Annotated in this window: 59 protein-coding genes and 2 pseudogenes (2 of these 61 running past the window's edge); 22 read left to right on the top strand and 39 right to left on the bottom strand. The window is 51.7% G+C overall.

What is annotated here, in order from left to right:
- The 6 genes from fba to ACO0LF_RS18515 form a co-directional block, all read right to left on the bottom strand.
- Positions 1–303 carry the start of a class II fructose-bisphosphate aldolase gene (gene fba / locus ACO0LF_RS18540; protein WP_423013034.1) on the bottom strand. It extends 762 nt beyond the left edge of the window, so only the first 303 of its 1,065 coding nucleotides appear in the window; its start codon is at positions 301–303; its stop codon lies off the left edge, out of view.
- A gap of 41 nt (positions 304–344) precedes the next feature.
- The gene (gene pyk / locus ACO0LF_RS18535; RefSeq protein ID WP_423016630.1) at positions 345–1,784 is read right to left on the bottom strand and encodes a pyruvate kinase; all 1,440 of its coding nucleotides are present in this window, start codon (positions 1,782–1,784) and stop codon (positions 345–347) included.
- Positions 1,785–2,001: 217 nt separating this feature from the next.
- Entirely contained in the window at positions 2,002–3,195 is a 1,194-nt protein-coding gene (locus ACO0LF_RS18530; protein ID WP_423016628.1) for a phosphoglycerate kinase, read from the bottom strand.
- A gap of 635 nt (positions 3,196–3,830) precedes the next feature.
- Positions 3,831–4,490, bottom strand: a complete 660-nt coding sequence (locus tag ACO0LF_RS18525) for a hypothetical protein (RefSeq protein ID WP_423016626.1) — start codon at positions 4,488–4,490, stop codon at positions 3,831–3,833.
- 634 nt (positions 4,491–5,124) lie between these two features.
- The gene (locus ACO0LF_RS18520; protein WP_423016624.1) at positions 5,125–5,448 is read right to left on the bottom strand and encodes an AzlD domain-containing protein; all 324 of its coding nucleotides are present in this window, start codon (positions 5,446–5,448) and stop codon (positions 5,125–5,127) included.
- On the bottom strand, positions 5,445–6,182 hold the full coding sequence (locus ACO0LF_RS18515; RefSeq protein WP_423016622.1) for an AzlC family ABC transporter permease: 738 nt from the start codon (positions 6,180–6,182) through the stop codon (positions 5,445–5,447). The genes ACO0LF_RS18520 and ACO0LF_RS18515 overlap by 4 nt, the downstream gene beginning before the upstream one ends.
- Positions 6,183–6,662: 480 nt before the next feature.
- Here ACO0LF_RS18515 and ACO0LF_RS18510 point away from each other — a divergent pair, with 480 nt between their 5' ends.
- The 4 genes from ACO0LF_RS18510 to ACO0LF_RS18495 are packed head-to-tail and all read left to right on the top strand — an operon-like array spanning position 6,663 to position 8,899.
- Positions 6,663–6,872 carry a zinc-finger domain-containing protein gene (locus tag ACO0LF_RS18510; protein WP_162042497.1) on the top strand — a complete coding sequence of 70 codons (210 nt, stop codon included), beginning with the start codon at positions 6,663–6,665 and terminating at the stop codon, positions 6,870–6,872.
- Between the two features lie 14 nt (positions 6,873–6,886).
- Positions 6,887–7,318, top strand: coding sequence for a YybH family protein (locus ACO0LF_RS18505; RefSeq protein ID WP_423016619.1), 432 nt, complete (start codon positions 6,887–6,889; stop codon positions 7,316–7,318).
- Positions 7,319–7,328: 10 nt separating this feature from the next.
- A complete protein-coding gene (locus ACO0LF_RS18500) occupies positions 7,329–8,285 on the top strand; it encodes a YheT family hydrolase (RefSeq protein WP_423016617.1) in 957 nt (318 codons plus the stop codon).
- The gene (locus ACO0LF_RS18495; RefSeq protein ID WP_423016615.1) at positions 8,285–8,899 is read left to right on the top strand and encodes a DUF2946 family protein; all 615 of its coding nucleotides are present in this window, start codon (positions 8,285–8,287) and stop codon (positions 8,897–8,899) included. Before ACO0LF_RS18500 ends, ACO0LF_RS18495 begins: the two co-directional genes overlap by 1 nt.
- Before the next feature lie 30 nt (positions 8,900–8,929).
- Here ACO0LF_RS18495 and ACO0LF_RS18490 read toward each other — a convergent pair whose 3' ends face one another.
- The 7 genes from ACO0LF_RS18490 to ACO0LF_RS18460 form a co-directional block, all read right to left on the bottom strand.
- A complete protein-coding gene (locus ACO0LF_RS18490; protein WP_423016613.1) occupies positions 8,930–9,964 on the bottom strand; it encodes a lysozyme inhibitor LprI family protein in 1,035 nt (344 codons plus the stop codon).
- Between the two features lie 6 nt (positions 9,965–9,970).
- Entirely contained in the window at positions 9,971–10,567 is a 597-nt protein-coding gene (locus tag ACO0LF_RS18485; protein ID WP_423016611.1) for a hypothetical protein, read from the bottom strand.
- 38 nt (positions 10,568–10,605) lie between these two features.
- Complete coding sequence (locus ACO0LF_RS18480; RefSeq protein ID WP_423016609.1) at positions 10,606–11,073, bottom strand: DUF6794 domain-containing protein; 468 nt, start codon at positions 11,071–11,073, stop codon at positions 10,606–10,608.
- 74 nt (positions 11,074–11,147) lie between these two features.
- Complete coding sequence (locus ACO0LF_RS18475) at positions 11,148–13,805, bottom strand: hypothetical protein (RefSeq protein ID WP_423016607.1); 2,658 nt, start codon at positions 13,803–13,805, stop codon at positions 11,148–11,150.
- 383 nt (positions 13,806–14,188) lie between these two features.
- A complete protein-coding gene (locus ACO0LF_RS18470) occupies positions 14,189–14,806 on the bottom strand; it encodes a hypothetical protein (RefSeq protein ID WP_423016605.1) in 618 nt (205 codons plus the stop codon).
- A gap of 24 nt (positions 14,807–14,830) precedes the next feature.
- Positions 14,831–15,370 (bottom strand): hypothetical protein, encoded by a 540-nt coding sequence (locus ACO0LF_RS18465; RefSeq protein WP_423016603.1) that lies wholly within the window; start codon positions 15,368–15,370, stop codon positions 14,831–14,833.
- 3 nt (positions 15,371–15,373) lie between these two features.
- A complete protein-coding gene (locus tag ACO0LF_RS18460; RefSeq protein WP_423016601.1) occupies positions 15,374–16,972 on the bottom strand; it encodes a M48 family metalloprotease in 1,599 nt (532 codons plus the stop codon).
- 116 nt (positions 16,973–17,088) lie between these two features.
- Here ACO0LF_RS18460 and moaC point away from each other — a divergent pair, with 116 nt between their 5' ends.
- Together moaC and ACO0LF_RS18450 are read left to right on the top strand one after the other, a co-directional pair.
- Positions 17,089–17,592, top strand: coding sequence for a cyclic pyranopterin monophosphate synthase MoaC (moaC, locus tag ACO0LF_RS18455; protein ID WP_423016599.1), 504 nt, complete (start codon positions 17,089–17,091; stop codon positions 17,590–17,592).
- Positions 17,592–18,179: an endonuclease V gene (locus tag ACO0LF_RS18450; protein WP_423016597.1), complete on the top strand. Its 588-nt coding sequence runs from the start codon at positions 17,592–17,594 to the stop codon at positions 18,177–18,179. The genes moaC and ACO0LF_RS18450 overlap by 1 nt, the downstream gene beginning before the upstream one ends.
- Positions 18,180–18,300: 121 nt before the next feature.
- Here the strand turns inward: ACO0LF_RS18450 and ACO0LF_RS18445 are convergent, their stop codons facing one another.
- A complete protein-coding gene (locus ACO0LF_RS18445) occupies positions 18,301–20,016 on the bottom strand; it encodes a Wzy polymerase domain-containing protein (RefSeq protein ID WP_423016595.1) in 1,716 nt (571 codons plus the stop codon).
- A 113-nt stretch (positions 20,017–20,129) separates the two neighbouring features.
- Positions 20,130–20,867 carry a hypothetical protein gene (locus ACO0LF_RS18440; RefSeq protein WP_423016593.1) on the bottom strand — a complete coding sequence of 246 codons (738 nt, stop codon included), beginning with the start codon at positions 20,865–20,867 and terminating at the stop codon, positions 20,130–20,132.
- A gap of 406 nt (positions 20,868–21,273) precedes the next feature.
- Here ACO0LF_RS18440 and ACO0LF_RS18435 point away from each other — a divergent pair, with 406 nt between their 5' ends.
- On the top strand, positions 21,274–22,284 hold the full coding sequence (locus ACO0LF_RS18435; RefSeq protein WP_423016591.1) for a hypothetical protein: 1,011 nt from the start codon (positions 21,274–21,276) through the stop codon (positions 22,282–22,284).
- 48 nt (positions 22,285–22,332) lie between these two features.
- Positions 22,333–22,536 (top strand): annotated as a pseudogene (locus tag ACO0LF_RS18430) (cyclic-phosphate processing receiver domain-containing protein); the annotation flags it as partial.
- A gap of 89 nt (positions 22,537–22,625) precedes the next feature.
- On the opposite strand, the gene ACO0LF_RS18425 reads toward ACO0LF_RS18430, so the two are convergent.
- The 3 genes from ACO0LF_RS18425 to ACO0LF_RS18415 all read right to left on the bottom strand — a co-directional run bounded on the left by ACO0LF_RS18425 (position 22,626) and on the right by ACO0LF_RS18415 (position 26,409).
- Positions 22,626–23,375, bottom strand: coding sequence for a hypothetical protein (locus tag ACO0LF_RS18425; RefSeq protein ID WP_423016589.1), 750 nt, complete (start codon positions 23,373–23,375; stop codon positions 22,626–22,628).
- 92 nt (positions 23,376–23,467) lie between these two features.
- Positions 23,468–25,441 (bottom strand): ankyrin repeat domain-containing protein, encoded by a 1,974-nt coding sequence (locus tag ACO0LF_RS18420; RefSeq protein WP_423016587.1) that lies wholly within the window; start codon positions 25,439–25,441, stop codon positions 23,468–23,470.
- A 191-nt stretch (positions 25,442–25,632) separates the two neighbouring features.
- Positions 25,633–26,409 carry a hypothetical protein gene (locus ACO0LF_RS18415; RefSeq protein WP_423016585.1) on the bottom strand — a complete coding sequence of 259 codons (777 nt, stop codon included), beginning with the start codon at positions 26,407–26,409 and terminating at the stop codon, positions 25,633–25,635.
- 366 nt (positions 26,410–26,775) lie between these two features.
- On the opposite strand from ACO0LF_RS18415, the gene ACO0LF_RS18410 reads away from it, so the two are divergent.
- Positions 26,776–30,480, top strand: coding sequence for a YCF48-related protein (locus ACO0LF_RS18410; RefSeq protein ID WP_423016583.1), 3,705 nt, complete (start codon positions 26,776–26,778; stop codon positions 30,478–30,480).
- 51 nt (positions 30,481–30,531) lie between these two features.
- Here the strand turns inward: ACO0LF_RS18410 and ACO0LF_RS18405 are convergent, their stop codons facing one another.
- The gene (locus tag ACO0LF_RS18405; protein WP_423016581.1) at positions 30,532–32,559 is read right to left on the bottom strand and encodes a DUF4214 domain-containing protein; all 2,028 of its coding nucleotides are present in this window, start codon (positions 32,557–32,559) and stop codon (positions 30,532–30,534) included.
- A gap of 141 nt (positions 32,560–32,700) precedes the next feature.
- Here ACO0LF_RS18405 and ACO0LF_RS18400 point away from each other — a divergent pair, with 141 nt between their 5' ends.
- Positions 32,701–33,276, top strand: coding sequence for a hypothetical protein (locus tag ACO0LF_RS18400; RefSeq protein WP_423016579.1), 576 nt, complete (start codon positions 32,701–32,703; stop codon positions 33,274–33,276).
- 63 nt (positions 33,277–33,339) lie between these two features.
- On the opposite strand, the gene ACO0LF_RS18395 is transcribed toward ACO0LF_RS18400, so the two are convergent.
- Positions 33,340–34,461 carry a DUF4214 domain-containing protein gene (locus ACO0LF_RS18395; protein ID WP_423016577.1) on the bottom strand — a complete coding sequence of 374 codons (1,122 nt, stop codon included), beginning with the start codon at positions 34,459–34,461 and terminating at the stop codon, positions 33,340–33,342.
- 267 nt (positions 34,462–34,728) lie between these two features.
- Between ACO0LF_RS18395 and ACO0LF_RS18390 the strand changes: the two genes are divergently transcribed.
- The gene (locus ACO0LF_RS18390; RefSeq protein ID WP_423016575.1) at positions 34,729–35,664 is read left to right on the top strand and encodes a cation diffusion facilitator family transporter; all 936 of its coding nucleotides are present in this window, start codon (positions 34,729–34,731) and stop codon (positions 35,662–35,664) included.
- A gap of 155 nt (positions 35,665–35,819) precedes the next feature.
- Here the strand turns inward: ACO0LF_RS18390 and ACO0LF_RS18385 are convergent, their stop codons facing one another.
- Positions 35,820–36,707, bottom strand: coding sequence for an alpha/beta fold hydrolase (locus tag ACO0LF_RS18385; protein ID WP_423016573.1), 888 nt, complete (start codon positions 36,705–36,707; stop codon positions 35,820–35,822).
- Positions 36,708–36,839: 132 nt separating this feature from the next.
- Positions 36,840–37,094: pseudogene (locus ACO0LF_RS18380) on the bottom strand (HipA N-terminal domain-containing protein); the annotation flags it as partial.
- A 367-nt stretch (positions 37,095–37,461) separates the two neighbouring features.
- Here ACO0LF_RS18380 and ACO0LF_RS18375 point away from each other — a divergent pair.
- Positions 37,462–37,899, top strand: a complete 438-nt coding sequence (locus ACO0LF_RS18375; RefSeq protein ID WP_423016571.1) for a DMP19 family protein — start codon at positions 37,462–37,464, stop codon at positions 37,897–37,899.
- 17 nt (positions 37,900–37,916) lie between these two features.
- On the opposite strand, the gene ACO0LF_RS18370 is transcribed toward ACO0LF_RS18375, so the two are convergent.
- From ACO0LF_RS18370 to ACO0LF_RS18335, 8 genes are all read right to left on the bottom strand, one after another.
- Positions 37,917–38,891 (bottom strand): pepsin/retropepsin-like aspartic protease family protein, encoded by a 975-nt coding sequence (locus ACO0LF_RS18370; protein ID WP_423016569.1) that lies wholly within the window; start codon positions 38,889–38,891, stop codon positions 37,917–37,919.
- Positions 38,892–39,301: 410 nt separating this feature from the next.
- Positions 39,302–39,886 (bottom strand): hypothetical protein, encoded by a 585-nt coding sequence (locus ACO0LF_RS18365; protein WP_423016567.1) that lies wholly within the window; start codon positions 39,884–39,886, stop codon positions 39,302–39,304.
- A gap of 28 nt (positions 39,887–39,914) precedes the next feature.
- The gene (locus ACO0LF_RS18360) at positions 39,915–40,379 is read right to left on the bottom strand and encodes a VOC family protein (RefSeq protein WP_423016565.1); all 465 of its coding nucleotides are present in this window, start codon (positions 40,377–40,379) and stop codon (positions 39,915–39,917) included.
- Positions 40,376–40,582, bottom strand: a complete 207-nt coding sequence (locus tag ACO0LF_RS18355; protein ID WP_423016563.1) for a hypothetical protein — start codon at positions 40,580–40,582, stop codon at positions 40,376–40,378. The genes ACO0LF_RS18360 and ACO0LF_RS18355 overlap by 4 nt, the downstream gene beginning before the upstream one ends.
- Positions 40,583–40,612: 30 nt before the next feature.
- Positions 40,613–41,185 carry a DUF6882 domain-containing protein gene (locus tag ACO0LF_RS18350; RefSeq protein ID WP_423016561.1) on the bottom strand — a complete coding sequence of 191 codons (573 nt, stop codon included), beginning with the start codon at positions 41,183–41,185 and terminating at the stop codon, positions 40,613–40,615.
- Between the two features lie 15 nt (positions 41,186–41,200).
- The gene (locus tag ACO0LF_RS18345; RefSeq protein WP_423016559.1) at positions 41,201–41,449 is read right to left on the bottom strand and encodes a hypothetical protein; all 249 of its coding nucleotides are present in this window, start codon (positions 41,447–41,449) and stop codon (positions 41,201–41,203) included.
- A gap of 700 nt (positions 41,450–42,149) precedes the next feature.
- Positions 42,150–42,992 carry a hypothetical protein gene (locus tag ACO0LF_RS18340; RefSeq protein WP_423016557.1) on the bottom strand — a complete coding sequence of 281 codons (843 nt, stop codon included), beginning with the start codon at positions 42,990–42,992 and terminating at the stop codon, positions 42,150–42,152.
- Positions 42,993–43,069: 77 nt separating this feature from the next.
- Positions 43,070–43,711 (bottom strand): NAD(P)H-binding protein, encoded by a 642-nt coding sequence (locus ACO0LF_RS18335; RefSeq protein WP_423016555.1) that lies wholly within the window; start codon positions 43,709–43,711, stop codon positions 43,070–43,072.
- 172 nt (positions 43,712–43,883) lie between these two features.
- Here ACO0LF_RS18335 and ACO0LF_RS18330 point away from each other — a divergent pair, with 172 nt between their 5' ends.
- Positions 43,884–44,573, top strand: a complete 690-nt coding sequence (locus ACO0LF_RS18330; protein WP_423016553.1) for an L-2-amino-thiazoline-4-carboxylic acid hydrolase — start codon at positions 43,884–43,886, stop codon at positions 44,571–44,573.
- Between the two features lie 59 nt (positions 44,574–44,632).
- On the opposite strand, the gene ACO0LF_RS18325 is transcribed toward ACO0LF_RS18330, so the two are convergent.
- Positions 44,633–45,859 carry an MFS transporter gene (locus tag ACO0LF_RS18325; protein WP_423016551.1) on the bottom strand — a complete coding sequence of 409 codons (1,227 nt, stop codon included), beginning with the start codon at positions 45,857–45,859 and terminating at the stop codon, positions 44,633–44,635.
- Positions 45,860–46,160: 301 nt separating this feature from the next.
- On the opposite strand from ACO0LF_RS18325, the gene ACO0LF_RS18320 reads away from it, so the two are divergent.
- Positions 46,161–47,063: a LysR family transcriptional regulator gene (locus ACO0LF_RS18320; protein WP_423016549.1), complete on the top strand. Its 903-nt coding sequence runs from the start codon at positions 46,161–46,163 to the stop codon at positions 47,061–47,063.
- 66 nt (positions 47,064–47,129) lie between these two features.
- On the opposite strand, the gene ACO0LF_RS18315 is transcribed toward ACO0LF_RS18320, so the two are convergent.
- Genes ACO0LF_RS18315 through ACO0LF_RS18305 form a run of 3 tightly spaced genes read right to left on the bottom strand, consistent with a single transcriptional unit; the run spans position 47,130 to position 48,657 of the window.
- Positions 47,130–47,807, bottom strand: coding sequence for an aquaporin (locus tag ACO0LF_RS18315; protein WP_423016547.1), 678 nt, complete (start codon positions 47,805–47,807; stop codon positions 47,130–47,132).
- Entirely contained in the window at positions 47,804–48,283 is a 480-nt protein-coding gene (locus ACO0LF_RS18310; protein WP_423016545.1) for an arsenate reductase ArsC, read from the bottom strand. The genes ACO0LF_RS18315 and ACO0LF_RS18310 overlap by 4 nt, the downstream gene beginning before the upstream one ends.
- 41 nt (positions 48,284–48,324) lie before the next feature.
- Positions 48,325–48,657, bottom strand: a complete 333-nt coding sequence (locus tag ACO0LF_RS18305; protein ID WP_423016543.1) for an ArsR/SmtB family transcription factor — start codon at positions 48,655–48,657, stop codon at positions 48,325–48,327.
- A gap of 81 nt (positions 48,658–48,738) precedes the next feature.
- On the opposite strand from ACO0LF_RS18305, the gene ACO0LF_RS18300 reads away from it, so the two are divergent.
- From ACO0LF_RS18300 to ACO0LF_RS18290, 3 genes are read left to right on the top strand one after another with little or no spacing between them, the layout of a single operon-like run.
- On the top strand, positions 48,739–48,906 hold the full coding sequence (locus ACO0LF_RS18300) for a hypothetical protein (RefSeq protein WP_423016541.1): 168 nt from the start codon (positions 48,739–48,741) through the stop codon (positions 48,904–48,906).
- A 25-nt stretch (positions 48,907–48,931) separates the two neighbouring features.
- Entirely contained in the window at positions 48,932–49,417 is a 486-nt protein-coding gene (locus ACO0LF_RS18295; RefSeq protein ID WP_423016539.1) for an arsinothricin resistance N-acetyltransferase ArsN1 family B, read from the top strand.
- Positions 49,418–49,421: 4 nt separating this feature from the next.
- The gene (locus ACO0LF_RS18290) at positions 49,422–49,874 is read left to right on the top strand and encodes a GNAT family N-acetyltransferase (protein ID WP_423016537.1); all 453 of its coding nucleotides are present in this window, start codon (positions 49,422–49,424) and stop codon (positions 49,872–49,874) included.
- A 149-nt stretch (positions 49,875–50,023) separates the two neighbouring features.
- Here the strand turns inward: ACO0LF_RS18290 and ACO0LF_RS18285 are convergent, their stop codons facing one another.
- Positions 50,024–50,227, bottom strand: coding sequence for a hypothetical protein (locus ACO0LF_RS18285; protein WP_423016535.1), 204 nt, complete (start codon positions 50,225–50,227; stop codon positions 50,024–50,026).
- Positions 50,228–50,395: 168 nt separating this feature from the next.
- Complete coding sequence (locus ACO0LF_RS18280) at positions 50,396–51,109, bottom strand: SOS response-associated peptidase family protein (RefSeq protein ID WP_423016533.1); 714 nt, start codon at positions 51,107–51,109, stop codon at positions 50,396–50,398.
- Between the two features lie 279 nt (positions 51,110–51,388).
- Here ACO0LF_RS18280 and ACO0LF_RS18275 point away from each other — a divergent pair, with 279 nt between their 5' ends.
- Positions 51,389–51,730: a hypothetical protein gene (locus ACO0LF_RS18275; protein WP_423016531.1), complete on the top strand. Its 342-nt coding sequence runs from the start codon at positions 51,389–51,391 to the stop codon at positions 51,728–51,730.
- A 328-nt stretch (positions 51,731–52,058) separates the two neighbouring features.
- A complete protein-coding gene (locus tag ACO0LF_RS18270; protein ID WP_423016529.1) occupies positions 52,059–52,508 on the top strand; it encodes a hypothetical protein in 450 nt (149 codons plus the stop codon).
- A 312-nt stretch (positions 52,509–52,820) separates the two neighbouring features.
- Here the strand turns inward: ACO0LF_RS18270 and ACO0LF_RS18265 are convergent, their stop codons facing one another.
- From ACO0LF_RS18265 to ACO0LF_RS18255, 3 genes are all read right to left on the bottom strand, one after another.
- Positions 52,821–53,504, bottom strand: a complete 684-nt coding sequence (locus ACO0LF_RS18265; RefSeq protein ID WP_423016527.1) for a hypothetical protein — start codon at positions 53,502–53,504, stop codon at positions 52,821–52,823.
- Between the two features lie 75 nt (positions 53,505–53,579).
- Positions 53,580–54,101, bottom strand: a complete 522-nt coding sequence (locus ACO0LF_RS18260) for a hypothetical protein (RefSeq protein WP_423016525.1) — start codon at positions 54,099–54,101, stop codon at positions 53,580–53,582.
- Between the two features lie 69 nt (positions 54,102–54,170).
- Positions 54,171–54,416, bottom strand: a complete 246-nt coding sequence (locus ACO0LF_RS18255) for a helix-turn-helix transcriptional regulator (RefSeq protein WP_423002741.1) — start codon at positions 54,414–54,416, stop codon at positions 54,171–54,173.
- Between the two features lie 110 nt (positions 54,417–54,526).
- Here ACO0LF_RS18255 and ACO0LF_RS18250 point away from each other — a divergent pair, with 110 nt between their 5' ends.
- The 3 genes from ACO0LF_RS18250 to ACO0LF_RS18240 all read left to right on the top strand — a co-directional run.
- Positions 54,527–54,751 (top strand): hypothetical protein, encoded by a 225-nt coding sequence (locus tag ACO0LF_RS18250; protein WP_423016523.1) that lies wholly within the window; start codon positions 54,527–54,529, stop codon positions 54,749–54,751.
- A gap of 276 nt (positions 54,752–55,027) precedes the next feature.
- A complete protein-coding gene (locus tag ACO0LF_RS18245; protein WP_423016521.1) occupies positions 55,028–55,393 on the top strand; it encodes a hypothetical protein in 366 nt (121 codons plus the stop codon).
- A gap of 193 nt (positions 55,394–55,586) precedes the next feature.
- Positions 55,587–55,767, top strand: the 5' end (the start) of a protein-coding gene (locus ACO0LF_RS18240) for a tetratricopeptide repeat protein (protein WP_423016519.1). The gene runs 1,250 nt beyond the window's last position; 181 of the gene's 1,431 nt are visible here — the first part of the coding sequence; its start codon is at positions 55,587–55,589; its stop codon lies off the right edge, out of view.

The raw sequence follows: 55,767 nt of genomic DNA, 5'->3' as shown, positions 1-55,767 counted from the left end.
CGAGGTGAAACCGGATTTGATCGCAGCCATGCAGACTGCTGGCGACTGGCCGTGGTCCTGGTGCATGACGACGGGGATGTGCGGGTAGGCTTCTACCGCAGCTTCGATCAGGTGACGCAAGAATGCTTCGCCAGCATATTTGCGGGCACCGGCAGAGGCTTGCATGATGACAGGTGCGCCAACTTCATCGGCGGCCTGCATGATGGCAGTGACCTGCTCCAGGTTGTTGACGTTGAAAGCTGGCAGACCGTAACCGTTTTCGGCGGCGTGGTCCAGCAATTGACGCATGGATACGAGTGGCATAATTAACTCCAGATTGCTTTATAAAAAAATCTTTGTCCCTGCTACGCTTGGTTCTCACCTACCCTGACAATTTTCATTGCATTGGTGCCGCCGACCTGCCCCATGGGTTCACCCCAGGTGACCACGATCATGTCGCCTTTGACGACGACATCGTTTTCCAGCAGGACGGTTTCGGCAGACTTCAACACCGCTTCTCTGTCATCAGAGTAAGGCAGGTTGAAGGTCTGGACATTGCGGTACAGCGCTGCCTTGCGCTGGGTAGCCACGCTTGGTGTCAGTGCAAACAGTGGCACGTCAACGCTGTGGCGGCTCATCCACAAGGCAGTAGAACCCGATTCGGTCAGGGCCACGATGGCTTTCACACCCAGGTGGTGCGCTGTGAACAGCGCGCCATAGGCGATGGACTGGTCGATACGGGTAAAGGTCATGTTGAGGAAGTCGGCATCGAGCTTGTTTTCCTGGAATTTTTCAGCTTCCAGGCAAATCAGCGACATCGCCTCCACGGTTTCTACAGGGTATTTGCCAGATGCGGTTTCTGCCGAAGTCATGACGGCATCAGTACCATCCAAAACAGCATTGGCCACGTCTGACACTTCAGCACGGGTAGGCACGGCATTGACGATCATGGATTCCATCATCTGGGTGGCAGTAATAGCCACCTTGTTGGAAGCACGCGCCATCTTGATCATGCGTTTTTGCAAGGCTGGCACAGCCGCATTGCCAACTTCTACAGCCAGGTCACCACGGGCGACCATGATGCCGTCTGATGCATCCAGAATTTCTTGCAGCAGCGGTATCGCTTCTGCACGTTCTATCTTGGCGATCATCATGGGTTTGTGGTTATAAGGCTCACCCGCGATATTCGAGAGTTGCCTTGCCATTTCCATGTCAGTCGCATTTTTTGGGAAAGACACGGCGACATAATCAGCCTGGAAAGACATCGCAGTCTTGATGTCTTCCATGTCCTTGCCCGTCAGTGCTGGCGCTGTCAGGCCACCGCCCTGGCGGTTGATACCCTTGTTATTGGACAACTCGCCACCGATCTTGGTGACGGTATGGATTTCATTGCCAACGACTTTTTCTACCACCAGCACGATGAGACCATCATTGAGCAACAGCAGGTCGCCATTTCTGACATCGCGTGGCAGGGCTTTGTAATCAAGGCCAACGCGTTCTTGCGTGCCCATGGTGCAGTCTGCATCGAGGATGAACTTGTCACCATTTTCAAGATGGATGCGGGAATTTTCAAACTTGCCGATACGGATTTTAGGGCCCTGCAAATCCGCCATGATGGCGATTTCGCGGCCACACTCTGCTGCTGCCTGGCGCACCATGGTGGCCCGGTCTATATGATCCTGCGCCTTGCCATGCGAGAAATTCAGCCTCACCACATTCACCCCGGCATGGATCATGCGCTTGAGCGTAGCCATGTCATTGGAAGCGGGGCCTATGGTGGCAACAATCTTGGTGGCACGTGACATCTGGTCTCCTGAAAATTAGATATTATTTTTAGCGTTGAGTTGGATGAAAACCTGAAAAACTTATTAAGACCGGAAAGCTCACCACAGAGACACAGAGGGGGCACAGAGGGTCACAGAGAAAACCCACTACTTTGAAAGCTCTCAAGCTTTTCTCATGCCTTTCTCTGTGTCTCCGTGTCTCTGTGGTTAGGGGTTTTGGTCTTGATCTTGAATCAAATTATTTCACAGCGCGTTGCAACAAAATTTCTACTGCTGGCAGGGTTTTGCCTTCCAAAAATTCGAGGAAAGCGCCGCCGCCTGTGGAGATGTAGCCTACCTTGTCAGCGATGTTGTACTTGGCAATCGCAGCCAAAGTATCGCCACCGCCAGCAATCGAGAAGCCTGCTGAATCAGCAATTGCCTGCGCCAGCACCTTGGTGCCGTTGCCGAACTGGTCGAATTCAAATACGCCGACCGGGCCGTTCCAGACGATCGTGCCAGCTTTTTTGATTTGTTCTGCCAGCAGTGCTGCCGTTGTTGGGCCGATGTCGAGAATCATGTCGTCGTCCTGCACATCTGCCACTGCCTTGACGGTTGCCACGGCGGTTGGCGAGAATTCTTTGGCGCACACCACATCAGTCGGGATAGGCACAGACGCACCGCGCTTGGCCATCATATCGATAATGGCTTTGGCTTCTTCCACCAGATCTGCTTCTGCCAGCGACTTGCCGATCTTGAGGCCGGATGCCAGCATGAAGGTGTTGGCAATGCCGCCACCGACGATAAGGTTATCGACCTTGTCAGCCAGCGATTTCAAAATAGTCAGTTTGCTTGATACCTTGGAACCAGCCACGATAGCGACCAATGGGCGCGCAGGTTGACCCAGGGCCTTACCCAGTGCATCCAGCTCGGCAGACAACAGCGGGCCAGCGCAGGCAACAGGGGCAAACTTGGCGATACCGTGGGTAGTTGCTTCTGCACGATGGGCAGTGCCAAAGGCGTCGTTCACATACACATCGCACAGGGCAGCCATCTTTTGCGCCAGCGCATCGTCGTTTTTCTTTTCGCCCTTGTTGACGCGGCAGTTTTCCAGCAAGACGACCTGGCCTGGCGCTACAGCTACACCATCCACCCAGTTTTGCTTTAGTTCTACATTCACGCCCAGCAATTCAGACAAGCGCTTGGCAACTGGTGCCAGTGTATCTTCTGCCTTGAATTCACCTTCAGTCGGGCGACCCAGATGCGACGTCACCATCACGGCAGCACCTGCCTGCAAAGCCTGCTGTATCGCCGGGACTGACGCGCGGATGCGGGTATCTTCGGTAATATTGCCGTCATCGTCCTGAGGAACGTTCAAATCGGCGCGGATGAAAACACGTTTGCCCTGGAGCTGGTTTGCTGCGATCAGGTCACTGAGTCGGTTGAATTGCATCGTGATATGGAGTTGGCAAGGTTGAAGGGTGGCGCCCCTGTCTCGGCTAGCCATGAGCCATGATGCTGCACATGGCAAAGCCTGACAAAACACGACGCCGGGATATTTCAAGACTTACACAAAGCCGCTATCGCGCCATGTTGGTGCATGGCCGGAACAATTTTGTGTAAGCCCTATGGATAAGTCCATGATTGCAAAAGTCCCCAGCCAACTATTTTACCAAAGCCCGCTTGCAGACCATACGGTTTTGCACGGGTTTTGCGAGTTTAATGTGAAAATTAGTAGTAAATTGACATTTATTTGATTGAATTACTTCGACTTGGGGATGATGCGTAGGTTTGATTGGGGATGGATGAGGATTGATGGGTAATCAGTACGGTCGTGCTTTTGTATGATTTTTATCAATTTGCCATGCTAAATGCGTTTATTGATTTGATTTACTTTTATATACCTCAAGCGAATGTCCGCGGCCGAAGCTGCTACACGCCAGCACAACTGCTGCCGCCGCCCATAGTTACCTCATTCCTGCGTGCTTTTGGCAGGAATCCATCGGCTTCCGTAGTAAGCTATTCTCGACTTAATTTCTGATAATCAGATTTTTGAAAATTTTGAAATTGAAATTTGGTCTCATATTTTTATGGCCGTTTGCCGGAATTCTTTTTTTTCACTTCCCTCTCATATAAAATGGAAAATTTTGGTTTAATGTGCTCACGATTCCAGGAAAAAACGACTTTGCTTACCGCCAGATTATTACTATCATCAGCAGCATGGAAATCAGATAGTGGATTGTATGAGAGGTAGACATTAGTATCATTTAAATAAAAATACCCCAAACTCTTATAACCTGGATTTAAGATGTAAACGGGGTTTTCATACTCATTGGTAATATTTTTAGCACTCAGTTGCATCGCAGGATCGTAATAAATCGTCAAAACCGCGCTCGTTAAGGCTGTTTTCTCACGGCTATCATTTGGTTCAAACTGACGAGCATAAGCAATTGCCACGATGCCGCTGCCTTTCGGTATATCTTTTTCTCGTAGATATAGCTCGGCATCTGATCCGCCACTCTTGGAGCCGGGTACCAACTCAATATTCAGGATGTGTTCAAGTTGTTTGACGTCGGTAATACCCGCCTTGGCAATACGAATCACTAACGCATCAAATTGAGATTGAGTGGCGGACATTTTTGGGCTTCTTTGTTTCTTTATTTTTGCAGGAATTTGCTTCTGCTCGGATGCAAATCCTTGCCCTAAAAAAACAGCACTCATGACTAACAGTGTGAAAATTTTTAACATAATGGTTTCTATTTCCGTGCAGGCCCACGAGCATTTTTATATGTATCAATATCAATAGGCTCATTATCCCACCTATCTCGGTGTCCGTTATTATTAGACCACTACATTCGCAGTTCCCATGTGTAGACGCCGTTTGTGCGGTACAGAAAATGGAAAAAGAAGGACCGCTATCTGAGGTGTAGCAGGGGTTTCGAGCGGCCCGCGTAGGGTTCATGCACTTCGCCTGCGTAACGGCAATCGCTTGCAAGCGATTGTGCGCCCTGCAAGGGAAGCGAGTTTCGGGCCTTCCCATTTTTTGTATCGCACAAACGCCCCCCCCCTTTAGGGGGCGACTACGCCTGGGTCACCTTTTTTCGCCTACCTTTTTTGGCGAAGCAAAAAAAGGTAAGTAGCCGCCGGGCTACCCCGGCCTGCAATCTTAAATGACGTGTGAAGGTATTTGAAAATCCGAATGCTCGAACACTAGAGATCAGAAATTAACTCACGCAATAGTTTACCACGAACGCCACTGGATTCCTGCCAAAAGCACGCAGGAATGACGCAGCAAAGGGAGCGGTAATATTATCAATTCAGGCTTCGATATGGGCCACCCTGCAGGGCCTGGCATCAGGCAAGGCATAGCCCTCATCCCAGCTCATAACCCGAGCCGAATATAAGTAAACACCGCCATCCCAAAAAATATCGTCTGCAACATATTCCGCCGCACCAAAAAGAAAGCCGTTGCCAGCAAACCCGCCAACAAACGCGGGTTTTGCAAGCCGACTTCGACCTGGCCATTGGTCAGCAATAAGTCAGGAACAATAATCGCTGCCAGCGCGCAGGCGGGGGCATAGCGCAAGGCCTCCTGCACACGCTTGGGCAAATTGATGTGGTGGCCGACCAGCCAGAAGCCGCTGCGGGCGATGAAGGTGGCCAGGGTCAACAAGCCGATGACTAGCCAGATTTCCCAGTCGCTCATGCTTGCTCCTCTTGGCTTTTGTCAGTAGCCGTTTCCTTTTTACCATCCAGATATTCTTCCAGCATCATGGCTGTGCCCATGCCCAGCAAGACCGCCAGCAACAGGCCCAGTTTGTAGGGCATATTCACCGCAAGCAGGGCCACGGTGCCAGCCACAACGACACCGGCAAAGGCGGCGCGGTTGATGATGAGAGGCAGCATGATGCACAGGATCGCCAGCGTGCCAGCAAAGCCCAGGCCCCAGCTGGTGGGCACTTGGCTACCCAGCAGGATGCCGATGACCGAGCCAATTTGCCAGGCTGCCCAGTTAGGAAATACCAGGGCCTTGAGATAGGCCAGCTTGCCTTTTTCCTCGGCAAATTCAGGATAACGCTGCATGAACAGGCCGACAGAGATGTCGCCTGTTAAAAAGCCCAGCCAGGCACGGGTACGCCAGGGCAAGTAAGCGAAATGGGGAGCCAGGATGGCAGAAAATATCAAAAAGCGCAGGTTCACCACCAGGGCCGTCGCAAATATCACCCAGGCTGGAGCATGGGCAGCAATCAGGGGGAGCGAGGCGAGCTGGGCTGATCCGGCAAAGACCAGCAGGGTCATGCCCAGGGCTTGCGGTAATGTCAGACCAGCCTTGATCATGGCGATACCCACCACCAGGCCCCAGGCACCAACACCAAACCAGGTGGGCCCGCCTACTCTCAAACCTTCCTTGAACGCGGCCTTGTCTGATTCAAATGACATGAGAGTGTAGATGTAGCGGGAAAGTGCATCATTGTAACTTGGAAACAAAAAGCTTGCCGACGGTGCTGAATTTGTGAGCAGATTGATAAATTTTCAAAACCACGCAAACCCATACAATTTTAAATTTCATACAATACATTGCAATTTCGTAGATTGGGCTACCCGCCCCGCCAGTCCATGGTTCGTAGGTTGGGCTACGGGCTATCAGCCCAACACTGGGCCTCCGCAAACGTATACGGTATTTAAACGCCGAGTGTTGGGCTGGTAAGGCGTAGCCTAGCGAGGCCCGGCCCAACCTACGATTTTTGCCAGGTCACGCTAAATCCCTGGCTACACAGCTTCACCACCCACCAGCACGAATACCCCCAGCCACCCCATAATCCGTTAAAATCCTGTTAGCAATGTCTAAATTGGAAGTAGTCCCGCGCCAGCAACATGCGCACACACACTTCCAGCACCATTTTTATTTACGGAGTCCCCATGTCCACCACAGCCAGCACAGCCACAACCAATAACATCGTCGAACTGCAAGCCACGGATTTGCCTGCGCACTGCCCTAACCCGGCCATGCCGTTGTGGTCTTCGCACCCGCGTGTCTATCTCGATCTGTCGCATGGCGGCACGGCCACCTGCTCTTACTGCGGCACGCAATACAAGCTGGCAGCAGGCGTAGTACTCAAAGCCCACTAATCCACCTCCCCATCATGGCCGCTAAAAAACAGTTGAATGGCAGTGCCGACGAAGTTGAAGCGGCCTTTTATGACGCACTCAGCCGCGCTGATCTCGATGGCATGATGGCCCTGTGGGCCGAGGATGAAGAGATAGTCTGCATACACCCCGGTGCAGCCAGGCTGATAGGCCATGCGGCCATACGCAGTTCATGGGAAGGTATTTTTGAGCGCGGCAGCGTGCAGATACGGCCTTTGCAATTGCATGCCACCCACAATATGCTGACAGCAGTACACAGCATCGTCGAAGAATTCCAGCGCCCCAGCGATGGCGGTCAGGACGTGCATATCCTGGCCACCAATGTGTATGTCAAGACACCGCGCGGCTGGCGCATCACCATGCACCATGCCTCGGTCGCGTCTGGCAAACCGCCGCTGGACATGTTCAAGGCCAGCATCCTGCATTAATGAAGCATCAATGAAATACCTCTCACCTCGCTGGTTACCCGGTGGCCATCTGCAAACCATTTACCCGGCCTTGTGGATCGCCAAGCCTGTCACGCACCTGCGGCGTGAGCGCTGGACCACGCCGGACAATGATTTCGTCGATATCGATTTCCTCGATGGCGAACCCGGCAAACCCTTTGTCGTCCTCTTCCATGGCCTAGAAGGTTCCAGCGACAGCCACTATGCGCGCGCCATGATGGCCGCCTTGCGCGAGCGTGGCTGGTCAGGGGCGATACCGCATTTTCGGGGCTGCTCAGGCGAGCTGAACCAGGCACCGCGCTTTTATCATTCTGGTGATTCACACGAAATAGGCTGGATCATAGAACGCCTGTACCAGCAATTCCATCACCAGCATGATGGTGGCAAATTTTATGCCGCCGGTGTCTCGCTGGGTGGCAATGCCTTGCTGCGCTGGCTGGGGGAATCGCAACATCATGCCGACATCGTCAATGCAGCTTGCGCGGTTTCTGCCCCGCTTGATCTGGCACAAGGTGGGGCTTCGCTGTCCAGCGGTTTCAACATGATCTACACCCGCATGTTTTTAAAAACCCTGAAACCCAAGTGCCTGCAAAAGCTGGATCAATTCCCTGGCCTGTTCAATAAAACCGCCATGCTCGAAGCCAGGGACTTATACGAGTTCGACAATGTCGTCACGGCGCCCCTGCATGGCTATCTCGATACCGATGATTATTGGCACAGGGCCAGCGCCAAGCATATACTGGGGGACATTACCGTACCAACCCTGGTGCTGAATGCCAAAAATGATCCCTTCCTGCCGGCCCAGCATTTGCCCACGCAAGCGGCCAGATGCGTGACGCTGGAATACCCCGATCATGGTGGCCATGTCGGCTTTGCAGCAGGCAGCCTGCCTGGTCATTTGAACTGGTTACCGCAAAAGATACTGAATTTTTTTGAGGCAAATAGCTGATGGATGAAATCGTCAAGGCAGCCATGGCCAAGTGGCCCAATGTACCGCATTGCTATGGCTGGCTGGCGCTGGATGCACGTGGCAACTGGCGCATGCGCGACGAGCGCAGCCAGGCGCTGGACCTGCCAGGCGACATCATCCGCCACCCCACCCTGCTGGCTTTCATCACTCGCAATTATCTGTGCAATGAAGAAGGTTGCTGGTATTTCCAGAACGGCCCGCAACGTGTGTATGTCGACCTGGCAGCCACACCCTATATCGCCAATACCACCGCGGATGGCGGCTTTTCCCTGCAACATGGCGAACAGGCTTTCAGCCCAGAGCTGGCCTTCCTCGACCCGCAAGGCAGGCTGCAACTCAGCAGCGGCACCACCCTGGCCCAGGTCGATGACCGCGACCTGGCACTCTGCCTGCCCTGGCTGACACTGGACCAGCAAGCAGTCAGCGATGAAGCCTTATTACAATGGCTGGAAGATGCCAGCACACCAGGTGAACTGCACTTGCGCCCACCGGGCATGCCAGGCTTGTGCCTGGAAGTGCAACGCTGTGAAGAGGGGCAATTGATGCGGGAATTCGGCTTTGTGGCAAGGCCAAGATCGACAGCACCGGCCTGACAAGCATACCGCCATTCAGCCTATCTCAACTCATTTCAACTTCCTGATACGCTCTGTCTTTACCCGTTTCCATTTGTTGTTGACCCATTGCTCCTCATAGAGATAGTTATACTTGCCCTCAACCAGGCCATCATCGATTTTCCTGCTCACAGGCACAGGTATGTCATTGACTACCCGGTATTGGGTAAAGACATGGTAGCAACAGCCACTTTTTTCAGCCGTGCTCAAGCGCTGATATTGCTCGCCAACCTGAAAAATTCCCAGGCTACCCAGTATCAAATTCGTCATCGGTTCGCTGTACACAAAACCATCCTGCTTGCGCGACTTTAACAACACATCATAACTGGGGCCACTATAAGAAGAGAAATTGCCATTACGGATGGCGATGTCTTCTTCCCCATCAAAATTGAAGTCCCCGACCAGGATGGTCCCCTGCTCGCCATAGACTGCTGGCCGATTGGGTGAGACCGGTGCAGTCTTGTACAGGCTCAGGAAAATATTATTCAAGGGGATCACCTGCAAAGGCGTGGTCTGGCCTTTTTCGCTGATATACACCACGCCTGCTTCTTCGCAAGTGACGCTGTCATCTTTTTTGTCTGCATCGCACTTATTGAGCATGCGTATGCTGAAGTCATACCTGGTGGACACCTTGTGCAAGTCAAAGCGCCAGCCTTCTTCTGCAGGCTGGTCTGGTTTTTCCATCAGCGGCTTCAAGGCCGCCAGCAAATCCAGGCGCTTGCGATAAACCTCAGCCAGGCAAGCTTCACGTCCTTCGTTTTTTTCTTCACAGGTGCTGCGGTTGCCAGATAGATTAGAATCAGCCGCTATCCACTCATGCTGCATCCTGCTGATGGCGGCGCGGTCTTTGGCCAGTTTCAGCAATTCCCCGTAGAGCACGCCAAGCTGGTCATCCAGGGCAGATAAAGCCGGGTCTGCACAGATGGCTTTTTCTACAGCAGTGGCCGCCCTGTCGCAATCAAAGCTGGCGGCAGCGGCGGACAGGGTGATGCTGGTGCAGGCGAGGATAGCGCTTGATATCAACTGCTTGATGTGACGAATTTGCATTGCAGATTACTCTGTTTTTGACGAAAGCGCAGAAGGAGATTCAACACGGCTCTTCAACACAGCCGCAAATACCTGTGCCAGCTCCATCGCATCTTCACCCGCATGGTGGGTGTGTGGCAAACCTTCCAGATTCAAAGCATACTTGATCTTGCCCTTGCGGCTTTCTACCCACTCACATCCTGTCAGCCCCATCCAGTAGCTGCGCAAATCCACACCAGAACCGGTAGAACCAAACGGGCTGGTGCCAACATACCTCATGAAATACCAGTGTACAAACATGCCATCCCACACCGCAGGCGCAGCCAAAAATACCGGTCTGCCTATTTTTCGCAAGGAATTTACCCAGTCATAAGCTGCGCGTATAGCTTGCGCGGCATCTGGTGCATTGCGGATCAAATGATCCCTGTCCAACCCTGATACCGCCAATGCAGCCGGATCAAATTCTTCCGATATAGGTTTGATTTCTGAATAAAAGCTCAGCTCAGGATGTCCGGCTACGGCCATACCCAAAGAGATCATACTATAGGGGCCAGGTATGGGGCCGTCGGCTTCTACGTCTACAGCGATATAAATTTCTGGCAGCTCTTTGGTTTGATGGGTCATCTGTCTCTTTCTCTCGTTATGCACAAGCCTCGTCAGGCTCAGTGCAGCTTTTTCCATATCTCTTGAATGATGACCATGGAAATGTCATCAGGATGGCGGCTGCCATCCTTGTCTTTCGCCATACACGAATCCGTCAGGGCCACATTGCCGCGCCACAGGCCGGTGTCATTGCGTATGCCCGTGCCCCAGCCCATGTGAAACTGGATCAGGTTTTCATACTTTGCATCCTTGACGCGCTGCTTGCTGGCATCATCAAGCTTGGCCAGGATCTGCGTGGCAGCCTGCTCACAAGTGGCAGGCCAAGTATCGGCATCTGGATAGCGTTTGCAATTCTTGTCGTAACCATTCTTGCCTGGCGTGGCGCAGGTGGTAGTCGCCGGGCTGGCGTGACTGGTGCTGGCAGCATTAGCTGACGGCACCGCCGCATCTTGTGCCCATGCGGAATTGGCACAGACAGCCATGGTCGTCGTGATTGCCAGGCAAATGCCGGATAAAGTATTTTTCATTTTTTTGTCTCTCTTATTTTCATATCAAACAAGCATCATACATGAAGCAAAACTTGCTGCTCATTGTTTGAAGATTATTCTTCCAGCCAGGGGCCGTCGTCCCACCAGCCCTGGGCGAGGATGGTGGTGACGTCGTAGCTGGAATCATCACTGTCCTGATACATGGGCAAGCCCAATAGCGCCGCCAGCTCGATATCATAAGATTTGAATGCAGCCTTTAATTCTTGTGAGATCTTTTGAGGATAGACCCAAAAGCAAACCAACTGATCTGCTTCATCAATCGCCAATAACTGGCGTGCCACCACCCTGCCCTCTGCATCACGGGCATACAAGACTTGCTTATTGGCATCGAGCAGGCAGGCGACAGTAGAATAATCACACAAGCCACCTATTCCAAGACAGGTTCCCGCATAGCTGCCCATCATCAACACTTCAAAGGGATCATGCTCAAACGCCAGCGTCAACTCGGCTTGTCCTATTTGCACTTTGCGTAGCAGACCAGTCTGCCATATAGCCTGTTGAACACCTGGGTGTTTGGCATACCAGGCTCGATTGAGTGGGTGCTGGATATAAGCCAGAGTATCGCCATTCCTGGCATTGATCAAAAATCGTCGCAGGCTTTGACGGTTACGCCCTGAAAAATGATTCATGCCTGCCAGTAAACGCAGGGCATGTCTGGCAGAAGCAGAAGCATCACGTAATTGGAAAGAGCCATCCATTTCTATCCAAAGTGCCGCTTCTATCGCGCGCAAACGCAAAGCAGGCAATCGTGACAAACTGAGCTTGCAATGCCTCGCTATTTGTTGTGGTGATAAATTTAAGTCTCCCGCCAGGTATTCACGCAGGCGACGCGGCAAAGGGCTATCCAGACCTGAGGCTTCACACAACTCCAGCAAACGCTGGCAAGCAGTTTGCGGCGGCATTGACTGCCAGTCCAGCGTAAACCATTCAGTATTCAACTGTCTTCTCATGAAGAGCTGGCGACGCTCAAAATGCAAACTCCCCAGTAAACAAGCAGTTTTAAAGAACCTGGCAGGCGTTGCTAAAAATGAGGTGCGTAACAAAGACGGTGTCGCATTGGCAAGACTGTAGATACCATAAGTCAGTAAATTGACGTTATCTTCTCGACGGCAGGCGCGTTCAAATTGCCGCCAGACGCGATCATCTAGTGCAAGAATTTCATGTCTTTTGTCTTCCGGCCAAGTCTCGATGATATTCACAAGACTATGTCCATAATCGATTTCAATGGAAAACGGCGGCAGACATAATCTATGCATCAGCGGCAAAAAATCATGCACTGCTTTTGGCAAGGTCAGTGCATTGCTCCATCCGCCGACAAACCAGCTCCATATCCGGGCGAGTTTGTCTTGTCTCTCAGCAGTGAGGTTTATCAGCACATCATGGCAAAAAGAAAACAACTTCAAATAGACTTGCCACTTTGCCTGTAATTTTTCTTTCTCATCCTCATCAATAAATTTGTAGAAAATATTGAGCCAGGTCTCCGCAGCCTGCTGGCTAAATTTCTCCCAGCGAGTTTCACGCAATAGCTGAGCAAGACCAGGCAATTCGGCACAATAATCCCATAAGAATACCCAAGATTTAATACCCGCAGCATCGCAAGCTCTTACTATTGCTTCTACAGGTACATCCTGGCAGTCATGTTTGGCGGTCAGCACATAGTCGCGCAATTCGCCAATATCACTAGACTCGTAGAGCAGGCAACCAATGAGACTATATTCCACACTCACTTGCCTGCCCAGGTTACGCAGAATATTGCGCAGGTAAAACTCAAAGCGCACATCATCTGCCGACAATCCATGCAAGCGCATGAGCTGCTCAACACTCATCTGCTGATCTGACAATTGTCCCTGTAGTTCACGCATCAGCACATGCAAGAAAATATTCTGGCGGATGGCAGGTAATAGTTGCGCCAGTTCAGCAGCATGAGATTGCGCAGGGCTCAGTGCGCACAGGTGCGCCAGCAAACCCAGGTTTTCTGAGCGGCAGGCATCATCTACTTGCATGCCGCAATGCCTGCGCCATATCTGCAACCAGGCCAGTTGCTGTTCTGCGCTACAGGCACGCAATTGCCACAGGAAGCAGCGACGAAAACCATCGGGGAAAACCGGCAAGGCTTGCGCCGTCGTTTGCCAGTGGCGGAAAAACAGTGAGGCAGTGGTCGGTGGCAACGCATCTGCTGCCAGCACAATAAGCTGCCCTTGTGCATCCAGCGCAGGCAAGGCAGCAAAATCATGGCGGGCGAAAAAGGCATCGAGCAAACGCTGGTCCGCCAGCCAGGTGCACAAGTCCAGGGCAGGCGATGCCGCCTTGGGAGGCTGGTATTTGGTGCCCCGAAATGCACGGGGATGGGCCGCCGTGGCGACTGGTTTTTTAATCGCTGCAACTTGCGGCATGACCGGCGTCGTGCTGTTGCCGGGATCAGGCAAGCTCATCCAGAACACCCGCCAGAATGCAGGCCAGACACTGGCGAGATCTATGGCCTTTTGTAGACTATGCCAGTCAGCCAGCAAGCTGGCGGCCTGAGCGAACAGCCTGGTATCAAGTTCAGCCAGATTCACCTGGCGCAAGCCTGGTTGCAAGACGCCATCGATATCATCCGCCAGCAAGGCAATGATATGCCCAGGCTGGCGCAACAGGCTGATTAATAGAGATTTGATGACAGGCGCTTTAGATGGCGCTGTTCTGGCTTTGACAGAGTGAGCTGATGGCATGTGAATAAACAATGAAAATTCCTGGGAGCAGAGCAATCACCAGCAAGCATCAACGCGCAATGCGCATGAGCTAGCATGGTCATGTCTTGCATATCCGTTGAAACCATTTCATCTTATTGTGTCATCCACTGCATGGCACTACTTAGTAGGAGCGGCTTTAGCCGCAAATCCGCGCAGCCTTGGCCGTGCGCGTCACCTGAGTTGATGCACGGGTTTTTCGCGGCTGAAGCCGCTCCTACAGAGGATGTACAAATTCTATGACTGAATAAGATCAGGGAATTGGTTTCAAGATTTCATTTTTTATTTCACATGCTTTTATTCTTTTTTATCGAGGAGGAAAGTGTGGTGCCAGCAAATCTGTTCCGGCAAGTGCTCATTATAAATTAATCGGCAGCAGATTGTTCACCATCTTTTTTTAACTTCTCAGTTGCCACTTGTCGCCAATTCGTTTCAGGATGCAAACCAATTGCCTTGATCAAGCTAAAGTAAGCACTAATAATTTCTTGAGGCGGTTCATACTTGCTACCATCCCATTCCTGGGCACCACACTTGAAACAAATCTGTAAAGTGCTCAATAATTCATCTTGAGCATAAAACCTGATCGTATGATGCGGCTCAAAAATACACGCAGCAATCAGGTACCGCGTTCTGGCTGGTACAGCATTAACAAAGCGCTTAAATTTGACTGTCTCTTGCTGAGTCAATATCACGGTTTGATAAGTAAGCTGTTCCTGCGGCAGAAATACATAATTCTTGCGATCAAAAAAATCATATTTATCAGAATGTTCAGTCACGACTATTTTATCTGCCGTTTCAATTGCCTTGATCAACTCACGTTTATAGGCCGCGCCCTCGCCAGATAATTTACCAGCCTGTGCCGAGACGACAAACAAGCTGACACATACAAAAACAACTACTCTGAACATGTGATATCCCTGCATAAAATTCCTTGAATTATTACTTTTAAACATTCCAAAACCTTCACCCCAACCGGATGCCATCGCTTACCAACCTGAACAATAAATTCAAGACTTTTTCTTCAGCAATTCTGCCCATTCTCTTTCGGGGCTTAAACCTATGGACTTGACGAAGCTGGAGAAACTCCCAATGATGAAAGACGGTGGCGTATGCTTGGTCGCGTTCCACTGTTGCTGGCCACACGCAAAGCAAATATCGAGCTTGCTTGCCAGCTTGCCTTGCACATAAAAATACACCGTATGATGTGGATCAAAAAGACAGCCAGAGAATGATTGTTGCGTTTCGTCAGGCGTAGCTTCGACAATAGAAATGAAATTATCACGGTGGCGCTGACTCAGTGTCACCGTTCTGTAAACTCTTTCCTTTTGCGGGATAGATCGCCCAACCACGACGAAATCCAGTTCTGAGGAATGCTCGGTCACGACGATCTTGCTGGCTTGCCGGATGGACTGGAGTAAATCAGCCTTGTAGGCTGACCCTTGTGCGGTATCTTTCTTTTTAAAAAAACAGGACGTGAGCAGGCTGCAAGCCAGCAGTAATAAAAATCCTTGAAAGATTTTTCTGCTTAAGAGAATTCGCTGCGCCATTTATCAACGCCGCTTCTTCTCTTCCGCCAATTGCTCCTTATGCTTTTCTTTCCATTCACGCTCGCGGGCGTCGATGACGGAGAGTTCAAAATACTGGGCATCTTTTTCGCGGCGGGCGATGTCCAGTTGTTGCAGGGCGGCGGCCAGGTTGCCTTCTATGCCATAGGCTTCGGCCAGGGCGACGTGCTGGGCAGCTTGCTTGCCCTGGGCGGCGTAGACCTTGGCCAGCAGGTTATATAACTGTGCCTCTTGTCGGTACAGGACGATCTGGTCGCGTAAAAAGACGGCGGCTTTTTCTTCCTTGCTGTCGGCCAGCAGGGCTTCTGCATATTGCAGGGCGACGCCGCGTGAAAGGGGCAGATCACGCATGGCTTTGTCGGCCTCTTTGACAGCGGCGTCAGTCTGTTTGTCACCGATGAGGATGTCTATCGACAGGTCGACATACATATTGCTGTAACTGAGCAGGCTTTTATAAGCGGGGGTCTGTTCCAGCAGTTTGCGCGATTGTTCCAGCAGTTTGCGGGCGGTGGCAAAATCCAGGCGTTTATAGGCGACAAAGGCCTGGCCGTATTTAGCAGTGATCTGGTCTTCGAGTTTGCCGGATTTGACCTGGGTATCAAAAAAAATACTGGCATCCATCAAGCCCTGGATGGTGCTATCTTGCAAGACCCTGACCCTGGCCTTGGTGAGTAAAAATTCCAGGCTGTCGGCATGCTGGCGATAGCGCTGGTCTACCAGGCGCGACTGGATGTCGGCTATCCTTTCACTGGTCAGCGGATGGCTGCGCAAGTACGGTGGCAGGTTGTCGTTGTAGTTGCGCGTGGCGTTTTGCAGACGGCCAAAAAAACTCACCATGCCGGATGGGTCAAAGCCGGATTCGCGCAAGATCTGGAAGCCGACACGGTCAGCCTCGCGCTCGGCATCGCGGCCAAAGTTCAATTGTTTTTGTATCGCCAGGCCTTGTCCGCCTGTCACCAGGGCCATGGCGGCATCCGGGCTGCTACGGGCCGCCAGCACGGCAAGGGCCAGTGCGGCCAGGGGGATCAGGGCATCGTTTCTCTGGCTGGTCAGCATGCGTGCAATATGGCGCTGGGCAACGTGGCCTATTTCATGGCCCATGACGGATGCCAGCTCTGACTCAGATTGCGCTGCCAAAATCAGGCCGGAATGAAAGCCGATAAAGCCGCCAGGAAAGGCAAAGGCATTCAGTACCGGATCACGCACGGCAAAAAACTCAAAATTGAAATTGGTTTCGCCACGGGCATCCTGGCGGTTTTCCAGCATTTTATTGCCCAGGCGGTTCAGGTATTCGCTGACGGGGGCGTCGTCCATAAAGTCAGGGTCGCGCCTGACCACGCTCATGATTTGCTCGCCGAGCTTGCGTTCTGCCAGGGGCGACAAATCTTCACGCGAGGTATCACCCAGCGTAGGCAGGTTTTGCGCATGGACCAGTGCGGGCGACAGGCTGGCACTGCCCAGGCTGACTGCCAGCAAGACCGCCAGACGGAGTACGGGCAGGCGAAAGGCGCGTCGCAGCGGTTGTGCAATGCTATGATAGTCAGACTGTGATTCGGGCTGTGATTCGGACTGTAATTTGGACACCAAGAGCTTCCTTCTCGTCATGACTTAGGTAAAACAGCTTTTGCTGCAAGACTATGTCTCATAGTAACAATTTTACCTAAACCTATATTTCGATATTCTTTTCTTTTTACACAATAATGAGTGCAGATACAAGCAAACCAGAGCTGAGTCATTTTGACGCAGCTGGCCAAGCCCATATGGTGGATGTAGGCAATAAAAACAATAGCCACCGCATCGCCATCGCCCGCGGCCATATCCGCATGCAGGCCGCCACGCTGGACCTGATCCAGCAAGGTAATGCAAAAAAGGGCGATGTCATCGGCATAGCCCGCATCGCCGCCATCATGGCAGCCAAGCGCACCAGCGACCTGATCCCTCTATGCCACCCTCTGGCGCTGACCCGTGTTACTGTTGATTTTAGCATTGATGCAAGTAACAACACCGTTACTTGCGAAGCCCAGGTAGAAACCGTAGGCAAGACCGGTGTCGAAATGGAAGCCCTTACCGCAGTCCAGGTTGGCTTACTGACAATTTATGACATGTGCAAAGCTGCCGACCGCGGCATGGTGATGACAGATATCCGCGTCATGGAGAAGCACGGCGGCAAGTCCGGTGACTGGGTGGCGGATATCGATCAATAATGGAGAAGCCAGCTACTTTACTGGCCATCGACATTGCCTATGCCGACAATGGCGCCGCTGATGCCGCAGCTAATGCAGCAACTAATGCAACAACTAATGGCAACAACAAGCATGCCTATGCCGCCGGTGTGGTGTTCCATGACTGGAGCGATGACAAGCCTGAGAAAACCTGCATCAGCCATATCAGCGATGTGGCCGAGTATGTGCCGGGCGAATTTTATAAGCGCGAGTTGCCCTGCATTTTGCAGTTGCTGGCAGAACATGATGTGCAGCCAGACTGCATCATTATCGATGGCTATGTCTACCTGGATGGCAGCAGCCAGCCCGGCCTGGGCTGGCACCTGTATCAGGCACTGGGTGGCAAAGTCGCCATCATAGGCGTAGCCAAGTCTTCTTTCTCAGCCATAGATACATCCTTCGGCATATGCCGTGGCGATAGCATCAAGCCGTTGTACATCACCAGCATAGGCATGGACCAGTCTACAGCCCAGGCCAGCATCGCTGCCATGCATGGCAGCTTCCGCATACCGACTTTGCTGAAACTGGTGGATCAGTTGTGTCGTGAGGCAGTGGATAAGCCTGCCTAGCCCGTAGGGTGCGTTATAACGCACCATATTCCCCACTTGCTACATAGCGGATGAGATAAGCAAAAAAGCGGTGCGTTGCAACGCACCCTACAAGACGGCATCCGGTAGGGTGCAGGCCATATCAAGGCGCATCCCGTGCTGGCATGCTCTCAAAAATCGCCTGATAACGCGTATCCTGTTTGCCCTTGGCTTGCCAGTAATCATAATATTCTGGATAAGAAATAGGATGCAGGCGTTGCAGGGTCAGCAAGGTGTAAGCGGCTTTTTTAGGCTGACCATTGAGTACATAAACCTCTGCCAGGTGGTTGAGGATGTGGACAAAGCCAAAGCGCTTGCTCCAGGTTTCCATATAGACGATTTCTTCGGCTGACATGCCTTCATGCGGTTCCATGTGCGTCAGTTTGAAGTACTCAAAGAATTGCGGAAACAAGGTAACACTGGGTTTGCGAGTAAACTGTTCTTGCGACTTGAAACCCTGGGTGACATAACGCAGGGCTTTAAAACCACCCACCACGCGTTGATAATCGAGGATCACACCGGCGATGACTGCGCTGGCCAGTGCCAGGCTGGCCAGCACCATGCCAGGCCTGGCCACGCTGCCTTGTGCAGGCCAGCGCATTTGATGTACCAGGCCCATGAGCACACCGACCGGCAGCAAGACAAAGGCATACCAGAGCGGGAATTCGACCATGCTATGCACGCCGACGGCAAAGAAGCACAGGCTGCAAAATTGCAGCGCCATGCTCTTGGCAGGTTTGATGCAGGTCTGGTAAAACCACCAGCACAAACCACCCATGATGAGCAGGCACGCAGGCCAGCCCAGTTCGGCAGCCAGGTTCAAGGGTAAATTATGCGCATGTTCGGCATAGGTGCTGGAGGCAAAATTGGCACCGATGCTGACCTGGCCAGCACCATAGCCAAACCAGCCCACGCCCAGCCAGGGATGATCTGCCGCCAATTGCCAGGCAACTTGCCACAGGCCAGTACGCTCAGAACGGCCACCAACGTGCTCAGCCACGGAAGACGCTGAAAAACCGATGATCTGACTAATCTGCGGCAACAGGAAAACCAGCAGCGCATACAGCAACACCAGCCCCGCCATCACCACGATGCCAGTACGCCTGGCCGCACCCAGCTTGCCTGCAGTATAGGCAAAAAACACGGGCACTAAAATCCAGCCTATGCGTGATTGGGTCAACACCGTGCCCCACAAGAGCAAGGCCGCCAGCACGATGGCGATATAAGCCGGGAGTTTTGCGGTGCGATAGAAGTACCAGAGTCCAGCCAGGGCAAAGAAATACAGCAGGGCCAGTTGATTCGGTTGCGCTACATTGGCAAAGGGACGCAGGGATGCCCGTGCATCTTCGGCCATGTACATGACCAGCGGCGTCGCATCCAGGCCCAATATCTGTATATGCTGGAACACCAGCGATACCACGGCAGCCACAATATGCGCCAGGGCGATGGCGGCGACAGCCATGTCGACCCTGCTGGCGTCAAGTGCCATGCTACTGCCAAACACGATGGCAAGAGCAAACAGCATGAGGTAGAACACCGGGAAGGCCATCTCGGCAAACGGCTGTATCATGCCCAGCATGAGCTGCAGGCCGATCAGGAGCACAATACCGAGGGGTAAAGCCAGCAAGGCGGGATAACGCAGATAAACAGGCGCAGGCCTGATGACAAAATATGCCATGGCCCCAAGCAAGCCTACGCAGCTGATCAGGTCATGGTAAAAAGTTCTGTAGGGATGGATATGATAAGCATGCGTGTAGCTGAAAAAAATCGCTACTGCAAAAATAATCAAGGCCAGCCGGCCTTCTTTTGCTGATGCCATTCGGGATACATTTCAATAAAATGGCCTGGGCTGCACATGGGTGGCAAACCAGGCCGTGTCAGTTTAACTCGAACTCAGATCGTCAATTCAGATCGTCAATTCACTTCGTCAAATTACATTTTCAGTTGTAGTGGCATGATGCCCAGATAGGCCGCCGTTTTTGCATCTATCACTGCCGGGAAAGTGGATACCCTGATCTTGATGGGTTGATATTTACATTTTTTTTCATCGCAATCGTGCGATTTCAGCCAGGCTTGTATGTCGGCTTTTTTATCTTCATTGTCTTTTTCAAGAGCATCAAAGTCCTGGGCGTTTTCCAGTATTTCCTTGCTCATGTCAGCATAAGGGATATGCAGTTGCGGCATGTGGCCCTTGCCACCACCTACGGATTCTATACCGCGGGCCATGCTGAGATCCGCCGAGTCGGTAGGTTCAAAGGTGCCGACCAGCTTGGGTCCCCACAATGGCAGCGTGGCCTTGCCCTTTTCCAGGTTGCCATCGGTAATTTCAGAAGCCTGCACCACTTGAAAGTTCTTACCCAGCGCAGCGATATAAGCAGGACGTGCTTCCAGCAAAGTGCTGACGCCATAGACAAAGGCATACACCTGCAATACCACAATCACCAGCAAATCCAATACCAGCCACTTCTTTTTTTTGGTATTGAACACGACCAGGGTCAGGGCCGGGCCCAATATGACATCAATACCAACAATAAGGAAGAAAATTTCATAACCCCCTATGGCAGAAAGCATAGGCGTCGGATACCACATGAACCAGCACAACATGAGCAGAGTAAAACCAACGACGAAACTGATTAAAAAATGCGTACCACTGGCACGATAACGGGACATGGAAGTTTTCATAGCGTGGAAATTATTGAAAGAAAAAACAAACGACCAGATCTGGTTTAGTCATCTCAGAAGAGCTTTAGCAAATATGCCACGACTCTGCTATCGAGCCTGCATCAATAACAAGACTATCCTGAGACATACAACAAAAGTCTGCATATTTTAATGAGCTTTAGTGTGAGGATCAAGGAATGATAAGCTTTTTTACAAGTCAATCTCCCCCTGTCTGAGGACAGTAGCACAAGTGAGGCATGCGCGTGCCAAAATATCATCCAGACAAGATGCCTGCCAAGCAAGAGAATTTTGTTTTAAAATCAATAATTTTCCAGGCATGGCAACTTGCTAGCTAACTACTTTGTCATCTGCGCATTATCCATATGACGACTCACACTTTGATTGAAACCCATCCATGAATCAACAAAATCAAGTAAATGCATCCAGGTTCAAGCAGTCGCTGTGGCTAGTATTACTGTTACCCGCTTGCGCAATCGCGGCGTATGGCGCTTCCTGCATGGGCGACAAAACCATGGAAGGTATGGCTTACCTGACAGGACAACTGCTGGTCTGTGCGGCTGCCGGAGCCGGAATATTTTATCGCTTGTTCTTGCGCAAGCGCGGTGGTGTCTATTACATCAGCGTTTTTCTGGCTTTTTTTATTGCCATGTTCGCGGCTGGCAAGATCAGCCTGGACAAACAGAAAGTACAAGCCAATATCGCCATGCAGTCAGCCAAAGAAGAAATGCAGCGTCTGGCTACGAACATACAAAAAAACAATGACAACCAGGACAGTAAGGTCTTGTCCCAGGTAGTGGAAACCGGCCCCGCAGCCACACCCAAGGCCAGTGGCCAGTTTGGGGAAATGGAAAGATTCATGAAAGACTTCATGAATAGCGCGGCAGCCTACAAGAATGCCTATTTGCGCGAACTGAATGCGGCCAACTGGGACCAGGTCATGGATTTCAAGCGCATAAAAAATGACAAAGATATGCTGGAGAGTAAAGCCATAGTAGAAAAAGCCAAAGCCATCATCAGCAAATTTGAAAGTAATACCGACAGCTTGTTTGATGGTGGCCGGGCAAAAATCAATTCCCTGGCGCTGGATGACAGTGCAAAAAAAAGCATGCTCGATGGCTTTAACCGTGGCGCCCAAAATTCTCGCAACATGATCATGCAAAACTGGCAGATGGAAAGAAAAGCCGTACAAGAAATTGAAGGCATGCTCAATCTGCTGGCAGATAAAAAGAAATGGACTTTGCAGGGTGAGCAACTCATGTTCCGTGATGAAGCCCCCCTGGCACAATTCAATCGCCATCAACAAAAGCTACAAGAAATCCTCAAAGAGCAGCAAGACATACAACAGCGTCAGATCCAGAAGAATAATAAGGAAATGGATAAGTTGAATAATAATTTTCAAAAGTGAGTGTTAAGCATCCATGGCATAGAAATACCAGCCAGGGCTGCATAAAACATGAAATTTAACCTCGACGATGAAAGAACGATGCCAGCAGGCTGGTTGAGGGTGGACTGGTCCGTACCAGCCGTAGCCTTGCTGGAAGCAGGTGGAGTGAGGCACTTCAGCCTCGGCCATGATCTTGGCGACGATGAGCACGGCAGCGGCGATGATGTCGTGCCATGGATAGAAGAAGCGGTCGTGACCAGCGGTTTTGCACCACCAGAGATGCGTTTGCACTCAGCCAATTCTTCGGCAAGGCAAAAAATGAAAGCTGGCATACAGAGTATCTTGTGCCATCAGAAAAAACTTCAAGGCAAGACAAAAAGACCAAGCAAGACAATTGCAGCCAGCGCCAGGCAGGCGCTATATTTTACAAACCAGATTTCTGATTTTGCAGCGGCGCGGGCGGCGGACTCTGGTGTTGCATAGTGTCGCCTGGTTCTCATTACCAGCAATTCATCGCTGCTCAATATCCGCATCTGCCCAGCCAGTACCGGCAATATAAAGATGATCTTGGTCCCCAGAACCTTGACGCGCAAGTGCCAGAATATCTCGCTATCCTTGTCTTCAAGTGTGCCACTGCCAGGCAAGTCGGCGGGCAGACTCAGTGTGAATTTCATGTCGCTGGCAGCATGTGCCAAGCGTCTTTCAGTCAATTCTCGCCACCACAAAGTCGTGCTCTTTGCGTCTTCGCCACTACCCATTTTATGGATGCATTCCACTTCAAGATGGATAGCATAGTCGGTCGCGGCCGTGTTCATGTTTTTCCACTGGCCATCCATGAAATGCAAAGTGGCAGGCACATCACGGCAGCCTGCATGCAAGGGTGGCTGTATATGCAAAGCCAGGTCACCCAAGCGCTTGCGCAAATGTATCATGCGCAAACCCAGTACCAAGAGCAAAACCCCAGGCAAGGGCGAGAATATGGCTCTATAGTGGGCCCAGCCACTTGCATTGCTGAATAATGTCAATTCGCGCCATGAAAAAAACAGACTCACCGCTAGCCAGCATACCGATACCAGGATGAGTAAAATATTTGTGTCGGATTCGGGATGCAAGAAAACGTATGCTGGCTGAACCTGTCCCTGCCCCTGTCCCTGTCCCTGTTCCATAGCCTTGCATGACCGGTACTCTTTAGCAGAATGGCACTTCACCGACAGCCCAGCACCTTGGCTGCCTGTGCCTGTTTAAAAAAGCGCGCGTAGCCGCAGGCGTCTTCGCCATACAGGTCTTTCTTGCTGCGATCAGCACCGGCTTGTAGCAAAAAGGCAATCGCTGGTAGCTGGTTGTATTGGGCGGCAATCATCAGCGGTGTAGAACCGCGGGCACCGGCAAAGGCTGCATCAATAGGCAAACCCTGTTCGTGCAGATAGCGCATGCTTTTGATTGCATTGCGGTAGCTGGCATAGTGCATGGGTGTCCACACCTTGTTGCTGGGTTTCTGCAAATCTGCGCCCGCCTTTGCCAGGGCTTGCACGATGTCCACGGCGTCATTGCCTATGGCAGCAAACAAGGCACTGCGTCCGCCATTGCCTTCTGCATCGACAGGTGTCGCCAGGTCAACTTGCGCCCCTTGTTGCAGCAGGTAGCGCACTTTCTCCAGATTGTTTTCTTCTGCCGCTTGCATGAGCAGGCTATGGCCTTCAGCATCCCTGCTATTGATATCGGCACCAGCGCTGATCCTGGCCTGCAGTTGCGCCAGGCTCTCTATGTTTGCCGGGCTGGCAGCCGGCATGCTGCTGCTCTGCGTGGCCGGCGTGCCCTCACTGATGGCTGGCAGATCATCATACAGCATCAGATAAGCACCCAATATCAGCATGCCAATGACGATGACATAGGCCCACCAGTTGCGCCGGCTTTGCTTGCCAGGCTGCGCCATTGCATTGGGAAATTCATAGATGCCATAGTTTTCAGCGTCTGCCAACAGCTCGCGTTTGTTTTGCAGCCCCGACCATGCTCCGGCTTGCACGGGCAGAATAAATTCCAGGTCTTCCCCCAGCAATTTGATCTGCAATTTCCAGATCACCTCCACTTTTTTGTGGCCTAGTAAGCCGCTAGCTGGCAAATTTGAGGGCAGGCTGATGCTTAGGTCCACATTGCGCGCACCGTGAAAAACCTGCACGGTTTTCAATTCCAGTGTCCACAGGGTCTTGCTGCTGGTGTCTTCACCGCGGTTGTCTTCACACACGCAGACCACTTTAGCCTTCAGCGCATAATGCGTCACTGCATGCTGCATGCGCTGTCCCAGTGGCAGTGTGAAGCGCAGGCGTAGGGCCATCTCCTCGATACCGATGTACGGCTGCTGTGTCATCAGCAGGCTACTCTCACCCAGACGCCAGCGCAGATAAGCCAGGCGGGCAGACCAGCACAACAACAGCACACCGGCCAATGGAAACAACAGCGCCCAGAAGCGCGCATTGCTACCGCCATCTGTTATAGCCAGGATGGACATGGGGACGGTAAACAAATTCCAGATGATTGCAAAGACGCCTATCGCCACCGCCCCACTCTTGTTGGCTTGCAATTCCAGTTTGCTGGGCGGAACATGGCCTGCTCTGAACGCTGCGCCAGAACCTGCCGTTGTCGTATCTGCCTCATCTGCCTGAGGCCTGAACCAGATTGCCCAGAGCAACCACAAGCCAGCCAGGCTGACCAGGGGGAACAGGATAGCGAAAGGTATCAGGAATAGCATGCGCTTGAAGCGCACTTGTCTGTCATAGACGGCATAGGCTGGATCTTGCGGGTCCAGCCAGAGTATGACGTTTTGATTCTGGCTGCGCGCCGCCAGCAGTGCGGCGTGGATGTCGTGTTGATAATTGTCTATATTATCGCGACTATCGCCACCGATATTGATGCGTGTGCTGTGATAGGTCTTGCCCTGGTATTGATATTCAAATTCTGCCAGGACTTGCCAGGTAGTGGATTCGCCTTCATGTTCGCGCAATTCCAGCTTATTGATATGCGCTGGCACCACCACCAGATCGCGGGCCTGCCACCAGCCCCCTAACTGCCTGGCCAGAGGGCTAACACCGCCACCCCAGCCCCCCGCTCCAAACAACACTGCAAACACCAGCACGATCAGACTGGCCCCTAATCTCAATCCTATATTTTTTGTTTTTATCATGGCTGCAATGTAGCAAAGCAGATGCCACGGTGCAAGATACGAAAGTAGGTATGAGGGCGAGCTACAACAAAAAGGGATTTTTTTGTCGCTGTCATTATCCTGTCATGCCACGGTGTGAATATGGCATCTTGCCGCAAAAATTGCCGTAATAAAAAACCAGCGTAATCGCTGGTTTTTTATTATCAAATTGCTTACTGTATACCTTTGATCGCCGTCAAATACGCCGGACTGGTGCGCATCTTGGCAATCGCTGCCCACAAGCCATCCACCTGGGCGGCATTGGCTTCATGGTATTTTTTATTGAAGGCCATGAAATAATAGGCTTCGGTAAATGGTGTGGGCAAGGCCTCTATCTTGCCTGCGAATTCTGGCTCGTCCATGCGCAGCTTGCCTTCATGCTCAAAGCCAATGACCAGTTCACCCTGGCCTGCCACCATCTTCAAGAGATTTTTTTGGAAGGTCGCCGTTTCATCATTGAAAGGCACTTTCAGGGCCTTGAGTTTTTCTGTGAACACCGAATTACCCTTGGCAAACAAGACGCCTTGCTTGACTTCAGAAAAGCTGCTGCCATTCCAGTCTGCCTTGCTGCCTTTGACGCGGTAGACCACAGAACGCGCCGCCCCCACTGCCTTGCTGGTATCCGCTTCACCAGGTTTTTTCATGGGAAAGGCTGCATATTCCTGATTGGCCGCCGTGAACCCCATGGCAGCACCAGAATTGATCGTGCCCGCCTTGATCTCTTCAGCGCATTTGGTCGGCAACATGGGCTGGAACTTGACCTGCAAACCCTGCTGCTCTGCCGCCATGCGTATCAGCACCTGCACCGTCCCTTCCTTGTTAGGGAACAGGAAAGGCGGCGACGCCGTATTGCCTATGCAAATCGTGATGGGATCAGCTGCCAGAGCAATGGCGGAACAGAAAAAATTTGTGAAAGCAAACAACGCTGAGTAAGCAAATAGAGTAGACATGAATTATTTTCCTTTATAGTTGACCTGCTACAAACAAATTTGAGTGACATCAAAATCTGCCATCGCAATACAAGTTGCGCCTTTGACCGATGATGCTTACACAGCATTTCATTTAAGACCTAGAACAAGTAGATGTCAAGAATCAATAAATGACAGGCTCACTTCCAGACCAGCTTGCCATATATCCCAGGCATTAAAAAATAAGATTACTTAGGAAAAACAAATGAAAGTCCTTCGACATCTTTAATTTCCAAGAGGAAATTATCCAAAAATGGATGTCTACATTTAACTAACGCATAGTTGACACCATATGTTATAAATAAGATATTTTTTGACTGAACAGATTTCCCAGATGGGAGCATACATATGCAAGCCAGTCGTCAACAAGAAGCGTCCATATCACATGATGCACTCCCCCCTTTATTGGCATGGCATTGGTTATGGATAGCTCTGGCGCTGTTTGTGCTCGGCACAATAGCTGCCTGGACACAGAAACCCCGCCCCGTCCCTGTCAACAGAGCAGCTTCGACTTTATCTTTTCTTTGGCCAAACGAAACGAATCCCCACCGACGTCTACCTAGGTTTAATGAAGATTTCCTCGCTGTCATTTTTTCAGAAAATGGAAAACAGGGCTGGATACTCAGTAAAAATCACATACTGACGACGGATGATGGCGGTAATAGCTGGCATACAGAAAGTAATAATAATGAGCAATTGCTCGCAGAAATCACAAGGAATGAAAACAGTGACTGGATGCTGAAAAACAAAGAAATCGTATTCAGCAAACGAGCAATAAAAGAGCTTGCCAATTTCAAAAAAAAGACAGTCCCAGGCCTTGCGCCTGCTCTCCATATAGACACTGACGGGAAGCATGCATGGACTGTCGGTGCGAATGGCATCATCATGGCAACAAGCAATGGCGGAGAGACCTGGAGTCAGCAATCAAGTAATCTTGAGATAGAATTTTCCTCTGTCTACTTTCAACCCGATAAGCTTCATGGCTGGGTTGTTGGGAAAAATGGAGTAATTCTCGCGACAGACGATGCGGGAAACTCATGGCATCCCTATTCAGCCAATGCACATCCCTTTCTCGCTTCTGTCAGTTTTAGTTCCGACGGACTGCATGGCTGGGCGGTAGGAGGAAATGGCGACATCCTCGCCTCTTCCGATGGGGGCGCTCATTGGAAGCATCAGCATAGTGGTATAGAGGGAAGCTTAGGCGTCGTGACCGTAGGGGGCAATGAAGATATTTATTTCTTGCCCGGTGCAGGAGGTGAAGTTGAGAGTAATAAGGAAGGCGACCATAGCGACTTATCAAATGAGGCTGCCCGAGCTATAAGCTTAGGAGAAAATAACCTGCATATCTGGGCTGCTGGTACAGGCGGAGCAATCATTTCGACGGATGATGGTGGAATAACATGGAATAAAAGATCGGACAGGTATTTTGAAACAAATGAAGTTCGTCATGCTTATTTCACCAAAGACAGGACATTTGGCTGGTCCCTCACGGCAAACACTGAACAGCCAAGGTTTAGCGGGGAATTGGCAGTCTTCACGGAAAGGAAACCGACCTGGGAAACGATAACTAACGATCAAAGCATCCTGTTCTCGAAAGTATATTTCGATAGTGATACTAAACATGGGTGGGGCATCACAACCTATGGTTACCAACCATCCCATACTATAGACAAAGACTGGGCTTCAGTATTAGGGCAAATTGTCAATACGACAGATGGAGGTAAATCCTGGCAACAGCAAACCCGAGGAACCCCCGCCAGGCTTTTTGACATCCACTTCAATAAAGACAAACAGCATGGCTGGGCCGTCGGCGAGGGAGGCTTGATTTTATCCACCATGGATGGCGGAAAAAACTGGGACTATGCAGAACACTATAGTCGCTCGCCTGCGCTTTGGTACTGGTTACTGGTTGCTATTTCAGGCTATTGCATCTGGCTGTCCTGGCATTTTCGTCCCAAGGCACAAACCAGTGATTCGGTCGCGGATGTTGCAGCGTCCGATGCAGAAATACGATTCCCTGACGATGACAAGCTGGATTTTTCCGGGTTGGCACGTGGCATCTCCCGTTTCTTGCGTAATACAGAAACCCAACCACCACTGACGCTGGCCATTACTGGAGAATGGGGTAGCGGCAAAAGCTCCCTCATGCAACTTGTCTGTGCAGACCTGAAAAAATATGCCCATAGCCCCATCTGGTTCAACGCATGGCATCATCAAAAACAAGAGTGCCTGTTTGCCGGGCTGCTTGGTGCCATTCATGCCCAGGCAGCGCCATCGACTTTTACTGTGAATGGCATGCAATTCAGGCTACATCTGCTCTGGTTACGTTCAAGACGCCACTTTGGTGCGATGATGCTCGCAATTATTCTCGCAAGCTGCCTGTTCATAATCAGCTATGACAGTTTTCAACGAGGTGGCATACAGCGCTTGCTCACCGTTTTGCCCGATATTAAAAATATACTGGCAGAACATAATATTACTATCCTGGTCGATTCAATAGGCGGCGTCATCGCCGCCTTGGGTGCTGCGTTCACCACGCTATATGGTTTGGCAAAAGGCTCTAAAATCTTTGCATCTGACCCTGCGACACTCATGACCCGCATTGGCGAAAGTATGAGTTTGAAAACTGCGAAAGAAAAAAATGACTTTCGCGATGACTTTGCAAGTCAGTTCAGTGATCTCACCAAAGCACTCCCATATCGCCTGGTCATCGTCATTGATGATCTGGATCGTTGCCATCCGGCCGCCATTCTCGAGGTAATGGAAACCGTCAATTATCTGACATCCTCTGGTGACTGCTTTGTTATCTTCGGCATGGCCAAGGAGCGCGTGCTGGCTGCACTAGGTCTGGCATTCAAGGATATTGCGGCTGAAATGGTGGCGATGGATAAGCATGCCAGCCAGGACGAGCACGACAACTCACCACTAGACCCCGTTCTGATCAAGCGCCGCGCCTATGCTATAGATTATCTGCAAAAATTGGTCAACATAGAAATCAAGGTACCCACCACAAAAGACAAACCGGTGCATCAGTTACTGTTTACCAAAGACATTTTCCCCAGAAGACGCATCAAGGAATTTTTCCGTCTGGCGACTTTCATGTGGCCAATTGCTGCGGCAATCATTGCGATATGCATAGGAGTTAGCCTGGCCAAATTCATGATGAATGAAAGCCTTAATTTCAAGAATCAGCACATAGAAACCAAAGCGACTCCTGCTGCACCAAAAACCAAAGATACGACACTTGCGCCAGCAGATTTTACTGCCAAACCGCCAGCGCCTGCATCCACCACTGAAAATTTTGCCGTTCAAGCTCCAGCTTCTGGCGCGAGTAAGCAAGCTCTCTACGCGGATGAAGAACATGCCTCGTGGATGACTATCTACTCCTGGTCAAGCTTGGCCTTACTACCGCTGTTGGGGATAGCAAGCATTTTGCTCATCCGGCTGCTAAGAAAAAACATTCAAGAAACCAGAGACTCAAACCAGTTCCGTCAAGCACTGGAAATCTGGACTGGTGTCATTGTCACGAAGCGCCATACACCACGCTCAATTAAACGTTTTGGTAATCGTCTGCGCTATCTTGCCATGTTGCAGCAAGGTGAAGCAAAAGATGAGACTTTATTTGATCAAGCGAAACTCGTTTTAACTACATTTTTGCTTAGAAAAAAACCAAATATTTCCCAGCAAGCTCTTTTGAAGGATGCATTGGCAGAACATCAGTTAATCGCAATTGGAGCGATGCATGAAGTGTTCGGTGAAAATTGGAAAAATCAACTCAGTGGCCAAATTGCCTTTGAGGAAGGATACAGTGAAATCCAGTCAGATGAAGCGCGTCTCAGAAATGAGATCATAGAAACTGCCATTTCGAAACACCAAGCTTCATTTGGTGATGTATGGCCACCAAGCGATATCGAAGTCGAGGTATTTGAGCGATTAATTTCTGGAGTACGTCTGGCGGGTGATCCACAAATCCTTACTCCCCAGAGACGCGAAGAAAAACCAGAAGCCAATTACTCATCCCTATCATCTATCGCAAAGAAAAGACGCAAGTGATGCATGATAGCGCCCGGATTTAACCCTGCGCTATCTTGACCTCATGCTTTCTCAACCCTGCCAAATTGCAAACTCTATGCCATTTTGTATGGAACCTATCACCTGGGCCTGGTTTTCTGCGCTTTCACAGAAGCTGGCCAGCACACCGGCAGCGGAGATTTTGCCGCTTTCCATGGCGCCGATCCAGTAGTCAAAACCTGCCTTGTCCGGGCTGCGGTGCAAGACATTGTTGTAGAAGTTGGTGATCAGGGTAGTATTGCTGGGGGCTTTTCCATATAACTTCTGGAACTCGGGAGAGGAGAAAAATCCTGCTGCCACCGTGGTCAGGCTAGAACCTCTTTCCATGTCTTTGATCCAGTAACCCAGCCCGGCAAAATCGGGCTTGCGGTCAAAGGCGGCTTGGTACAGGCGGTAAGCCTGACCGGCAATGCCGTTGACATCAAAAGCTATATTGTGGTCATCAAATTCTAGCATCTCTATATTGATGAGGGTATCCGTGCCTGCCTGGCCCGTGCTGTCTTTCACCAGGTAGGTATTGCCCACCTTGCTGACCTGGTAGCGTGATGCATTACCATTGTAATAAACCGTATCCTTACCGGCACCACCGTCTATGGTGTCGTTGCCTGTGGAGCCTGACATCAGGTTATTGCCCGCATTGCCTACCAGGCTGACAGCGTTCTTGTCATAGGCACGCAGATTTTCAACATTGGCAAAACTGCTTAAGGCGCTATTAAAACTCACCCAGACGGTATCTATGCCCTCACCCGGGGCTTCCACCACTTGATCAAGTGCGTTGTCCAGGACATAGGTGTCGTTGCCTTTGCCGCCGATCATCAGATCATTGCCGCCGCGGAAACTATCCTCCCAGTCAAAACGGTCATCACCATCACCGCCCATCATGGTGTCGTTGCCATTGCCGCCTTCCAGGGTATCATTTCCTGCATCGCCAGCCAGGGCATCATTGCCATTCGCGCCAAAAATCAGATCATTGCCAGCACCGCCCTGGATATGATTATCCAGTTCATTGCCGCCGATGATGTCATCTTTTGCAGAGCCTATGGCATTTTCATATTCGCCATACAGCCAGCGCAAGCTGACCGGGTCACCACCATTGATGATGGTGTTGAGCCCATCGCTGGCGCTCATGGCCACGCCCACCAGATGCGGTGCCCCCGTGATATGAATACCCATATTGAAATAAGCCCCTGTGCTATACAGGGACAGGTCAACAGTATCAATGCCACCTTTGTCGAAATAGGTGCGATAACCATCTGTACCCGCAATGATGGTATCGTCGCCGTTGCCACTGGTACCCCGGCCTTCGCCATAGGCCAGTTGCAAGGCAATCACATCCAGTATCATGGGGGTGAACGCATGCAGTATCGATGAATGGTTCTGGTCATCATAAGACATGACGGAGAAATATTCCTTGTACATGTCTTGCGCACTGTTAGTCCTGAAACCCAGCAAGTCAAACCCCAGGTTTTGGGTTGCCGCATAATCGGCAGTAATGACGGGGACACCATTGATATAATCACTATGCGGATGCGACAAACCCAGGGAATGCCCCAACTCATGGATCAGGGTCTTGGTCACGCGGGTATACGGCTCTAAAGAAAAATCGCCCTGAAACTCACTGCTAGCCTGGTTGATGACTATATCGCCTGCCCCGCCCACGTAGCCAAAATTTTTATCGCTGTTCCCGCCTGATCGCGCACCGTAGGCCACGTTCTTCAGGTTTTGCCAATTGATATTGATATCAGATAAATTAGCTGCGCCTACCACAGCTGGTGTCACCAGCGTATTACCGTTATAGACGTCATAATCAACTACGCCAGAAAACGACAGATTGGCGAACTGGGAATACATATCCAGTATGGCATTGATATTGTCCAATTGAGATTGCGACCATTTGTATTCGCTACTCCCCTGACTGACATCGCTGGTAAAACTATCCGATACCGAAACGCGGATAGTGCCTGACAAGATGTAATTGATAAAACCCGGTACGATGCCATCAAAATTGAACATGGCACGGGTAATCGGGTTCAAGGGAAAATAGGGTATGTAGGTAGCCATGTTCAGTTCGTGTGGTGGACGTATCCGTCAAGCAGAGGGATAAAAACAGAGCGCCATTGTACGTGATGCAGATAAAATAACAAAATACTATGATGGCAATGCAATATCGCAAACACTGATTGCCAAACCTGGACGCCTGCCATGTCTGCCTTTCGTTCACAAGTCTCCCTCACCTTGCGCAAGCCCGGATTCTGGGGCTACCTGCTACTCAGCACACTGGGCATGTTGGTGCTCGCTGGTATAGCGCTTATATTGCTGGGGCTGGTGATGTTCGGGCGCATACTCGATAGCGAACCGAGCAGGTATGCGGCCAGTGTCAGCCTGGAGGGATATCAGATCGAAGTGGAGATGGTGAGCATTCACCCTTTTCTGGCTGAATATAAAAAACATATCCGCATCAGGAAAGACCAGCAATTGCTGGGAGAAAAGGAACTCATCGATGGTGGTGGTTTTGTGGACTTGTATTTTTTGCGTGATGGCGAGAACATCCATATCGTCGATGGCATGCTCTCTGGTTTGACACTTGATACGGCAAACGCACACATCCGCGATCTTGATACAGACCGGCTGCCACTCGACATCAGCATCGATAATCTGGGACAAATAGGATTTGCCGAGCAAGCACCCACCACTTATCGCTGGCAAGCAGCCAGGGAATTGCTGCAGGTTCCGGCTGGTAATGGCGCACTGACCAAGGCATCTGCCGCTACACCTTGAGACTGGGTAGTGAAAATGGGCGGCTTATTTGTACCGTTCAATTTCACCACCCAGTCTCACAAATTAGCTCACCCACTCGGTATACACAATACCGTTTTGTATCTGCCCTATCACCTGCGCCTGGTTTTCTGCACTCTCGCAAAAACTGGCGAGCGCACCTGCGGGCGTGATCATGCCCTTGTTTAACTGATTGGCCCAATAATCAAAACCTGCCTGGTCGGGCGCGCGGTGCAAGACGTTTTGGTAGAAATTCGTCAGCAAGGTAGCGGTACTAGGGAAAGAGCCATACAGTTTCTGGAACTCTGCCGACTGAAAAAATGCCGCCGACACCTGGGTCAGGTTGGCTCCGTGGTCCATTTTATCTATCCAGTAACCCAGGCCAGCGAGGTCGGGCTTGCGACCAAATGCAGCCTGGTAAAGACGATACGCCTGGCCAGCTACGCCGTCGAGATCAAAGGCCAGCGCCGCGTCGGTGAACAACAAACGCTCTACCTGGGTCACGGTGTCAGTGCCATCCGTGCCGACCACATCCTTGATGACGAAATTGCCGGTCGTGCCGGTGATGGCATACTCACCCAGCTTGCCTGACATAATCAGAAAATCCGTGCCACTGCCACCATTGATGATGTCATTGCCGGGGCCGTTTTGTATGGTGTCATTACCCGCACCTGCAACGATATTATCGTTGCCTGCCGTACCCACCAGGTAATCATTGCCGCCGGTGCCATACACATTTTTACCTGCTACCGAAATCACGCTGAGGCCGAGTATATAGTCAGTAGCGGCGTAAGCCAGATTGCTGACCTTGACGTAGAAATCGCCATGGGTATAGCCGCCAGCATAGGCAAAACTGATGCTGCCATCGCTGCTGTTATTGGCATAGCTGAAATCGATCCCATCCAGTGGCCTGCCATTGATATCGGTGATCTCTACCTTGATGCCGCTGAAGGTTTCGCGCCAGTCATTGGTGGGGCTGTAATTGTTGGCTGGATCGGTTGAGACCACCAGCGTGTAGTTGCCAGGGCCATCGAGATTGAGCTGATACCAGTCGGTTAAATCAGTGGCGGACAATTTGCCAAAAGACACCAGGCCCTGGCTGACCTGGAAATTAATATTAGGAGAGCCGGAATCGTAACCCTTGGTTCTCTCATCGAACACTGTAGAATCGCCGTAGACGTATGCCATAATTCACTCTCTGAATAATCTAAAAAATCAAAAACCTTTGATGGCAAGCTGGCCAGCCAGCTCATCCATACTACGAGCCTCTTTGCCACTCACCCCTTGCTGCATTAACGCAATCAAGATGGCGATGGATGACAGCATTGTAAAAAAGCTTTAAAAAAATAAAGTTTTTTAATTTAGTATCGTTTGCCTGTACCCCAGGTACTGGCTTTGATGACAAGCCCGACATTTGTCGCCACAATAGTGGCTCCATCTCACAACTCAAGCACCATGAAGCCAGCACAATCCAGCGACGAGCACGAAGACCAGGAACATAGCCGTGCAGAAAAAGCGGCTGCCGCATCACGTAGCACCTGGACCAGCGTCATCGTCAACCTGCTCCTCTGCACAGGCCAGATCAGCATAGGCATCCTGGCCAGGTCACAAGGCTTGATTGCAGATGGCATCCATTCACTGTCTGACCTGGTGGCTGATTTTGTCGTGCTGTTTGCCAGTCATCACAGCAAAAAAGATGCAGACCAGGAACACCCTTATGGTCACCAGCGTTTTGAAACCGCTGCCTCCCTGGCACTAGGCCTGATCTTGCTGGCCGTCGGTGTGAGTATGCTATGGTCAGCAGTGCAAAAAATCAGTGCGCCGGCGAACATAGCCCAGGTGCACATCATGGCATTGTGGGTAGCGATTGTTGCGCTGATATCGAAGGAGCTGCTGTTTCGCTACATGCTGGCGATTGCGCAAAAAGTCAAATCCGGCATGCTGGTGGCCAATGCCTGGCATGCCAGGTCAGATGCAGCCTCATCCTTTGTGGTGGGCCTGGGCATCATAGGCAATCTGGCAGGCTACCCCATCCTCGACCCTATCGCCGCCCTCATCGTTGGCTTGATGATCAGTAAAATGGGCTGGGAATTCGGCTGGGAAGCCCTGCATGATTTAATGGACCGCGCTGCCGATGAGGTAGAAGTGCAAGCCATACGCGAGACCCTGCTCGCCACCCCCGGCGTGCGCAATGTGCATGATGTACACACCCGCAAAATGGGCGACATGCTCATGGTCGATGCCCATCTCGAAGTCGACGCCCACATCAGCGTAGAAGCAGGCCACGACATCGCCGTCATCGCCCGCCAGCGCGTGCTGCAAAGACACCGCGTACTCAATCTCATGACACATATCGATCCGTGGAAGCAGCAGGATGGGGATCATGTGTAGGCTTCGTAGGTTGGTAGGCTTCGTAGGTTGGGCCGGGCCTCGCCAGGCTACGCCTTATCAGCCCAACACTGGGCCCCAACAAACGTACACGTGATTCAGACGCCGAGTGTTGGGCTGGTAAACCGTAGCCCAACCTACGACCATGCTCTCGGCCCTTACTTCAAAAACACCTTCACCTCGGCCTGGAATCGCTCCGGCTGGTCCCACATGATGAAATGCGCGCTGTCGGGAATGCGTTTCAGGCTGATATCTTTGACGCTGGCGTAGGCGACTTTGTAGAAGCTATCCATCTGCTCTGCACTCAAAGGCACACCGTTCGGTAGGACATATAACACCGTGGTTGGCACGGCGATGTTTTTCAACTCAGGGATGAGGTCGGTGGTGACCAGCTCATGATAGGCGCGGGCAGACACATCCTGGTCACTCTTGAGTCCATCCGCCACTGCGGACGGGCGCATGGCAGTGTTATTGATCATGCCCGCGATCGTCCCCTCCATTCTTTGCGCACGCGCTTCGGGCGTCATGCTGCGCATCTTGGCCAGCATATCGTCGGCCATGGGCTTGATGCTCTGTGCTGTCGCGCCCGGCACACCAAACATGGCACCGAGGAAAGGGAACATATCCACCACCATCAACTTGCTGATCGCTTGCGGATGGCGCGCAGCCAGCATCATGCCTATGCTGCCACCCATGGAATGACCAATGACGACAGGCTTATGGATACCCTGGACTGCAATATAGCGGGCAATTTCTTCCGCCACTGGTGCGGCCACCGGGCCTTCGGTATTGCCACCCACCACCTGCCCGGCAAAGCCGGATACTTGCACCAGATGATAACGATAGCCCGGCACCGCCTTGACCATCTCAGCCCAGACACGTGGCGAAGAACTCAGGCCAGGCACCAGGATAACGTCCCTGCCCTCACCCTCGGTTTTCACGCTGATACGGTCTGAACTAAAGCCAGCAGCCCAGGCGGCTACGGGGCTGAGCGCGGCACAACTGAGCGCCAGAATGGTTTTAAGCAAATGACGGCGGAGCAGCATGTTTGTCCTGTTAATTATTATATAAAGAACAGCATTAAATCACAGAAACAGATCGTAAAGTTGGGAATACTTGTCACGAAAATTCGCTATCAACATCCAGGCAAATCTGTCTCGATCATGCACCACTCATGCCCTCACGGCATCGGGCACGCCTTCGCGCGCGGGCACGGGTTCAACTTCTACCGCGCCCATCAAATCATGCCCTGCAGCGGCCGGTAATTCAAACTCGTCATCCGTGCCACACTGCCGCTCACGGTTATGCCCTTCAGGCAGCAGGTTCTGGAAATACACCGGCCAATGGCCGTCTTGCCCGCCTCGCGGGTGTGCAGATAAAGACGCAGGTAGCGGAAAAGACGCAGGTAGCGGATGGAGGTGGTCATGGCTCAGGGGGAAAGTATAGGGCCTAGGTTGGATGATCTCGTGGGTTGGATGACCTCGTAGGTTGGGCCGGGTCGTAGGTTGGGCTACGCCTTATCAGCCCAACACTGTGCGTTTAAATGACGTATACGTTTGTTGAGGCCCAGTGTTGGGCTGATACCCCGTAGCCCAACCTACGAGGCTATTTTCAAGTTAAAAATGCGATTAATCTACTCATTCTTTAATTTTTGAGTAGATTAATACTCATAAAATGTTAAGTAAATATGAAACAAGCATAGGGCAGCAAGTCGCCATCAAAACATGCAAGTACGCAGATAGAGTGGCATACTGTCAACAATCCACATGATGACCAGCCCACTATCCCAATATCCCAGCCATGCCAGCAAACAAGCTAGAAGATGCCATCGATGCCCAGCTCCAGCAATGGCTGGCCACCACCGACTCTGGTGACTGGCAAGATATCGCCAGCAGCCATGCGCGCCAGCTCCCCCACTTGCTGGCAGCACGATTTGATTACGATATACGCCAGGGTGGTTTTGCCCAGTTTCTCTACAATATGCGGGGACATTTACTGGCGCAGATACAAGACATGTTGATCGCCGCCAGTGCCGATATCGCTCACGACTATTATGTGCAGGCGATCAGCCTGTGCTTGAAAAACAAGCTTGATTACCAGCGCTTTTTAGCCAGCAACTACACCGAGGCCAACCCATTGAAAGACCAGTTGCACTTGCTCAGTCTGGCTTATCTGCGCGAAAAGATAGATTTCAAAACCGAGGCACATGTTTTTCTGGTGAGTGGCTTGCCAGTTTGAGTCCATGACGTAGCAGTCTAAGGCTCAAATCGTATGGTCATAGCGCCATAATTGATCGTTAACTTGTAGTTCTTCAGAAAATCTTTACCCAGAGAGGCCCCTGCATTTATTCCCGTCGTACCAAAGCTTGTATAGGCCGCGGTCAAGTCGTGTATCGCCAGGTCACCGATACTGATATCAGGGGCCTTTCCTATTCTGACAGCTTGCTCACCGCCATGGCCTGATGAACCTGCCGGCTTCGCCTCTTCAAGATATTGTTCAATCCCGATTTCTTTCGTCGTTGCTGGCGTAATTAATAAGTTATAAGCGCCACCCGTGTCGATTAAAGCGCGTACATCGTGACCAGACATTTTTATGTTAACCGAAGGAATATTGAGATTCAATTCCATTTTCACATCTTGCCGGTCTGGTTTTGCAGCATTTTTTACGAAATAGATTTCTTCTTTTTTATAGTCGATGACCAGAGTCTTTCCAGCCAAAAAACTGTAACCTAACAAGCCAGAAAGTGCTTTCCCGTCTGGACCTGTCATGCCGTCAATTTTAAAGGATTCAAAATCAGTGATCTGGCCTTTGCTGGTATCGGCACTCAGATGGACTGGGCTAGTATTAAAAGTTGGCACTTTCTCAGCGCCAAACCCACCAGTCCCTTCTACTTCCGGTGTCAATTGAATGCCCAGGCTTTGTGCATAGTCCAGGTCTATGATGGACGCCGAGGCGGTTCCCGTATCAAGCATCATCCAGGTTTTTTTTGCGCCATTGACAGAAACCTTGACGTAGATATTCCCCTTGCGGAACATCGATGTCAACAGTTGCCTGGACGTGGCCGTCTTATTATTTTTCGTGTTCACAAGTGCGCCCTCTACCTTGGTCGCCCCCTTTTCTAACGTTGGCACGGCGGCGGCGTGCACAACAGACATTCCTGGTATTGCGCCTGCCACGAACATGGCTATGACCATGGACAGGGTCGTTTTTTGAAAAGAAATCGCTGACATTGTTGAGCCCTGGAGTAATTTGCAAGCTGGTTACTGGAAATTCTGTTAACAGGGATTTACCAGGAACACTTGCATGGTATTGAATCTCACGAACCAGATTCAATAAAAAGAAGACTCATACTAGCCAGTACCTGAGCAGCAATCCACAGAAGAACGACAGGATGTAAAAACGGATAGCTCATTTGCATACATACATGACCAAATGCAAGCGGCCACGTATTTCTTGAAAGGCACGCACATAGGCCCTGCTCGTCTGCATTTGTGCAAACAGGCCGTCAATCGGCGTTACTGCGATGTAAATTGAAAGTGCCAAAGCTGGCAGGCCAAACATGACAAAAATCCCTGTCAGTAAAATGTTCAATGCGCGCAGGGCAGGAATTTTCAAGTGCTTCATGAAGAGAATACGTGAGCTAACCGCCATAGGCAGACATGGCGCAAGCAAAGAAATGCGCACGCAAAGGCAGCGCCTGGCAAGTCATCGCCCCGGAAATTTTATCCAGTCGTTGCTGCTGTGGTGCCGTGGCAGGGTCGGGCACATATAAAATCCCTCGCTGGCCTGAATATGGCAGGTGCAGCCTGTACGCAAAAAACACATAGGCAGGCTGGCCGCCATCGACATAACAAGCCAGGGTTAGTCCACAGTTGGCCCGGGATTGCTGGTGGACTTTCGCCACCTGGTTTTCATATTGACTGTGGAACAGGCTGACATCAACATAGGCTGGCAAATCAGACGCCGGTAAATACCACAAGGCCAGCCAGGATAGCAAGACCAGCACCAGCCGCCCTACACTGGCCAGCCGCGGCTTGCCAGAAGAGCGCAGCAACAACATCAACATCCTGACACTGGCGTATGCCCCAAGAGCAAACCCCAGTAGCAAAACCAGGACAAAACCCAGCAAGGAGAGTTGTATATAAAACGCAGAAAAAACCAGCGCCAGCACGGCAAAAAGATAGACGGACAGCGACGCAGTAGCTGGAGAGGCTGGTGTCTTCACAGGCAATCGCTCATACCCATTCTCTGCATCAGGCTTGCCCCATCATGTTGGCAAACCTGGCACGCAACTCTTCATACGATACATCTTCTTTACGGCTCGCCAGCAGCCAGACATGGCCAAAGGGATCGGTCAGGGTGCCGCGCCGGTCACCGTCAAACTGGTCAGCCACCGGCATGGTGGCTGTCGCGCCCAGCTCAACTGCGCGGGCAAACACAGTGTCCACATCGTCTACATATAAATGCAGAGAGACAGTGGAGCCCCCTAAACTCCTGGGACCGCGATAACCCATATCCGGGAATTCATCCGCCAGCATGATGCGCGCATCACCTATGTCCAGCTCGGCATGCATGATCTTGCCCTTGCCGTCATCCAGACGCACCAACTCGCGCGCGCCGAATGCCTTGGTATAAAACTCCAGCGCCGCAGTGGCCCCCTGGACGATAAGATAGGGTGTCAGGCTACGATTGGCAATGGGTAGGGATAAGTTGCTCATGGATGGCTTTCGTGGTGAGAGGTAGGATAAGCTAAGCCCGCATACACCAGCACCTGAGTGCCATGGTCCATGCAAGCCGTGTAGCGGTAAGACTGCCTCAGATGCCAGACCAGCGGTACCTTGGGTATTTGTATTTTATCAATGAATTGCTTATCCAGGTAAACCCATTGTGCCTTGTGCTTTGCGGCAGGCCGACATGTCATGCAGGGTTTGAATGTGCAAGACGCCAGCGCTCATGGTACCGCAGCAGGCTTGACATCCGTAATCACCATGAAGACATAGCCGCCATCAAAGGGGGCGCGATAGATGCCCTTGGCTTTTAACAGGTAGTTGGCGACTGCGGCCATTTCCCAGGCATCGGTCAGCTCCCCTGTCCAGCTGCGGTCTATCAGTTTTTGGAAATGATGCTTTTCACCCAGGCTTTTCATCACTTCCAGGCGCTTGTACAGGGCCGGGGTAATGCTGCCATTGCCCCAGCTCCACAGCCAGGTTTTGTTGCGCTCGGAAAACGAACCCACGAATTGAAACCTGGCCAGCAGCTTGGGCTGGCCCTTGTCTGAGAATATCAGCTCACCGGTTTTTTGGTCTACGTCCCAGCGCTCATAAGCCAAAATCTTATAATTATCTTCCAGGGATTGTTGCGTGGTCTGCGCATAGCTGGCGCTGGCAATGACGATTTTTTCCCAGTCAGACTGGCGTGCCTGTGCGCTGGTGGCCAGCAAGGCCAGCAGCATGATCAGTAGCGTCTGCGCCCAGACTGTGTTGGCAGGCATCTGCCATGAGCGATAGGACTTGCTTACTTGCATAGAATCTCCCGCGGATTAGCTCAGCATCACAGCACCCAGCACTACCAATGCGACACCAGAGAAATAAACCAGCAAGAATTTCCCATCATCGATGTAACGCATCGCCCACAATAAAAGATAACCGGGCACGATCAGGCACAACAGAGCCTGCACATGATTGGTGGCAAAAATCATGATGGCCGAGTATAGCTGCAATAAGACCAGGATAGCGATGCCAGACAATAGTGCGACCATACCCAGGATATGCATAGGTGCCCAAATCATTTTTATTGAATATGACAATGTAGCACAATGCATGAAAAAATAGAGCGCCGCGCCTTACTCAGTGCCTCATAGTCTCTGTACTGAGATTGCTGGCTTTGATCCCGCCACAGTAAGGTGCGCCATGCGCACCAATCCGGCAATGCAAGAAGAAGCCATGGTGCGCACGGCGCACCCTACAGGTTAAGCGAACACAACCCTAATGTAGAGTGCATTGTAATACGCCCTAGGGAATTGATTCACATCAGAGAAAATATGCTCATCGAACAGGCTGTTTCAATAATTTGCAATGGTTATGGAACAGGGTGTACGGCGCATGTTGAAAATTATCTGTTACTTCATGCTTACGGATCTTGCGCAGATGGATCCCAGCCTGCGCTGGGATGACGTTGAGATGGGTAAGGGACATCAAACTCTATGGTGCTAATCTGGTCCTAAGCTTAAAATCGTCATTCCAGCGCAGGCTGGAATCTAGCGGTGTTCGTTGCATTAGCACGTCGCTGCTCTTGCCGTATCGTTCCGCAGTAGGGTGCGCCGTGCGCACCATTTTTTATTCCAGAAATTTGAAAATGCAAGCGGTGCGCATGGCGCATCCTACAGGACAAATAATTTCTCATCGCCTGCTCTGTGTCTCTGTGCCTCTGTGGTGAGATTGTTGGTCTTGATCTCTTTGTCTCTGTGCTGAGATTGCAGGTCTTGGCCCCTACACACAAGTTACATTCACACGCGCAATCCTGGCGCGCAAGCGCGCTACTTGCTGTTCATTAAAGCGTATTCCGTCCAGCCAGATATTTTTCAATGAAGCCAGCGCCTCCAGCCTGGGGATGAGTTCTGTTGCATCCAGGCCTGGCATATGGTCAAAATTACCCAGCGACAGATATTCCAGATGCGGCAAGCGCGTTAGCAAATCAAGATCAGTCAGCGTGACTTGCGTTGCCCATAAATCCAGTGACTTGAGCTGCGTCATGCGGGATAAGTGTTCAAGACCTGCACCCGTGATTTTGGTCGCACCCAAATCCAGGGTATGGATGCGCTTGCTGGTACTCAGGGTGGCGGCCATGGCATCGTTGAATTCTGTGCGCTCCATATCCATTGCCGCCAGATGCGGATGCGCGAGCATCATGTCGATAAGCTGTGGTGATAAGCTCGCGCCCTGTATGCCTATCTCTGTCAGCGCGGGCGCTTGCAACACTTCAGCAAGGTCTTCTTCTGTCAAATAATGATTGGCCCGAAAAATCTCCAGGCCTATTGCCTCCGCAAAAGCGGCCAGCCTGCCAGGCCCCTTGATGGCCAATATGTCCAGCACGCGCAAACCCGGTGTCTTGATCACATGATGCATGGCCTTGCGTGTCACATCACACCATAGCCATAACTGCTCTACCGATTGCAACGCTGGCAAGGCCTGCGCCAGTTTGACCGTCAATGTTGGCATTTGCGATAACTTGAGTTCATGTATCGCCCCCTTGGTACGCAGGTTTCTGATATCTGCAGGCGTGATCTTGCCACTCAGCGCAACATCATTTTTTTGTTCATCATTTTTTATCATTGAGGTATTTCATACTCTTTATTTATATCACTAGATATCACTATATATATCACTCCGAAGAAGGCGACACGACAAACTCAATGCATGTCAGCAGAAAGCAAGATAGTGTTGCCTTGCGCCTGCGGCACAGCAGAGAGTAAGGCCTTGGCAACAGCCGCCGCCGCGATAGGCTGGTAGTTGGCGGGTATCAGGAAGCCGACTAGCTTGCTGATCGCAAACCCCAGCTTTTCACCGCGCCGCACTGGCTGCCCCAACACCTCTCTATCACCGACCAACAGCGAAGGACGGGCGATGACCATGCCTGCAAATGGCATTTTTTCCAGCGCATTTTCCAGCTCGCCCTTTACGCGGTTATAGAAAACCCTGGAGCTGGCGTCTGCCCCCATGGCGCTGACCAGGCCCAGTTTCTTGACACCTGCAGCCTGCGCCGCCCTGGCGACAGCCAGATTGGCATCGTAGTCTATGGCACGAAAAGCCTGCTGGCTGCCGGCGACCTTGATGGTGGTTCCCAAAGCCAGATACACTTCGTCCGCCTGTGGCAACACCGGCAAGCTGGCGAAATTGACGACATGCGCTTTCAGTTTGGGATGTATCGTTGCTGGTGCCCTGCGACCAAGGCTATGCACCTCTGCCACGGCATCGTCGGCCAGCAGGCCAGCAAGAATTTCTTTTCCCACCATGCCGGTGGCCCCGGCGATGATCACAATTCGCTTTGTCATGCCTGATACTCCCTGGTGAAATGATTTCATGCCCAGCTTTTGTGAGCGCTACGTGAATGCTGCTATTCTAAGCCAGGCTTGTACACGGCACATTATTCTTTCGCACAGCAAATAATCGCTGATGGCTATCGTGTATTTTTGCAACATGCCAGCTACCTTAGAAAACTATGCAATGACTGAGATCATCCACCCGTTTTACGAGTCGCATCGCGACGCAATGCAAGCCGCCATGCGCCATCGCCTCGATCTTGCCGAAACAATGTTGCATGAGCACGCACATCTGCGCGACCTTGATGCGATCAGGCAAGAGGTGATGAAGGAATTCGATATCGTGCTAACCCAGATGCCTTATGTCGGCGGTGCAGACAATCGTATGAGCGATTTCTTCATGCGCTTGCTGGGCTTCATGGTCATCAGCCGGGTGCTCAGGCGACACGGCGTAGCACTGTCCGTCATCGGCGACATTGAGAGAGCAAGCTACCAGGCGCAATTGCTCACCGTGCCCGAAGCTGAGCGACACGCCGCGGGACAGCAATTCATGTCTTCAGAAAATCAGGCTGTGTTGCGCGACCAGGCTGCACAAAGCGCGACACCAAACCATCAGCAAGAATTCCCGGATGATTTCGTCTACGATTTCGTAGCGCCAGGCCCGAATGACAATTTTGAATTTGGCATCAATTACAGAGCTTGCGGTTTTTGCAAATTCGCAGCCTGCCACGGAGATAAAGAAATCCTGCCCAACATTTGCGGACTGGATTTTGTCGCCTATGCAGCGCGCGGCATCCATCTGGAGAGAACACAAACCCTGGCTGGCGGGGCGGAGCATTGTAATTTCCGCTTTTCAAAAATGCCGGTTGACTAAGACGATTTTCGCCCATCATTAATTCACTAGTAGGGTGCGCCATGCTCACCCTACTGAAATCAGGCTGTCACGACGGGCAGCAAGGTCCGCAAACGCAGGGTAATCATCAGGCCCACGCACAGTATGCCACCCAATAGCATCACCACGCCCGCCCAGCCATGGCTGGCCCAGATGACACCGGTGTAAGAGCCTATCAGGCTGGAACCTATATAATAAAAACACAGGTATAACGCCGATGCCACCGCCTTGTAGCCCTGGGCACGGCGGGCCACCCAGCTGCTGGCAACCGAATGGGCGGCAAAAAAACCAAAGGTGTACAAGGCCAGGCCGGGAATCATGATGAACAATGAATTCGACAGGCTCAACAGCAAACCTGCCATCATCACCAGCAAGACTATCCAGAGCACACCACGGCGGCCTATGCGGTCCACCAGTCGCCCCACCCAGACTGAACTGCCCATACCCAGCACATACATCAGGGCAATCGCGCCCGCCGCACTTTGACTAAAACCAAAGGGATCAGCCTGCAGCCGATAGCCCATATAGTTATACATGCTGACAAAACATCCTGTCAGTATAAAACCCAGGCAAAACAGCATGCGCAGGCCACTGTCTGCCAAATGCAGGCGCAGGCCCTTGCGCAGGCTCTCCCCTGCTTGCGCTGCCGGTTTAAAATTGCGCTCTGCTGGGAGGCTGCGCCAGAATTCCCAGGCAGCATAAATGCCTGCCAGACCCATCGCCGCCATGGCGATGCGCCAGTGAAAATACTCACTCAGCAAGGCAGACTGCAAGCGCCCCAGCATGCCGCCAAAGGCGCTGCCAGCGATATACAGGCCCACCGCCAGCCCCATGGAAGTCGCCTCGATTTCCTCCCCCATGTAAGCCACCGCCACCGCAGGCATGCCCCCCAGAGCAAAGCCCAGCAGGGCACGCAAGACCAGCAACTGGGCAAAATCCTCAGTCAGCGCACACAAGCCCGTAGCCACAGCCGCCAGTGCCAGCGCCGCCACCATCATGGGCTTGCGACCTATGCGTTCACTGAGAGCGCTGCTGATGAGCAAGGACACTGCCAGTGACAAGGTGGAGATCGACAAGGCCCAGCTACTTTGTGCCGGTGTCAGCTGGAACTGCAAAGCCAGCAAGGGTAATAGCGGTTGTATGCTGTACAACAAAGAAAAAGTAGAGAAACCACCAAATATCATGGCACGCGTGATGCGCTTGAATTCTGGCGTGCCTGCAGCGATACGGGTGACTGGCTGCGGGAGTGTGCTGCTGGCGACGGTCATGATGGCGAGGGTGAACGATCAAGGAGCGTTCATCTTATATTTGCGCTTTTATAGCGTCCAATATATATTTAAGGTTTTAGTAATACATTTTTTAGATGATGGAATACGAATAAAGATCGCTCCTCGTAGGTTGGGCCGGGCCTCGTTAGGCAAGGTTTTATCTGCCCAACACTTGGCCTATAAAAACGCATGCGTTATGGAAACGCCGAGTGTTGGGCTGGTAAACCGTAGCCTAGCGAGGCCCGGCCCAACCTACGCAATTGCCCAGGCCCGCCCCTTCAAAAATTCATTTGCAAAAACCATGGAACTCCGCCACCTCAAATACTTCATCGCCGTCGCCGAAGAACTGCACTTCACCCGGGCGGCGGAGCGGCTGCATATAGGCCAGCCGCCCCTGAGCCATGCGATACAAATGCTGGAAGCCGATATCGGTGCGCAATTGCTGGAGCGCAGCAAGCGCTGGGTGCGCCTGACGGAAGCGGGCAAGCTGTTTCTGAAAGATGCGCGGCACATCCTGGCCCTGGCTGAGCAAGCCAGCGAAAACGCCCGTCGTGCCCAGCGTGGCGAGACGGGCGAGCTGCGCATAGGCTTTACTTTCTCTACCCCGTTCACGCCCCTGTTTGCCGCCGTCATCAATAGCTACCGCCAGCAATATCCCGATGTCACTTTGAGCTTGCGCGAAATGACCACCAACAAGCAGCTGGAAGCACTGGACCAGCGCAGCCTGGATGTCGGTTTCATACGCCCGCCAGAAGATGGCGAACTGGCGCGTGGTGTTTCGTCCCCCTTGCGCTTTCGCAAGCTGCGTGAAGATGCACTGGTAGCGGTGCTGCCCAGCACCCACCCGCTGGCAAAGAAGAAAAAAGTCAGCATGAAAGACCTGGCCCAGGAATCCTTCATCATGTACCCGCCCAGCGCAGGCACCGGCATCTATCCACACATACTGCGCTTATGCCGCGCCGCAGGCTACGCCCCAAAAATCGTACAGGAAGCCAACGACGCCTCCACCATCATCGGCCTGGTGGCAGCAGGCTGCGGCGTCTCTGTCCTGATAGGCTCTTTTTATTCCATCCATTTTGATGGTATCTGCTACCGCCCGATAGCCGATGCAGGCGCCAGCACTTCATTGCTGCTGGCCCAGCGCAAGGGAGAAGTGTCGCCACTGGTGGAGGCGTTTGTCAGCTTGGCAGGGGAATTGGTATGACAAAGGAGGGTAAAACACGATCAAGACATCTGTACTGTGCGATGTCTTATCTCTGAACTCTACACTCTAAAGACCTGGACTGGTCGCCGGTCGAGCTGGATACAGCCAGCCAAACACCAGCGTCGCCGCAGCCGCACCCAGCAATTGCGCAATGATAAAACCCGGTGCATCGGCAAGGCGTATGCCTGCAAAACTATTGCTGGCAGCCCGCGCCAGCGTCACTGCCGGATTGGCAAATGAGGTCGAAGAAGTGAACCAGTAAGCCGCAGTGATATAGGCAGCCACGGCAAATGGCGTGACCGCGGGGCGGCTGCGGCTGGTACTGATGATCACTGCGATCAGGCCGAAGCTGGCGACAAACTCGCTCCACCACTGTCCCATGCCAGTGCGTGCATGTGCAGATGCAAAGAACAGCGGCAATTCAAACATGGCATGCGCCGCCGCTACCCCGGCAAAGGCACCCAGCACTTGCAACAGGATATATGGCAGTACATCCTTGACAGGCAGGTTTTTCTGATAAGCCTCAGACAATGTCACTACAGGGTTGAAGTGCGCGCCCGAGATGGGGCCAAACATGAGTATCAATGCGACCAGACCCGCCCCGGTGGCGAGGGCATTGGCCAGCAGCGCAATCGCGACATTGCCGCCCGCCAGCCGCTCTGCCATGATGCCTGAACCCACCACAACGGCCAGCAACAAGGCTGAGCCCAAACCTTCAGCCACCAGGCGTCTTGCCATGCTCATGGGGTGATCTCGCCTATCTGGTCCAGCGTGATCTTGAGCTTTTGCCTGTCCTGAACCAGCGTATCCAGCGGCAGCGCCAGCATGGTCTCGATACGGGTGCGCAGGATGCGGTAGGCAGTCATGAAGGCGGCGTCGATTTCTTCATCCGTCCCGCTCGCATGGGCAGGGTCAGCCACACCCCAGTGGGTACGCAAGACTGACCCCAGATAAGCCGGACAAGTCTCACCCGCAGCACTGGCGCAGACGGTGATGACGATGTCGGGCGTGGCTGGCAGGTGGACCCAGGATTTGCTGGCATAGACCTCTGTCGCAATAGCTTCACGCGCCAGCAATGCCAGCGAACGCGGGTGGATTTCGCCGGTCGGCTTGCTGCCCGCACTCATGGCGCGCCAGCCTGTGGGGGCCAGGTGATTGAATGTGGCTTCAGCCAGGATAGAGCGGCAGGAATTGCCTGTGCACAGAAACAGAATATTCATAGATCGGCCAGAGAAAAGTAAATAAGGCGAATGCGGAGGCTTTATGCTTCAGTAGTGGCACATTGCTGCATCGACACCGGCGTACAGGGATTCCCGCCACAGCAGTTCTCAGTCAAAAAGCCCAGCATCTGGTTCATGGTCGTGATATTGGCTGAATAAATAATAAAGCGCCCTAGCTGGCGCGATTGCACCAGTTCTGCATGCGACAACTCTTTCAAATGAAAGGAGAGCGAGGATGCCGCAATACCCAGTTCCTCAGCAATCTTGCTGGCCGCCATACCCAGAGGGCCAGTCTGCACCAGCAGACGAAATACCGCCAGACGCGATTCTTGCGCAAGGGCCGCCAGAGCCAGCAGGGCTTGTTTGGTTTCCATGATGAGCTATCCCGAGTTTGAATATTAATTCTATATTTCAATAATAATGGAAATATAGAATTGTAGTAAAGCAGAATTTGTATGAACCACGCCCCTGCTTTGGTTTTCCCCTGCCCTCCTCCGTCTACGGCAGAGCGCAATCCCGTAGGAGCGGCTTCAGCCGCGAACAAGCCCTCACACAAACCAGACATGACGGATAGCTTGCCGCCGACGCCGTTCACCGCTAAAGTCCATCCCATAGAGAATTGAAGCCCATCCATACACCGCCCGCACTATGATACGAACAGTCACTCCCGCAGACGCCGCCGCCATCATCGCCATCTACAACCACTACATCGCCACGACCACCATCAGCTTTGAAGAAAACCCGGTCACAGAACAGGAAATGGCACAGCGCATCCACGATGTCAGCGCCAGCCTGCCCTGGTATGTGGAAGAACAGGATGGCGAAATCCTCGGCTATGCCTATGCCACTCCATGGCGGGCACGCAGCGCCTACCGGTTTTCTGTCGAGAGCACGGTCTATGTCGCCGCCAGCCACGCTGGCAAGGGGATAGGCAAGCGCCTGTATCAAATCCTGATCGCCGACCTGCGTCAGCGCGGCATCCACATCATGCTGGGCGGCATCGCCCAACCCAATATAGCCAGCGTCGCCCTGCATGAAAGCCTGAGTTTCGAGAAAGTCGCTCACTTCAAGGACGTGGGGCGCAAGTTTGAGCAATGGGTAGATGTGGGCTACTGGGAACTGCGACTGGGGTGAACACGTGAAGAACAACTGGACCATACGCCCGGCGACACAGTCAGATATCACCATCATTACCCGCCATCGCTTCCACCGCGCAAATGAACAGCAAGAAGACCTCGATGCTTACGCAAGCTGGCTGACAGGCACACTGGCTGCAGGCAATTACACAGGCTTGCTGGCCCAGACCGGAGACATCGTCGTCGCCGGTGCTGGCCTCAGCATACTGGATTGGGGGCCAATCCGGGGCGATACACAAGCCCGTCGCGGCAGGATAGTCAATGTCTACACCGCACCCGACTGGCGCAGGCTGGGCATTGCCAGGGCACTGGTCGCAGGCATGCTGCAACTGGGCAAAGAGCAAGGCCTGAAAACATTCAATCTCAGTGCTTCAGAAGAAGGCCATGCGCTGTACCAGGACCTGGGCTTTGTTTCTTATCCGACGGAGATGATATTTAGGTCAGGAGATATATAAGTCAGGAAAATGAGGTGGCTAGAACGAGCTTCGGAAGCGAGTTGGATATTGTTGTGCCTGCTGTTCATGGCTAAAGAACGGCCCTGGTAAAAATTCGTGCAGCCAGACTGGTGTCTTTCCCCCATCAAAAGGAATAGAAAATACCGACATCAATTCTGCGTTTTCTGATTCATATCTGCTGCAGCTTCTACATCAAAACTGTCCACTTCCCATACCAGGTTAAGCGAGGCGCATCGCTGGCAATCCACAATTGCGCCCTCACCCAATACTGATTTGCACCAGTGGCAGCGGCGACCTGGCAAAGCGACATGTGCCAGGGTGGCCTTGGCCTCGCCGTGAGAACATGAAGTCATTGTCTGCATTGTCCGGACAAAGCCCAGAAAATCAGCTTTTACGATCTTTGCATACAAAGACGCCCTGGCAGCATCATCTTTGACATAGACAAATGTATACAAACACTGGCATCTGCCACAGCGAGGGCTACGCCGGTTGACTTCGTCGATATTCATACATTGCTACTTTCAATCAAACAAATCCAGATTAGTCGGCACAATGATCTGCGGCTTCACAGGCTTGATGATCTTCACTACCTTCTCCAATTTAGGCTTGGGTGCAAACTCGGCAAACATGCGTTCTGCCGGAAAAGGTCGCAAGAAAGCGCGGGCAAATTCTGGGTCGCGGCAGGATAGCCAGTCGTCGAAGTCTTCTGGCGGTACCACGACGAGAGAGCGTTTTTCTTCGCCGGGTTTGTGGAAACGGCGCATCAGCGGATGATCGTCAGCGTTGATGGTGATCTGGGTGAAAGAATAGCTGACGCTGCCATCGGCTTCTGGCCACTCCTTATAGAGACCAGCAACGGCAAAGTCTGGCTCATCGAAGAGACCTATGCGCCAGCGCTCAGCGGCACCGTTTTCATAATTGGGTTCAAAGAAATGCTGCATGGGCACCAGGCAGAGTTTGCCGCCATGCCAGGATGGCGCATAGCTGCGCAGCGCACCCAGGGTTTCTGCCCTGGCGTTCATGGTAGAAAATCGTTTGACACCGGCTTGCATCTTGGTCTTGGGTATCATGCTATAGGCACCCAGCAAGGCCTGGCGATTGCCGGCGGCGTCATGCAACAGGATGGGCGCATGATAGTCTTGCCAGGTCTCCTCCTCCCATTCAGGCAACTGGGCACTGCGAGCATTGAAATAGTCCAGCTTTTCTTTGCGGGTGGGGACAAAATTGATGCACATGATATTTTCTATTGAGCTTGTTGTTTAGCTTATCGTTCAGCTTATTGTTCAGCGCGATGTTGAGCTTGATCTTGAGCTTGATGTGGTGAGTCTGTCAGTCCTATTTTCTCATATCCATCTGCATGCCGGGCAATCACATGGAACACAGGCTATCAGGGTATCAGGCTATCACAAGGAAATTGGGTACATCATTCCGGTTGAGACGCAGCAGCTGGTTTGCAAAATAAGTGCGAAAGTGGGAATATGATAGTCCTTACTTCAACTCAGAAAGGCGTGCCCATGTCAGTCAACCTGCATCTCTCACTAAAGGTGAGTCACTACCATCCTGACCGTACAGACGCAATCAAGCAAGCGATTAAGGCAGTGTTCGCACATCAGCAAATCGACAGCGACATGTCAGCTATAACAGAATGTAACGAAGGGGGCAGCTACTTCCTCTCCTCCCAAACTGATCCAGAGATGCCTGTGATTATCAGCGGCGCATACAAGTGGCTGCCAGAAATTCAGCAGCAGTTGCTGACGGCAACAGAAGAAGCAAATGGTGGCTTATGCAATGTTGAATTTGATGGATTGAGTGCCGATGATGATGAGCTGGTCGAGGACGACGAAGAAGAGTTGTGAGCCTAGAGCAAGCGTCATCGTCCATTGGCAGCCTGGTCAGCAAGTACGGTCACTACAAACCTGATGCCGTAGTCGCTTTTTTAGAAAGCGCTGATTTTTCCATGGAATCATGCTTCAAGCAGGCAGACCTTGCCTTTGATCGAAGTATCAAAGGCAAAATAGTTTTTTTCGATTACGCTGCGTCTATCGTATCTCTTTGAGCTTTGCATGGCAGCAGTCGCTATAGCCGCGGGGTAACATAGCAAGCTTAAGGAGCATTGCTACATGATATGTCGCTGTTGAGAGAGGGTTGGTAGAAAAACTAAGAGCATAACAATTGGAGTGAGATATGCATGCGAGATATTGGTTTACATCCGAACTTTTTAAAATCGAGCCTGGCGAAGATGAAGAAACCAATCCGGCTCGCTATGGAAAAGAGCTAGGGCAATGGCTGTGCCAGAAATTTAAAGACCTGGGCTATGAATCAGCAGATCTCGTTGCTGAAGACTGGGGCTGGTGTGTCATGTGCGAGAGGGACAACTATTTGCTGTGGGTAGGCTGTGGCTCCATACTCACAGAAACCGAGATTGAAGATATAGACCCCGACATTCCACCGGACAGTGCAGAAATAGTCTGGCATGTCTTCGCAGAGGTGGAAGTGCCGTTTTTCTTTTTTAAATCAAATTTTTTAAGATTGCTGGGTAAACTCGATACGAAAACAGCCTATGAAAAATTAAATCGTGATTTGAAACAGATATTAGAGCAAGAACCTGGGATACAATTTTGCGAAGAACCTTAAAAAAAACCCTCGATATCCTCTTAGTCCCTGGATGTGAACTATTTACCGTCAGCCAGTAGGGTGCGTTCAAACGCACCAATTTCTACATGACTAGCAAGCTCGTTTTACCACCACAACCGGTGCGCCCCCCCTACTTGATGAGCTTATTGAGACTAGACCCCGTAGGTACGATTAGCCAGTAGGGTGCGTTATAACGCACCGATTTCTGCATGACTACCAAGTCCGCTTCACCATCACAAGCAGTGCGTTTGAACGCATCCGACTGCTTAAGCACATGGTCTTCCTTGCCAAACTTCGCGAGAGGTGCACGACCTACCCTATCCGCCCTATCCCTAAGCCCTCCAGATATGCCGCCAGCTCTTGCGGCTGCTCATGCAAGATGATGGCGTAGGGGTAGATGGAGCTTGGCTTTTTGAAGAGCAGGCTGATACGCTGGCCTGACAGATAAACATGGCGCATTTCGCGCTTCCATGCCAGCACGCTGCCAGCGCTGCTGACGCGGTGATAGCTGGCTGTGTTACCCTGGAAATGATATTCAGCACTGAAGGGGGCGCTTGCTTTGGCGATTTTCAGCATGCGATTTGTGCTGTTTTTTGCCAGCCAGTTCCAATATGGTATGAACAGTTTTTCACTCCAGGTGGCTCGCTTGTTTTTGTCCCAGTGCAGGACCAGCATCAGCAGGAAAAACACCGCAAATGTCACCTCCACCCTGACGCCATGAAACAGCATGCCGCCCATGACGAACATCAGCAGGCACAAGCTCAAGCCCAATATGCTCAGGTATTTGACGACAGTCCTCAGCCTGGCCACGGTGTTTGCTGGCATCATGCGCTGGCGCAAGGCCATGAAACGACCATGCAATATCTGTTGCAATTCCACTTCCAGCGCTTGCATGAATGCAGGTGTAATGCTGGTCTTGAGTTGCAGTTGCGCTTGTGGCGGCTCCTGCCCTGCAGGCCTGCCGTTGACGGACGTGGAGTGAAGAGTGTCTGCCATAGTCGTATTAGTTCGAGTAGCAAGAATAGGCTAGTCTAGCATAGGCCGCATCGGCCACGTCAATCGCATATATCATCACTCATCAGCATCATCAAGCGGTGCAGGCAAGACCCAGCTCGCGTATAGCGTAGGCACGGCAGAAAACAGCAGCATCAAATAAAAGCTCAGCGCCATCATGGCCCGCATGAGGATTTCTTTGGGCCAGTCATGTACCATCGTCAGCCCCAGCACGGCCCAAATACCCATAAATGCCGCCACGCCTATGCTGGCAAACGCCACCAGGTAGGCGTCGCGCCGCAAACTGCGCTCACGCTCATCGGCCTCTTCATCAGGGTTGCCCGCCTGTTTGACAGGACCAAACATGGGCAGGAAATTGCTGACGCCAAAACCCAGCATCAGAGCGGCATATCCCAGCCAATAGAACTGTGGCATCAGCAGGATCAGGGCCAGGCTGGCACTGCCTATGAACAAGATGGCTGCAGGTAAAAAGCGCAGGCGACGGCGGCGGATATTGCCACTGGCAAGATCAGGAATATGCGTCCATTGTGCCATCTTGTCCAGACGTGCCAGCAAGTGATTATTTTTGTAGAGAGACATCAGATTTCTTTCTATGATCAGTTGTAAATACAAACGGGCAAGCAGCAAACTTTGTAAAACCGGCAGCGACTATTCAAAGTCTTCTGCCCGTTTCAGCGCGACAGAAATCGCCTCAAAAGCTTCAAAAGAAAACAGTATTTCTATGCTGACCCCAAAGTAACGGGCGATTTTCATGGCCAGTTCCAGACTGGGTTTGTAGTCTCCCCGCTCCAGATAACCGATGGTCTGGTTATTGACGCCGACTTCATCCGCCAGTTGCCGTCGTGAAATCCCGCGCTCGGCACGAAACAGAGCAATGCGATTGTGAATTTCCATTTTTTTGTATCTAATTCTGTAAATGTATTGTGATTACACAACAATTCGTATCGCATGTCAACAGGGTGTGATGTTTTTTTGTGATTCAGACCAGACTTGCAGGAAGCTTAATGCATGCAGTAGGAGCGGCTTTAGCCGCGAATGCACGATCACCCCAGCTCTACGCCGGGCATTTGTCGCTGAACCGCCTGTTCGCGACTGAAGCCGCTCATGCGGGTTCACGCCTGGTAAGGCAACGCACCAGGCGCTTGCCATCCATGATCCTCGCGACCGACTGCGCCAGATCGCTGGCACTGAGCACCTGCTCGACAGGTGCTACGTCGCAAGTGAAATAAGGGATTTCATATAAAGTGAGGGGATTATTATTTGCTCCGAAATAAATTCCAAATGCTGGGCGTCTGGGCAGGATAATCACTATAGTTATACACCAGTATTTTATAATTTCTTTTAAGGACGTGGGGAAGTGATAATAAGAAATCGACTCAGAGCTAACCACCAGCATGAAAATTTATGGGCAGTTTGTTTACCGCCAGGGTGGGTGAAGGCCTGGTCGCGCTTTCACCTGCATCATGACTTTAGCAGCCTTTAAAACTATCTCACAGGAGCACACTTTGATCATCCAGTTTTCAGCCAACGAAGCTGCCATGGACAGCGAATATGAGACCATCACCACAGGCGTTACCAATGGTGAGGAGTACCTGCTATTCCAGCGCCATGAAATCCAGGGACATGAAGACGACTCCGGCGTGTATATCGAATACCAGGACCAGAGCCAGGCCGGTGAAAACATCGTCGCCAGCGTGACCTTGAGCAGAAACCTGCTCACCATCATACTCGCTGCCCCCTTGTACCAGCGCAAAGAGATCAGCAGTTTTGAAGTTGACCTGAACATCAGCGAAGAACAGTTTCTGGCACTCAGGCAAGGGTTAGAGTATACGTTCTGGGACAGGTTGGAGCAGTTGATATTCGCTGAATGATACATGGTATTAGCTGGCAAACGCCTCTCTACTTTGCGCATTTGACTTTTTGCTTGTTTTCAGTCGTCAAATTCAGCACGGTATACACCAGTAGATCCACCATGGTATCTATCGATATATAGATATTTTTTGTACACCACTAATTGCATTTCATTACAATACCAGGACATTTAACTTCATCATGAAAACACGCATGTCAGCAAAAATCCTGCATCTGCTGTTCCTGGCTTTGGCACTGCCAATGATGTACCACCCAGCTAGTCTGGCTGCGACAGAAATACCCGTCGCTGCCATGAGTGAGCAAGTCCAAAAACAGGTGGCGGCCCAGGAAGTGCAGCTACAGCAGTTACGCAAGCAGGCTGCGCAAGATCCTG

This window comes from Undibacterium sp. Di27W, assembly GCF_049340345.1.
In the GTDB taxonomy this organism is placed as follows: Bacteria; Pseudomonadota; Gammaproteobacteria; order Burkholderiales; family Burkholderiaceae_D; genus Undibacterium.
Note: the sequence above shows the minus strand (reverse complement) of the source record. Positions and strands in the feature narration are given on the sequence as shown.

What these genes read in the sequence shown, in the direction of transcription:
- ACO0LF_RS18370 (WP_423016569.1), bottom strand. Translation starts at nt 38,891, where the DNA reads ATGTCAGCGATTTCTTTTCAAAAAACGACCCTGTCCATGGTCATAGCC.
- ACO0LF_RS18265 (WP_423016527.1), bottom strand. Translation starts at nt 53,504, where the DNA reads ATGGCAGACACTCTTCACTCCACGTCCGTCAACGGCAGGCCTGCAGGG.
- ACO0LF_RS18360 (WP_423016565.1), bottom strand. Translation starts at nt 40,379, where the DNA reads ATGAGCAACTTATCCCTACCCATTGCCAATCGTAGCCTGACACCCTAT.
- ACO0LF_RS18410 (WP_423016583.1), top strand. Translation starts at nt 26,776, where the DNA reads ATGCAAGCCAGTCGTCAACAAGAAGCGTCCATATCACATGATGCACTC.
- ACO0LF_RS18355 (WP_423016563.1), bottom strand. Translation starts at nt 40,582, where the DNA reads ATGACATGTCGGCCTGCCGCAAAGCACAAGGCACAATGGGTTTACCTG.
- ACO0LF_RS18450 (WP_423016597.1), top strand. Translation starts at nt 17,592, where the DNA reads ATGGAGAAGCCAGCTACTTTACTGGCCATCGACATTGCCTATGCCGAC.
- ACO0LF_RS18255 (WP_423002741.1), bottom strand. Translation starts at nt 54,416, where the DNA reads ATGGAAATTCACAATCGCATTGCTCTGTTTCGTGCCGAGCGCGGGATT.
- ACO0LF_RS18300 (WP_423016541.1), top strand. Translation starts at nt 48,739, where the DNA reads ATGAACCACGCCCCTGCTTTGGTTTTCCCCTGCCCTCCTCCGTCTACG.
- ACO0LF_RS18395 (WP_423016577.1), bottom strand. Translation starts at nt 34,461, where the DNA reads ATGGCATACGTCTACGGCGATTCTACAGTGTTCGATGAGAGAACCAAG.
- ACO0LF_RS18420 (WP_423016587.1), bottom strand. Translation starts at nt 25,441, where the DNA reads ATGATAAAAACAAAAAATATAGGATTGAGATTAGGGGCCAGTCTGATC.
- ACO0LF_RS18320 (WP_423016549.1), top strand. Translation starts at nt 46,161, where the DNA reads ATGGAACTCCGCCACCTCAAATACTTCATCGCCGTCGCCGAAGAACTG.
- ACO0LF_RS18475 (WP_423016607.1), bottom strand. Translation starts at nt 13,805, where the DNA reads ATGCCATCAGCTCACTCTGTCAAAGCCAGAACAGCGCCATCTAAAGCG.
- ACO0LF_RS18280 (WP_423016533.1), bottom strand. Translation starts at nt 51,109, where the DNA reads ATGTGCATCAATTTTGTCCCCACCCGCAAAGAAAAGCTGGACTATTTC.
- ACO0LF_RS18350 (WP_423016561.1), bottom strand. Translation starts at nt 41,185, where the DNA reads ATGCAAGTAAGCAAGTCCTATCGCTCATGGCAGATGCCTGCCAACACA.
- ACO0LF_RS18390 (WP_423016575.1), top strand. Translation starts at nt 34,729, where the DNA reads ATGAAGCCAGCACAATCCAGCGACGAGCACGAAGACCAGGAACATAGC.
- ACO0LF_RS18480 (WP_423016609.1), bottom strand. Translation starts at nt 11,073, where the DNA reads ATGAAAAATACTTTATCCGGCATTTGCCTGGCAATCACGACGACCATG.
- ACO0LF_RS18375 (WP_423016571.1), top strand. Translation starts at nt 37,462, where the DNA reads ATGCCAGCAAACAAGCTAGAAGATGCCATCGATGCCCAGCTCCAGCAA.
- ACO0LF_RS18345 (WP_423016559.1), bottom strand. Translation starts at nt 41,449, where the DNA reads ATGATTTGGGCACCTATGCATATCCTGGGTATGGTCGCACTATTGTCT.
- moaC (WP_423016599.1), top strand. Translation starts at nt 17,089, where the DNA reads ATGAGTGCAGATACAAGCAAACCAGAGCTGAGTCATTTTGACGCAGCT.
- ACO0LF_RS18305 (WP_423016543.1), bottom strand. Translation starts at nt 48,657, where the DNA reads ATGGAAACCAAACAAGCCCTGCTGGCTCTGGCGGCCCTTGCGCAAGAA.
- ACO0LF_RS18465 (WP_423016603.1), bottom strand. Translation starts at nt 15,370, where the DNA reads ATGGCGCAGCGAATTCTCTTAAGCAGAAAAATCTTTCAAGGATTTTTA.
- ACO0LF_RS18285 (WP_423016535.1), bottom strand. Translation starts at nt 50,227, where the DNA reads ATGACTTCATGTTCTCACGGCGAGGCCAAGGCCACCCTGGCACATGTC.
- ACO0LF_RS18515 (WP_423016622.1), bottom strand. Translation starts at nt 6,182, where the DNA reads ATGTCATTTGAATCAGACAAGGCCGCGTTCAAGGAAGGTTTGAGAGTA.
- ACO0LF_RS18275 (WP_423016531.1), top strand. Translation starts at nt 51,389, where the DNA reads ATGTCAGTCAACCTGCATCTCTCACTAAAGGTGAGTCACTACCATCCT.
- ACO0LF_RS18315 (WP_423016547.1), bottom strand. Translation starts at nt 47,807, where the DNA reads ATGAGCATGGCAAGACGCCTGGTGGCTGAAGGTTTGGGCTCAGCCTTG.
- ACO0LF_RS18435 (WP_423016591.1), top strand. Translation starts at nt 21,274, where the DNA reads ATGAATCAACAAAATCAAGTAAATGCATCCAGGTTCAAGCAGTCGCTG.
- ACO0LF_RS18505 (WP_423016619.1), top strand. Translation starts at nt 6,887, where the DNA reads ATGGCCGCTAAAAAACAGTTGAATGGCAGTGCCGACGAAGTTGAAGCG.
- ACO0LF_RS18485 (WP_423016611.1), bottom strand. Translation starts at nt 10,567, where the DNA reads ATGACCCATCAAACCAAAGAGCTGCCAGAAATTTATATCGCTGTAGAC.
- ACO0LF_RS18500 (WP_423016617.1), top strand. Translation starts at nt 7,329, where the DNA reads ATGAAATACCTCTCACCTCGCTGGTTACCCGGTGGCCATCTGCAAACC.
- ACO0LF_RS18445 (WP_423016595.1), bottom strand. Translation starts at nt 20,016, where the DNA reads ATGGCATCAGCAAAAGAAGGCCGGCTGGCCTTGATTATTTTTGCAGTA.
- ACO0LF_RS18495 (WP_423016615.1), top strand. Translation starts at nt 8,285, where the DNA reads ATGGATGAAATCGTCAAGGCAGCCATGGCCAAGTGGCCCAATGTACCG.
- ACO0LF_RS18415 (WP_423016585.1), bottom strand. Translation starts at nt 26,409, where the DNA reads ATGTCTACTCTATTTGCTTACTCAGCGTTGTTTGCTTTCACAAATTTT.
- ACO0LF_RS18325 (WP_423016551.1), bottom strand. Translation starts at nt 45,859, where the DNA reads ATGACCGTCGCCAGCAGCACACTCCCGCAGCCAGTCACCCGTATCGCT.
- ACO0LF_RS18400 (WP_423016579.1), top strand. Translation starts at nt 32,701, where the DNA reads ATGTCTGCCTTTCGTTCACAAGTCTCCCTCACCTTGCGCAAGCCCGGA.
- ACO0LF_RS18530 (WP_423016628.1), bottom strand. Translation starts at nt 3,195, where the DNA reads ATGCAATTCAACCGACTCAGTGACCTGATCGCAGCAAACCAGCTCCAG.
- ACO0LF_RS18310 (WP_423016545.1), bottom strand. Translation starts at nt 48,283, where the DNA reads ATGAATATTCTGTTTCTGTGCACAGGCAATTCCTGCCGCTCTATCCTG.
- ACO0LF_RS18270 (WP_423016529.1), top strand. Translation starts at nt 52,059, where the DNA reads ATGCATGCGAGATATTGGTTTACATCCGAACTTTTTAAAATCGAGCCT.
- ACO0LF_RS18250 (WP_423016523.1), top strand. Translation starts at nt 54,527, where the DNA reads ATGCATGCAGTAGGAGCGGCTTTAGCCGCGAATGCACGATCACCCCAG.
- ACO0LF_RS18405 (WP_423016581.1), bottom strand. Translation starts at nt 32,559, where the DNA reads ATGGCTACCTACATACCCTATTTTCCCTTGAACCCGATTACCCGTGCC.
- ACO0LF_RS18385 (WP_423016573.1), bottom strand. Translation starts at nt 36,707, where the DNA reads ATGCTGCTCCGCCGTCATTTGCTTAAAACCATTCTGGCGCTCAGTTGT.
- ACO0LF_RS18440 (WP_423016593.1), bottom strand. Translation starts at nt 20,867, where the DNA reads ATGTCCCGTTATCGTGCCAGTGGTACGCATTTTTTAATCAGTTTCGTC.
- ACO0LF_RS18525 (WP_423016626.1), bottom strand. Translation starts at nt 4,490, where the DNA reads ATGTTAAAAATTTTCACACTGTTAGTCATGAGTGCTGTTTTTTTAGGG.
- pyk (WP_423016630.1), bottom strand. Translation starts at nt 1,784, where the DNA reads ATGTCACGTGCCACCAAGATTGTTGCCACCATAGGCCCCGCTTCCAAT.
- ACO0LF_RS18340 (WP_423016557.1), bottom strand. Translation starts at nt 42,992, where the DNA reads ATGATAAAAAATGATGAACAAAAAAATGATGTTGCGCTGAGTGGCAAG.
- ACO0LF_RS18520 (WP_423016624.1), bottom strand. Translation starts at nt 5,448, where the DNA reads ATGAGCGACTGGGAAATCTGGCTAGTCATCGGCTTGTTGACCCTGGCC.
- ACO0LF_RS18490 (WP_423016613.1), bottom strand. Translation starts at nt 9,964, where the DNA reads ATGCAAATTCGTCACATCAAGCAGTTGATATCAAGCGCTATCCTCGCC.
- ACO0LF_RS18510 (WP_162042497.1), top strand. Translation starts at nt 6,663, where the DNA reads ATGTCCACCACAGCCAGCACAGCCACAACCAATAACATCGTCGAACTG.
- ACO0LF_RS18330 (WP_423016553.1), top strand. Translation starts at nt 43,884, where the DNA reads ATGACTGAGATCATCCACCCGTTTTACGAGTCGCATCGCGACGCAATG.
- ACO0LF_RS18470 (WP_423016605.1), bottom strand. Translation starts at nt 14,806, where the DNA reads ATGGCATCCGGTTGGGGTGAAGGTTTTGGAATGTTTAAAAGTAATAAT.
- ACO0LF_RS18335 (WP_423016555.1), bottom strand. Translation starts at nt 43,711, where the DNA reads ATGACAAAGCGAATTGTGATCATCGCCGGGGCCACCGGCATGGTGGGA.
- ACO0LF_RS18260 (WP_423016525.1), bottom strand. Translation starts at nt 54,101, where the DNA reads ATGTCTCTCTACAAAAATAATCACTTGCTGGCACGTCTGGACAAGATG.
- ACO0LF_RS18295 (WP_423016539.1), top strand. Translation starts at nt 48,932, where the DNA reads ATGATACGAACAGTCACTCCCGCAGACGCCGCCGCCATCATCGCCATC.